Below are 57,671 nucleotides of genomic sequence, written 5' to 3' on the forward strand. Positions count from 1 at the left end.
GCATCGATGACATCGAACTCCCCGGCTTTCATCCTGCGGACGGCATCGCTGAGATCCATGCCATGAATCTCAGCAGTGACTCCCGTGCGCCTTTCCCAGACGCGCCATTGATCGATGATGATGCCCTGGAGCGCGCCTTCGCTGTTCCTGAAGACATAGGGAGGGAAGTTGTCATCCGTCACCACGCTGATGGTGTGCAGAGGCTGCTGCTGCTGGCCGCGAAGGTCCAGGCAGAAGAGCAGGGCGGAGACCAAAACCAGTGTGAAGCGCAGGCGGCCGCAGCACATCCCAACACTCCGCCCACCCATGGTCAAAGATGGAGACAAATCGTTGAGACTGGGAGATGCGGCCCTCATCCTTCAGGCCCGGTTTGAGGTGCTGAAAGCCTGCGCGCGATCATTGGCAAGGTGACGACATTCATTGGATTCACTGGCTTAGGCTGCAAGAGCGAGAGGCTGCGTGGCGAGAACCGTGTTGAGCATGCTGAGCAGGGTTTCGGCGGTATAAGGCTTGGGGATGAAGTGCCTGACGCCGGCGCTTGTGGCCTTGGCCACCATGTCCTTCACGCTCAGGCCGCTGGCGGCAATGATGCGCACATCCGGATTCATCCGCATGAGCACCTGAATGGTGGCCGGGCCGTCCATCACGGGCATCATCATGTCTGTAAGCACCACGGAGATGTTCTCCTTGTGGGCTGCGTACAAGGTCGAGGCCTCGACGCCGTCCGACGCGGGAAGCACGCGGTAGCCAAAGGATTCCAAAGTCTGCCCGGTGATGCGGCGCACGGGGTCTTCGTCATCGATGAGAAGCACAAGCTCGCCATTGCCGCGGGTCATGGCCACAGGAGCAGGAGGAGGAGCGCTGGCGCCGACCTCCGCCTGTGCGGGAAGATACACCTGGAATTTGGAGCCCTTGTCCAGCTCGCTGGAAACACGGATGAAGCCCTGATGGCTCTTGATGATGGCGAGAGCGGAAGAAAGCCCAAGACCGGTGCCTTTGCCAAGCTCCTTGGTGGTGAAGAAGGGCTCGAAGATGCGGTCCACAACCTCCGGCGGCATGCCGGTGCCGGTGTCTTCCAGTTCGATCACGATGTATGAACCCGCTTTGGCGCCGGCGATCATGGCGGCGCATTGAGCATCCAGCACATGATTGCTGGCGCTGAGATTGATGGTGCCGCCGTTGGGCATGGCATCGCGCGCGTTGACGCACAGGTTGAGGAGCATCTGGTGGATCTGCGTGGGATCTCCCTGCACGACCCACAGGTCGGCGGGGATGTCGCTGTTGACGCGGATGTTCTTCACGAAAGTTTCAGCGGCTATTTTTTCAATGCCTTTGAGCAGGTGGCCGGCCTGCACCTCCACGCGCTGGCCTTCGACCCCACGGGAGAAGGAAAGCACCTGGCGCACCATGTCCGCCCCGCGCCGTGCGCTGTTTTCAATGGTGGCGAGCACGCCCATGCGCATTGCATCCTGCTCGTGCAGTTTCAGCAGCTCGATGGACATCATGATGGGAGTCAGCGCATTGTTCAGATCATGGGCGATGCCGCCTGCTAGCGTGCCCAGGCTTTCCATGCGCTGGGCGCGCAGGAGCTGCTCCTCCACTTTCTTGCGCTCGGTGATGTCTGTGTTGATCACCAGAATGCTGCGCGGCCTGCCGTCAGCCTCCAGCAGCAGCGTCCAGCGTCCTTCCACCACCAGCCGGCGGCCGTCATGGCCGATCTGCTGAAGCTCGCCGTCCCATTCCCCGGTTTCGATGACCCTGTTGCATGCCTGCTGGAAGGTATCGGTGCTGCGGTCGCTGAGGTCAGCCATCAGACGTCCGATGGCCTCCGCGGCGGTCCAGCCGTAGAGGCGCTCCGCGCTCTTGTTCCAGTAGGTGATGCGGTGATCGAGTCCGCACACCAGGATGGCATCTCTGGAGAGATCGAGGAGGGAAGCCTTTTCGAAGGTGGCCTGCTGAGAAGCCTCAAGCTCCTGCGTGCGCTGCTTCACGCGCTGCTCCAGCTCCTGCATGTGCAATTTGGACTCCAGAAGCAGGCGCGATTTTTCGGTCAGAGAAATGGCCAGCTGCAACACCTCGATGATGTCGAAGGGCTTCTTCAAAATGAGCATGCGGTCACGCGGCTGGATCTGCTCCTGCACATCACTCCAGCAGCAGTCGGCATAGGCGGTGCAGATGACGATCTGCATGTCCGGACAGACCTGCCAGATCTGACGCGTGGTCTCGATGCCGTCCCAGCCGGGAGGCATGCGTACATCGACGAAGGCCATGGCGTAGGGCCGGCCCTCGGCCATGGCGCGCTGGACCATGTGCAGTCCCTCCTCCCCCTGGGAGGCGGTGTCGATGGTGAAGGTCTGGGCCTGCTTGGTGGTGCCGAAGAGGGCCGCTTCGGCCGCGTCGAAATCGTCATCCGCGGCATCGGCGGGGGCCAGGATTTTGCGAAAGTCCTCGTGGATCGACCGGTTGTCATCGATGACAAGGATGCGCCGGTTGGTGGTTGTCGTTGGAGTTGTCATGGTTGGATCAGATTTCGAGTGGCAGCGTCAGGGTGAAGGTGGCGCCGCGGTCTTTTCCCGCGCTGTAGGCGGTCAATGTTCCGCCCAGCTCCTTCGCGGCCAGGGCGCCGCTGTGCAGGCCGAAGCCGTGCCCCTGCTTTTTGGTGGTGAAGCCGTGGGAGAAAATGCGTGTGAGGTTTTCAGGAGGAATGCCGACGCCGTTGTCCGTCACGGAAATCTCGATCATGCCCTCCTGGTTTTGCACAGCCCGCACCTTCAGCAGGCGGTCGCCCTCGCAGCGGTCCAGGGCGTGCTTGCCATTGCTGAGCAGGTTTACCAGGATCTGCATGACCTTGTGGCGGTCCGTTTTCAGCTGCGGCACGGGAGAGATGTCGCGCGCAACATTGACTTCGTGACGGCTGAAGCTGGCGGCGTTGATGCGGATGCTGTCGTCGATCAGATCCTCGACGGAGAGGTTTTCGACAACGCCTGTGCCGCGGGCGTAGCTCTGCTGCATGGCCACGATCTCCTTGATGTGGTCGATGTTCTTCTGCAGCATGGCCATCTCCTGCAGGATGGCCTGCTGAGGCTCCACTAGACGCACCGCCAGCTTCTGCAGGAAGTCCGGCAGCGCCTTGCCACGCGGGTCTGTGGTGAGAAACGCAGGGAGGTCCGCCGAGTTCTGCTGCAGGAGGTCCGCCACCTTTTTGAGGCTGTCGATTTTGAATTCGCGGACCTTGGTGGCGGCGAGTTCGGCGGAAACGCCGACGCTGTTGAGCACATTGCCAACGTTGTGCAGCACGCTGGTGGCCACCTCCGCCATGCCGGCCAGGCGCGAAGTTTCGAGCAGCTCAGCCTGAGTCTTGTTAAGCTCCGCGGTGCGTTCCACCACCTGGCGCTCGATCTCGACATTGCTGCCTTCGAGGGTGGCCCGGCGCAGGGCTATCTCCTGCATTTCCTGAAGCATGCGGCGAACGGCGACCATGAGGATGGCGTCTTCGAAAAGAACCCAGCCTGCATGCTCCACCCAGCGCCAGGGACTGGCGGTGAGCACGCCAAACACCGACTGAGGCCAGAAGAGTCCGCGCATGAGATGGTCCGCTGCGACCACCGCGGTGGCCGTGACGAGCACGCGCCAGTCGCGATAGAAGGCAATGAAGGCCAGCGAGCCGAAGACGTGGAAGTGAGTCTCGATGCGTCCTCCGGTGAGGTGGATCAGCAATGCGGAAGTCAGCATCTGAGCCGCGGCGATGACGTGGCGGGTCACGACGAGTCCCGGAAACTTCCACGCCATCCACACGGGAAAGCCGGTGATCAGGCCGCCGAGCAGGAGGGAGGCCCAGACGTGCATGTTCACCTGGCTGGAGGCTCCGATCCAGGTCTGAGGAGAAATCCACAGGGCAGCCGCCACACCGGCCAGCCACTGGACAATCATGAGCCGGGCAAACAGCTGGTCCGTATGCCGGTGAAGCTCATTCTCCGCCGCGCGGAAGAGCACAGATGCGCGCTGCTGCAGTGTGGTATCAGCGTCCACCTGCGGCGATGGTTCTGCCATGGCGCGGGTTTGCTGGCGTGACTTGCTGGATGAGGCACGCAGCAGCGTGGATTCTGGTGGCAGTGTATTGGCGGCTAGAGCTGACATGCGGTGCATTTCTCCGTGGTGGGTTTCCATCCAAGCGCACAGCCGAAGACCGGGGTGCCAAGTGAATGTGTGGTTGTCTGGTTCAACAAACTTTCGATGGCATCGCGCCCGGGATTGTCTCCGGCATGGCCGCGGGCAAGGGTGATCCCGCCCTGAAACATGAGGCCGCCACCTGCCGTGTAGAGCAGCGTCTGCCCGGAGGTGATGGCTTGAAATCGACGAGCCTCCTGTCCTTCGTAGTCAATGCCGACTTTCACTCCCGGGATGGCTGCCGCCGCATGCCAGAGATCGGTTTTGACCCAATCCTCGGACACGCCCTCAGGCTGAATGAAAAGCACCTGGGCGCTGAGCTTTCCCTGACAATGAGCGATGATTTGCTCGAGTTCGCCGATGCTGGCACGGGAGCACGGACAGCGAGGATGAAGGAACATCACGAGCTGAGTCCGTGTGGAGTCACGCGGCACCAGGCTGGCTGCCGGCCACTGGACGGGTGCCTCACCCACCGGGCCGGCGGTCTGTGCGTACTGTGCCATGAGCAGGCTGCCAGTGAGCACTACCACGAGCCAGACTCCGGCGATCGCCGTGGTGAACTTCGACGCTGAAGAAACGTAACAGTCGCCCCCTAGTGGCGCATCAGGCGTTGGGGTCGAGTGAGTTGGGTTGGGTGTGACAAATTCGAACACCCATAAATATAAGTATCAGCCATAATTTTACCCAACTAAGCCATGCCTTATTTCACACGCCCGAACCGTTTAGACCTCGAGATTTTCTATCTCGAAGTTTCTAGAGACCGCTGTCCAGAGGCAGGTCCTGGGAATCGGGATTGCTCTGTGGCATGGGTGCGCGCAGGGCTCGGTCGCCATTGAAGCTCTCGCTGTGGGCGTGTTTATAACCGGCCGGATCGATCGTCCGCCAGAGACGATCCCGTTTTTCACTGGAGCAAGCAGCCAGGAGGAGCAAAGCCAGCAGGCCAGACAGGGCAGGCAGAAGGCGCGAAGTGCGCGAGGGAAACCGGAAGATCTTCACAGGAGGACAGGGGTAAATTATTTCTGACCGTAATAGGCGCCCGGCCCGTGCTTGCGCAAATGGTGCTTTTCCAAGATATGGCTGGGGATGGAGCTTATGGCCGGATTGAGCGTGGCGGAGCCCAGGGCCATGTGAGCGCACATTTCGAGTGCGATGCTGTTGTTCAGCGAGTCCATGGCGTTCTTGCCAAAGGTGAAGGGCGCATGGTGGAGCTGGAGCACGGCGGGCATTTCGAGCGGACTCAGCTTCAGCTCGCGCAGCCGCTCCACGATGGCGACGCCAGTGAAATGTTCGTAATCCTGCGCCACCTCCTCAGGAGTGAGAGCACGCACGACAGGAACGGTGCCATGAAAATGGTCCGCATGGGTGGTGCCGTAGCAGGGGATCTCACGACCTGCCTGGGAAAACATGGTGGCATGCAGGCTGTGGGTGTGGGTGATGCCGCCGATCTCGGGAAACTCACGGTAGAGCACCAGGTGTGTCTTCGTGTCCGACGAAGGGCGCAAAGTTCCCTCCACGACCCTGCCCTCGAGGTCGAGCACGACAATATCCGCAGGTTTGAGAGCCAGATAGTCCACGCCGCTGGGCTTGATGGCCCACAGGCCGGAGGCGCGGTCGATGCCGCTGACGTTTCCCCAGGTCAGGCGTACGAGGCCGCTGGGTTCCAGGGCGCGGTTGGCAGCACAAACTTGTTCGCGGAGGTCTTGAAGGGTCATCAGGCGCATGAAAGCCCAAACGTCTTACAATTCCAGCAACATAAACCGGCCCGCCGGGCGTTAATACATTGATCCTTGAAGGTTGACGTGGAGAATGCCCCCGTTGACCTGTACGCTTACCCACAATGCCAGCCTCTGCCGCTCCCCCATCCGTTCCTGATCAGGAAGCCATCCTCAAAGCCTCCTCCTGGGTGGCTCCTCTTCGAACCGAGATCGCCCGTGTGCTGGTGGGCCAGACAGCACTGGTGGACCGGCTGCTGGTGGCGCTGCTGACAAACGGCCACGTGCTGCTGGAAGGGGTGCCGGGGATCGCCAAAACGCTGGCGGTACGCACGCTCTCGGGCACTCTGAAGGCCAAGTTTCAGCGCATCCAGTTCACGCCCGACCTGCTGCCTGCGGATGTCATCGGCACCATGGTGTATCATCCGAAAGACGGAACTTTCACGCCACGCCTCGGCCCGATTTTTGCCAATCTGGTACTGGCGGACGAAATCAACCGTGCTCCGGCCAAAGTGCAAAGCGCACTGCTGGAGGCCATGCAGGAGCGGCAGGTGACCATCGGTGAAAACACCCACAAGCTGCCCGATCCATTCATGGTGCTGGCCACGCAAAACCCGATCGACCAGGAGGGCACCTACACGCTGCCGGAAGCGCAGCTGGACCGCTTTCTGCTCAAGGTGCGCGTGACCTACCCGACGCCCGTCGAAGAGCGCATGGTGCTGGATGCCATGGCCACCTCCGCCCCGAAGCTGGAAGTGAGCCAGGTCACCGACACCGCCGCCATCAGTGCGAGCCGCGCGGTGGTGAACGACCTGTTCATGGATGAAAAGATCCGCGACTACATCGTCGCGCTGATCCATTCCACGCGTCATCCGGAGGTGCTGGCACCGCATTTGAAGCTGCTCATCCGCTGCGGGGCCTCTCCGCGTGGCACCATCAATCTGGCGCTGGCCGCCAAGGCGCTGGCCTTCCTCCACGGCCGCAACTACGTCATCCCGCAGGACATCAAGGACCTGGCCCCCGACATTCTGCGCCACCGCATTCTGCTTTCGTATGAAGCCGAGGCGGAAGGGGTGTCCACGGACGATGTTGTCAAGACGCTGCTGGACAAGCTGCCCGTGCCTTAACACCGCCCAAATCGTGAACGGGGAAACTGAGCAGAACGACAACGACGCCAGGCTCACGCGCATCTTGAAGCGCGTGAGGCGGATCGAGCTGCTCACGCGTGGCATGGTGAAGGAGGTGCTGGGCGGCCAGTACCACTCCCGCTTCAAAGGCCAGGGCATTGAGTTTGATGACTTCCGTGAATACCAGCCCGGAGATGACGTGCGCTTCATCGACTGGAACGTGACCGCGCGAATGAACGACCCGTTTGTGCGGAAGTATGTGGAGGAGCGCGAGCTGACCGTCATGCTCTGCGTGGATGTCAGCAGTTCCGGAGACTACGGCAGCCAGGAAGACTCCAAGCGCGAACGTGCGGCGGAAATTGCGGCGGTGTTTGCCTTCAGCGCGGTGCAGAACCAGGACAAGGTGGGGCTGACGCTGTTCTCCGACGGAGTCGAACATTACCTGCCGGCACGCAAAGGAGCGCCGCATGCGCTGCGGATACTGCGGGACATCCTGAACAACCAGCCCAAAAGGCAGGGCACGGACATCAAGCCCGCGCTGGATCTGGCGCTCGAACGCATCGCGCATCGAGCGCTGGTGATTGTGGTGTCAGACTTCATCACGCCAGACCATGCCTGGGAAAAAAGCCTGCGCGCCGTGGCCGCCAAGCATGACGTGGTGGCGGCGCAGATTCTGGACCCCCGCGAACTCACGCTGCCGAATGCAGGGAGAGTCTGCCTGGAAGACCCCGAAACCGGGGAGCAGATTCTCGTCAACACCTCCCACCCTGCGGTGCGCGACCTGTATGAGCAGCGTGTGACGGAGCGCCAGGATGCACTCGTGCACCTGCTGCGGCGCTGCGGTGTGGAGCGGATCACCATCCGCACGGATGAGGACTATGTGCCAGCCTTGAAAGCTTACTTTCGCTCACGCCGGAGGAGGAAACGGGGATGAGCAGCGGCATTTTTACAATTCACTCCATGCTGGCGCAGTTTCCGGGCGTGCCGCCGCTGCCGCACCCTGAACTGCCACCGCCAGACACGGTGGATCTGCCGCCGGCCTGGTGGATTTTCTGGGCCGTCATCCTGGTGGTGCTGCTGCTGATCGTGCTGATCGTCTGGCTGCTGCTGCGTCCTAAACAGCCGCCGCCTCTGCCACAGCGGCAGCCGTGGACCTCGGCTTTCCGGTCGCTGAATGACCTGCGCACGCGCATCCAGTCCATCCCACCGCAGGAGATGAGCCACCGCATCTCGAACATCCTGCGGCGCTACCTGCAGGAGCGTTACGCCGTGCCGGCGCCGGCCCGCACGACGCGTGAAATTTTCGACGTCCACACAGAACGGAGACCCGGAGCCCCCATCCCCCGCGCGCAGGGATTGTGGCTGGAGCGGTTCGAACCTGTGGCACACCTGTGCGACGACATTTCCTTCATGCCCGCCCCGCGCACCATTGAGGAATCGACCATGCTCATCGACCAGGCGCTTGCGCGCATGCAGGAGGAAAAGGTATGACCATCCCGGGCATCCCTGCTTTTCAGATCCTGCATCCGCTGTGGCTGGCGCTGCTGCCCCTGCTGCCCCTGCTGGCGATGCTGCGCGGAGCACGGGGCAAACGTGCGTCCATCAAATTTCCCACCACCTCTCTGCTGCGCGATCTGGGCAGACCGGTGCGCAAGGGGCTCGGCGGCTTCGTCTTTGGGCTGGTGCTGACCTCCATGGTCTTCGGCATCGCTGCCCTGTCGCGACCGCAAAAGGTGCTGTCCTACGACGAGGAGAAGGCGGAGGGCATCGCCATCATGCTGACGGTGGATGTCTCTCTGTCCATGCTCATTGAGGACTTCTACATTGGCGGGCATCCGGTGAACCGGCTCACCGCCGCCAAGCGAGTGATGGCAGATTTCATCAAAGGCCGGCGCAGTGACAAGATCGGCATCGTGGCGTTTGCCGGCGAGACCTACCTGCCCTGCCCGCTCACGCTGGACCGTGACTGGCTGATCAACAATCTGGACCGCGTGCAGACCCAGCGTGTGGGAGACGGCACGGCCATCGGCTCCGGAATCGCCTCCGCGGCCAACCGCATGAGGCGTGAAAAATCCCCGAGCAAAGTCATCGTGCTGCTGACGGATGGCGCGAACAACTCCGGACGCCTGAGCCCGCAGGATGCGGCGAAGCTGGCCGCCACCCTGGGAATCAAAATATACACGATCGCGATCGGCACACCGGGCATCCACAGCATACCGGACCCGAAGCGGGGCACGTTCACCCCCCTGGGGCAGCAGCTGTTTGATGAAGGCACGCTCAAAGAAGTGGCCGCGATCGGCAGCGGTCAGTTTTACATGGCGCAGAATCTCAACTCCCTGAGCGACGTTTTTGAGACGATCAACAAGCTCGAAAAGGCCAAGATCGAGCACCACAAGATCATCGAAACCGAAGAGCTTTTCCCATGGCCGCTGAGCGTGGCCGCCATCGCGCTGTTCCTGGCCCTGCTGCTTTCCCTGACCGTTTTGCATTCAGCCCCTGAACCGGTCGCCACCTAGCTGACATGAGCTTTGCCCATCCCCACCTGCTCTGGTTTTTGCTGATCATTCCCGCCCTGCTGGGAATGAAGCTGCTGGTGGATGCGCACGGCACGAAGGCCGAGCGCCTTTTCACTGCGGCGCGTCTGCGGCCTGCGCTGGTGCTGGGACGCTCTCTGTGGCGCTCATGGCTGGCCTACGCCCTCTACACCCTGGCGATGGCATGCATCATCGTGGCGGTGGCGCAACCGCGGTGGGGCGACGAAAAGCTCGAAATTCCCGACAAGGGCCGCAATGTCTTCATCGCCATCGACACCTCGCGTTCCATGCTGGCACGAGATGTTCATCCGGACCGCCTGACCCGTGCCCGGCTGGCTGCGCACGACCTCGTCATGGAACTGAGCGGTGAGCGCATCGGACTGCTGGCCTTTGCAGGCCGCGCCTACCTCCAGGCGCCGCTCACGACCGACCATGACGCCATCATTGAGTCGCTGCTGTCGTTTGACCACACGATCATCGAGTGGGGAGGCAGCAATCTCCCCGATCTGCTGGAAGTGACGCTCCGTGCAATCAAGAGCCTGCCGAAGAGCAATTACGCCCTGGTCATATTCAGTGATGGCGGGGATGCGGACGCGAATCTAGTGCCCTACATCAAACGGCTCTCAGAAGCAGGGATTATCGTCGTCACCGTAGGGGTCGGTACGGAGAAGGGCTCACTCATTCCCAATCCCGAAGTGCAGGGAGACTACATCCGGGACCAGGCAGGCAACGTGGTGCAGACAAAACTTGAAACCGGGGTGCTGCAGCAGCTGGCAGCGGCCACCAACGGGCGGTTTCTCAGACTGGACACCCAGCCGCTGGACCGGCAGGCACTCCTGCCAGTGCTGGACCGCCTGTCCGAGCAGCAGGCCGCCAACCGGCAAACTTCGAAGCCGATTGAGCGCTTTGCCTGGCCCCTGAGTCTGGGTATACTGCTGCTTATGTTTGCCTGGATCATCAGCGCCCTGCCCCGCCCCGCCGCACGCCCTGTCGTGCTGGCGCTGGCTGTCGTCACTTTTCTGCCGGCACCCGAAGCACAGGCGGCTGACGCCGGGAGTCTGCTTTCCGCCATTTTCTCTCCGAGCGGGCCCACGCCGGAAGATGCGCGGCAGGCGCTCGAAAACCGTGATTACAGACAGGCGCGTGACCTTTACGCGAAGCTTCTGGAGGAATACACCAATGCACGGATCACCCCAGAGTCCCGGATGAGCTCCGGAAACGCACTGAGCCGGGCCTTTGGCATGGTGAAGGGCATCAACCGTTCCTCGGACGAGAATCAGAAACTGAAGGACGAGCTGACCTACGGCCTTGCCACGGCTGAGCATGACCTGACGAACTACGACTCCTCCGTGAGGTATTTCAGCGAGGTCCTGCATTCACAAAACAAATCGATGCAAGCACGTGCGCATCAGGGCATCGGTCATACGCTTTATGACCAGGGCGCGCTGGGTCTGCAAAAGCAGCCGAAGATCACACGCCAGCGCTGGGTCGATGCGCTGCACCATCTGGACGCGGCGCTGGAACTCGACCCCGACAACAAGGAGCTGAAAGAAAACCGTGATCACGTGGCAAAAATGCTCGCTCAACTGAATCAGGCGATCAAAGAGATGGAGCAGAAGCAGGGTCAAAAGGGCCAGAAGGGGGACAAGGGTCAGAAAGGTCAGAAGGGCGAACAGGGTGAAGACCAGTCCGGCGGAGAAGGAGAAGAGGGAGAGTCTGGCAAAGATGGCAATGACACCGACGGCAACGGCGAAACCCAAAAACAAAAGGAAGTCAAAGGCGAGAAGAAAGAGGCGGACGACGGCATCGGCGGCAAGGACGCCAAAGAACTGCCTGAAGGCCGCCTTCAGGCCGCGGGAGAAAAGCCTGGCGAAGAGGACGGCCAGAAGCCCGGCGGCGCAGGTGGCGAGGAAAAGAAGCAGTCTCCCCAGGAAAAACAAGGCGACGAACGCAATCCGCGCACGGGATACACCCGCGGAGAGGCGGAGGGCATCATCCGCCAGTACATGGACGAGATCACCGCTCCGTTGACGAACCGTTACCACACCCCTCCAGTTAACAAGAAAGACTGGTGAGCCGCCGGCTGACGCAACGACCAATCCCGAATGACGAATGCAACTCCAGCCCGAATGACACAAAGCCTCCCCTCCCCCTCAGTCCATGCACGGACCGCAGGTTTTGCCGGCCATGTGTGGCGTTCGCATTCCGGCTTCCTGCAGGCGCTCCTGCTGCTGGCAATGATGATCGGCAGCGCCTCGGCAGCCACCGTGCGCGCCTACATGCAGCCGGAAAGCGTTCACTTGGGAGAGCCTGCAAAATACGTCATCACGATACAGAATGGCACGCTTCAGAGCGTGCCTCAGCTTCGTCTTCCGGTGCAGATCCGACTGAACTCCCAGCTTCAGATCCTCCGCAATGCCGATGGCAATCGAATAGGCATCCAGCTCTCGTGGGATGTCTTGGGCACGGAGCCCGGTGAGTTTGTCATCCCGCCCCAGGAAATTCTCGTCAACGGCGAAGTCGTCAAAACTAATGAGGTGCGCCTGGTGGTGAGCGAGGCGCGCGCTGCCAATGCCGCTGCGGATGATGCGAACACCCCGCTGCTTCAGATCGAGGTTGGCAAGACAGAAGTTTATCAAGGAGAGGTGGTTCCCATCAGCGCCAGTCTTTTTGTGCCACGCAGCACGGTGGTGCTGCGCCGGGTGGGGCTGATCGATGTGAACAAAAGCGACTTTGCCATTCCACGCTTTCCCCAGCAGGCTGAAACATCTGACACCCTCATCAATGGCATCGCCTACTCCATCATCACCTACCGCAGCACGCTTTCCGCGCTGCATGCGGGAGACCTGAAAGTTGGCCCTGCCACGAGTGAGCTGGTGTTTGATGTGATCAACACGCAAAGACAAGGGCAGAGGCAGGTGCCGCCCGGCATGCCGCTGCCCTTTGGCATGTTCATGGGCGAGGCGGAAACCCGCAAGCAGGTCGTCAAGAGCCAGGAGGTGAAGATGAAAGTTCTCCCCCTGCCAACCGAAGGCAAACCCGACACCTTCAGCGGCGCCGTCGGGGACTTCAGCATCAACGCGACCGCCACTCCGAACGAGCTCAAAGTCGGTGATCCGCTGGCGGTGGACATCATCATCGACGGCACGGGCAATTTCGAAGCGCTCAATCCCCCCAGCCTTGTCCCGCCGGATGGCTGGAAGGCCTATCCGCCGCGACGATACAATGCGGATGGGATGATGGATCCAAACGCGCCTCCCGCCTCCCAGCGCCGGATCGGATATGCAATGATTTTTGTTCCCGAAAAAGTGCATGCCCAGCTCCCGCCTTTCGAGCTGAGCTTTTTCAGCCCGACTCAGAAGAAATATGTCTCTGCGCGCACGTCTCCCATCGCCCTGCGCATCACACCCGGGGCCGTGGCGGCCACGGTGGCAGGCGTGGAAGGAGGCAGCGGCGGCACAGAAGCCCCGAAGCCTCCGCCCGTGTTTCAACCCAAGCCCCAGATCAGCGACATCCTCATGAATTTGCCGTCCAAGGCGCGGTGGCTCGACACCACCGTTGCCAGTGCACCGCTGACCAGCAGCTCACGCTTCTGGGCCATTCAGTCGATCCCGGCGGCACTGGTGATTCTGGCGTCACTTTTCACCTGGCTCAAACGGCGGCGCAGCGAGTCCACCCAGGGACTGCGGGGTGAGCTGCAGCATCTTTGGCGTGGCCTGGAGGAAAGCTCGCTCACTGATCGCGATTTCCTGCAGCGCGCAGCCCACTTCATCCACCGCAGCCAGCCGGGAGAAGTCAAAGATGAGGAGCTGCGCAAGATCATCAGCCGGTATGAGACGCAGAGTTTTAAGGCGACTCCCGGAGAGGCGCAGGGGCTTGGCTCCGCAGAGCGCAGCCGCATCCTCTCCACCCTGGCGCCCCTGCTCAAACGCACGGTCATGTTCACCGTGGCGTTTGCCATGCTCTCGCTGGGCGCCAGCGCAGCCGAAACCACCCCTGACGAAGGCTACCAGAAGGCACGCGAAGCCCTGGAAAAAGGCAAGTACACCGATGCGCAGTATCTCGGCGAACTGCTCACCAAACGGCAGCCGCCGGCTCTGAGCTCCGCTGTTTTCACCCTCATTGGCAACGCCCGCTACCGGCAGGATGATCTGGGCCGTGCCGCCCTGTGGTATCAGCGCGCGCAGCTTCTGGACCCGTTGAATCCAGAGGTGCGCCAGAACCTCCGCCACATCGATGACAAGCTGCGCTTTTTCCGCTACGGGGAAAGTTCGCCGCTGGCTGAGGTCAGCCTGCTGCTGAATAAAAACACCTGGATCATCGCGGCCTCTGCGGGCGTGTGGATCATCTTGCTGGCCCTGGCGCGCTATATCCTGCGAGGCCCCCGCCGAAAAGCCAGCCTCGCCTCCGTGCTGATCTTCAGCCTTTTAGGCCTGTTTGTGTTTGTGCCTTCAGCCACCTTCGCCGCCATCCGGCCGGCGCCGGCAAACCGGGTGAAGGATGTGATGGTCGTCACCGGGCGTGACGTCCGCGCATACACCGCCGCGACGGTCACTTCCGGCGATGTCATCGCCCTTCCGCCGGGCAGCCAGGTGCGCATGCTCGAGAAGCGAGGCGCCTGGAGCTACGTTGAAATCCCCCGCAGCGAGGAAAACCTGCGTGGGTGGATCGAATCTGCCACCTACACGCCGCTCTGGCCCTGGGACGTCAATCTGCTGCCGTAAGGTTGCTTAGACCACCTCTCAAAACCTTGTCACATTGCCCGATGGCGGTGCGGCCCCCTTGGCCTCGATAATCGCTCGCCTGTTATTATCTCAGACAGCAGACGACGAGCGCAGCGTGCCACTGGGGCTGCTGCGCTCGCCGGTCAAAATGCCCCTCTATTCGAAGGTTTGACTGGAACTCACGGACGACCGCCGGTGCTGGGGCCGCCGCCGGCGCCCGGACGGTTGCCGGCCTCACGGTCGAGGACGAGCAGACTGGCGGTGTCATTGCCCGCAAGCTTCAGGCGGTCGAGCATGTCACGGACGGTTTTCTCTTCCTCCATCTGCTCGTTGAGGAACCAGAGCAGCAGGTTCTTTGAAGCATGGTCTTTGACCTGCTCGGCCACTTCATACAGGTCATTGATCTGCTGGGTGACCTTTTCCTCCTGCTTCAGGCTGTATTCAAAAGCGTCGACCACGGAATCGTAGTCCATCTTCGGCTGGGCGATCGGCTGCAGTTCCACCTTTGCATCGCGGTCCACCAGGTACTGGTAGAACTTCAGCGCGTGCGTGGTTTCCTCGCTGCTCTGGGCAAACATCCACTTCGCAAAGCCTGTGTAAGGCGTGCGTTCAAACCAGCCCGCCATTGCGAGGTAAACATAGCTGGAGGACATTTCATTGTTGATCTGCTCATTAAGCAGCTGCGTAAGTTTGGGGTTGAGAGTCATGGTGTGTGGCTGGGTTGGAGTTTCTGCAGAGATTGAATCAGCAAGGGGAGCGCAGCGCAAGAGCATGCAGATGATTTTTTACGTGAATAATCTGAGGCATCCACTCAATAGGCTGAGCACGGATGTATTGCTTTCATTTGAGCCAGTACACGCCACGATGAGACACCTCCAGCGATGCCTTCCGACACCGCAATGACTTCACCTCAACATCATCCGCAGGTCGTGCGGCGGAATTTCATCTGCCACTGCCTGGAGGGAGGATTGTACATGGGCGGCGTGGCTTTCCTTCAGCCGGAAACAGTCATGCCGAAGATGGTGGAGCAGCTCGGCGGGCGCTCGTTGATCATCGGCATCATGCCGGCGATCCTGCCTGCGGCCTTTGCCACGGCGGGGCTTTTTGTATCGCCCCTGGTGGAGCGCCTGACGAAGTTCAAACCATGGGTGATGGGCTTCGGCATCCTGCAACGGCTGCCGTACCTCATCACCGGTCTGCTGCTATGGTTCTGGCAGGATGCCGGGCCCTGGCTTCTGCCCCTGGTGGTGCTGACTCCGGTGGTCTCCGGCCTGATCGGTGGCGTGGGTGTAGTGGCATGGATGGAGATGGTCACGCGCATGGTGCCGGAGCGGGTGCGTGCCGCTGGCTGGGCCGTGCGCTACATCACCCAGGCATGCATCGGCATGGTGGCGGGTGCGGTGATCCTGCAGGTGCTCACCCATCTGCCGGGACAACGGGGATACGCCGTGCTGCACCTCATCACCTTCGGCTTTTTGCTGCTCTCCTGGCTTTCCCAGAGTTTCATGCGCGAGCTGCCCGCCGCACATCACTACCATCCTCATTCTGGCAGCTACTGGAGCTACCTATGCAGCCTCCCTGGCCTGCTGTGCAAACAGCCGCTGCTGCTCAGGCTCATCGCCGCGCGTTTCACCGGCACGGGGTATCTCATGGTGGTCTCCTTCCTGACTTTGCATTCGCTGCACAGCCTGGGCAGACCGGAGGCGGATGTCGGGCATTTTGTCTCCTTCCAATACATTGGCACCATTCTGGGCAGCATGCTCGCAGCCTGGATGGGCTATCATCAGGGCGGCAGGATGCTGCTGATCCTGTCACGACTCGTTTGTGTGGTCCTATGCCTTTGGGCCAGCCTGACCCATTCCTTTAGCGGCTTCACGACCGCTTTCTTTGTGCTTGGTTTCGGCCTCTATCTCGACCGGGTGGGAGATCTGACACTCGCCGCCGAACTGTGCCCGTTGGAACGCCGATCCACGCTGCTGGCCATCCTTGGCTTTTGCAATGTGGGGTCGCTGCTGCTTGCCACAAGCCTGGGTGGCAAGATCTACTCCCTCACGGGTTCGTTTTACCCCGTGGCCTGCCTCGCGGCAGTCATGTCGGTGCTTTCCATCTGGATCCTGCGCGGCATTCCGGAGCCGCGCGTTAAGAGAGCCTAGACTACTCAGAGCACTCGATCAGGGCGCGCATGGAAACCTGGCCCTGGGGGCTGGTTTCCATGGGATCCGGGCCAAACTCCTCGATCTGCTGCTGGCGCAGCTCGGCGAGTTCCTTGTGCACAGTCGCCACGATCACGCGCCCGCAGTCATTCACCTCATTGGCCATGCGTTTGCCGATCTCATAAGAATAGCCAAAAATGGCATTGAGCATCCGGATCACGTACTCAAAGGAATGCAGCTGGTCATCCAGCAGAATGACATGCCAGGGAGGCTCCAGTGCGGGCGGTGCCGTATGCGGCTGCACGCGAGGCCGCTGCGGGACCACGCGCGGCTGCCGCGGAGCCACGGGGGAGGTGGCGCAGCGAATTTCAGCAGGGGGGATCATTCCAGCCAGTATGCCTCAGAACCCCCGTTTCTCAAGCACTGCGTCTGCCACGCGCCCACCCCTGCGATTTAATGCGCGGATTTTGCGCTCATGGTGGCACAGGCTTGCCCCGGGAGCTGAAGACATGGCAGACTTCCCGAAATGAATCCTTCCATCTGCCGCACTCTGAGCACGATCTGTTTCCAGGCGGGAATACTCTCCGTCATCCTTTCCATCTGGAGCTGGTGGTTCTTCAATGGCGACACACCTGAAGAAGCGGCGCATGCCGAGCGCCTGGGCATTTTCATCGGGCTTTGGGCCCCCACACTGCTCATTCTCTCCAACCGCTTTGACCGCTATGCCGACAAGGCCAAGGAACTGCCAGGGCTGCACAGCGATGTGAGCAGGGAAGAAGCCTGAGGCGGATCACATCGGCTCGCGGCCGGTGCTTTCCACAAACTGCTGGCGCAGGCCTTTATAAGCCTGCTGCCATTCGTCCACCACCCGCTGCAGCTCCATCACCTGCTTTTCCAGCATGGCGATGCGGGACTGCTGCATCACGTCTCCCACGACGGCCTTGTCGTCCGGGCGTCCGGTGCCGATGAAAGTGGTGGCCGCACTGCGCACATGGTGCGGGCTGGCCTGGAACCAGGACAGATCCACAAGCCGCGCCTCGGTGTTGTCCAGACAGTTGATGATCGTCACCGATTCATCGATTTCGCCGGTGGCCAGGAATTCCTGGATGGTCGCCACATTCGTGGGGCCGTAGAGGTAGTTGTCCGGCATCTGCACCAGGAAATCCATCTGCAGTTCCGCGATCATCGGCGCGCGCTGCCAGCTCATGCGGTTGTCGCTGGAAATCTTGTCGAGCGGAGAAACCTTGGCATCGGCCGCCCAGCCTCGAAGGGTTTCGAGATCTTTGGCCTCATATACTTCCTTGTCCGAGGCTTTGAGCAGATACCAGGTGTGCATGGAAAAGAGATAACCAAATTCCCTGCCCTGCGCCAAGCTGAAAGTTCGAATGAAATAAACTCAGGGGCAAATTGACGCCTCCGTTTCGCAAGGCAACCTCCGCAGCCTTCGTATCAACGCGCCTCCTATGACCCGACTGCTTTCCGCCCTATTTCTCGCCGTGGCCTCCGCCGGAGCCGCCGAGCCCGCCGTCTTCTCCATCAAAACGATGACGGCGCAGATGAAATATGACACCGCTGAACTGGTGGTGCAGCCAGGCCAGGCGGTGAAGATCACCTTTGAAAACGGAGACGACCTGCCCCACAACCTCGTTTTCTGCCAGCCGGGCACGGACACCGCCGCCATGGCGCTGAAGCAGATGGAAAAGCCTGAGGAGGCGCTCAAACGGAACTGGCTGCCCGACGACAAGCGCATCTGGGCCCACTCCAAGATGCTGAACCCCCATGAAAAGGAGACGCTCAGCTTCTCCGCCCCGGAAAAGCCCGGCAGCTACCCCTATGTTTGCACCTTCCCCGGCCACGCACTCACCATGCGAGGCACGTTGAAGGTGGCCGCGATGGCAGACATCCTGCATGACCTCAAGTTTGCCCTCTATCTTGGGGACTGGAAAAATCTCCCGGATTTCTCCAAGCTGACACCGCACCGCGAGGGCAAGATCGAGGACAACCTGCTGCAGGTGAAGCTGGACGACTACAAAAACGAATTTGGCGTCGTTTTTACCGGCAAGCTCATCGCGCCGAAGAAAGGCTCGTATCGTTTTTATCTCTCCAGCGACGACGGCTCTCGCCTGCTGATCGACGGCAAGGAAATCATCCTCTATGACGGCATCCATCCTTCGGGAGACATCAAGGAGCAGGGAACCACGCTCGAAAAGGGCGAGCACGAGTTCCGCCTGGAATACTTCCAGGGCGGCGGTCAGATCGAACTCTACGCGGCATGGAAAGGCTCTGATACGCAGATCACGCCGCTGTCCAAATGGCTGCACCCGAAATGGCAGGGCGGCACGAAAAAGCAGAAGGAGTTCGATCCCATCCCGCTCGCGGTCACGAACGAAGCTGTGATCTACCGCAATTTCATCCAGGGGGCGGGGAATCGCGGCATCGGCGTCGGCTACCCTGGCGGAGTCAACATCGCCTGGAGCGCGGAAAGCATGAACCTCGCACTGATCTGGCGCGGAGCCTTCATGGATGCCGCCCGGCACTGGAACTCCCGCGGTGGCGGCCATGAAAAGCCGCTGGGCTACGATGTGCTGCAGCCCACCGGAGAAGCCACGCCCGCCTTCTTCATCACGGACAAGCCGGAAGCCGAATGGCCGAAGTGGGACAAGACCACACGCTTTGACGGCTTCCACTGGCAGGGTTATTCGCTGGACGCCAAGCGCAGCCCCACTTTCCGCTACACCTGGCAGGGAGCGGAGATCGAGGAATCTTTCGCGGTCGAAGGGGACGGGAACAAGCCTGATGGCAAGGCGAAGCTGATCCGCACCATCAAAGTCTCCGGCAAACTGCCCGCCAACGCCTGGTACCGCATCGGCAGCGGTACTTTTGAAAACAAGGATGGCGCGTTTCTTAGCAAAGCATCCATCCCCTTCCGCATCGCTGCGGCGGGCGCTCAGCTCGCAGGCCAGAATCTCGTGATCCCCGCCAAAGAAGGCACCATGACAGTGACCTACCAGTGGGCCCAGTAATTATTTCCCCGTCACGCACAGCCATGAAACGCCTTCTCATTCTTTCTCTCCTCTGCACCCCGCTGTTCGCCGCCGATCCTGTCGAGGCTGATTATTACAAGATCACCACCTTTGCCACGCCCAAGGAAACGGCGCTGGAGGTAGGTTCGATCGACCTGATGCCGGATGGCAAGCTCGCGCTCGGCACACGCCGCGGCGAGATCTGGATCGTCAGCGGTGCCGGCAGCAATGACGCCTCAAACGTCAGCTACAAGCTCTTTGCCTCCGGGCTGCATGAGGTGCTCGGCATCGCCTACAATCCGAAGGACAAAAATCTCTACGCCACCACGCGCTATGAGATCACCCGGCTCAAGGACACCGACAACGACGGTCGGGCGGACGTGTTTGAAAACGTGAACGACAGCTGGGGAGTCTCCGGTGACTACCACGAGTACGCCATCGGCAGCCGCTTTGACAAGGCAGGAGATCTGTGGGTGACGCTCTGCCTGACTGGCTCCTTCAGCAGCGCGGTGCCATTCCGCGGCTGGGCGCTGCGCATCAAGCCGGATGGAACCATGGTTCCGACCTGCTCCGGCATCCGCAGCCCCGGGGGCATCGGATTTGATGCGGATGGCGAAGCCTACTACTGCGACAACCAGGGTCCATGGCATGGCTCCTGCACCCTGCAGCATCTGGTGCCCGGCACCTTCCAAGGACATCCCGGTGGAAACATCTGGTACGATCTGGCGCCAAACATGGGGCCGCGCCCGATCGATCCCCTGCCCGAGGCATTCCAGGGCGACAGAGGCCGCAAAGAAAAGCGAGACGGAGGAGACCCGGACCGCATGGTCACGGAGCGTGAGCGTATCAAGCAGCTTGTCCCCCCCGCCGTTTATCTCGTGCACGGGAAGATCGGCAACTCCGCCAGCGCCATCATCTGCGATCTCAGCGCCGGCAAGTTTGGCCCCTTCAGCAAGCAGCTTTTTGTGGCGGACCAGAGCCATAGCAATCTGAGCCGCGTCTATCTCGAAACGGTGAACGGCATCAAGCAGGGTGTGGTGATCCCCTTCCGCAGCGGCTTTGCCAGCGGCATCATCGGCGGGCGCATGGATGAGGAAGGCCGCGTCTTCGTCGGCGGCAGTGACCGTGGCTGGGGCGCTCGCGGCGGGAAGCCCTTCTGCTTTGAGAAATGCGAATGGACCGGCAGGACACCTTTCGAAGTGCATGAGATGCATGCGAAGCCGGACGGCTTTGAGCTTACCTTCACGCAGCCGGTCGATCCCGCCAGCGCCGGCGATGTGAAGAGCTACAGCATGCGCGAATTCACCTATGCGTACCGCGAGCAGTACGGTGGCGAGGAGGTTTCTGAGATCCTGCCCAAAATCACCGCCGCCAGCGTGTCCGCGGACGGCAAATCCGTGCGCCTCACGATCTCTCCGCTGACCAAGGGGCACATCCATGAGCTGCATCTCGACGGCGTGCTGAACAGTGAAAAAACTCCGCTGCTGCACAAGGTGGGCTACTACACGCTGAATGAGATTCCGGCGAAGTAGCCGCACCAGGCGGGTCGCGTGAATGCTTGACCGCACCTGACGGTCGCGGTCTAGTGCCTGCGCATGCACATTGAATTGAACGATTTGTCGAAGCGGTTTGGAAGCACGACCGCACTCGACCATGTGAATCTCAATGTGCCGCCGAGTTCGATCATCGCGGTGCTCGGAGAAAATGGCGCGGGCAAGTCCACGCTGCTGTCGCTGCTGGCCGGTGTTCTGTCGCCGGATGACGGTCTGATCCGCTTCGACGGGCAGTCCTTCAGCCGGGAGAAACTGGAGCTGCGCAAACGGCTGCTCTACACACCGGATGTGCCGCTGATGTTCATGGACCGCAGCATCGCTTCAAACATCGCCACCTTTGCCGCATTGTATGGCACAAAGGTTGAGAACCACGAAGTGGAGCTGACGCAGCTGCTGGAGGAGACCGGCATCGCCGCGCTGCTGAACCGCAGCGCTGGCTCTTTGTCACGCGGCCAGCTTTGGAAGGCATTCATGGCCTGTGCCGCCACGGTGGAGCCGGAGCTCTGGCTGGTGGACGAACCCTTCGCCTCAGGCATGGATGTGATCGGCATGGGAGTGTTCCGCCGTCTGGCCCGCAAGCTGGCAGACGCAGGCAGCACCCTCTTTTACACCACGCAGATGGTCGATCTGGCCGCAGGATTTTCAGATCACGTCTGTGTGCTGCGCCAGGGGAAGATCGTGCTGTGGGAGACGAGCGCCAAAGTGCTGGAAATGATCCGCGCCACACCTGAAGGCCAGGAGAATGTGCTGCGCGGCCTGCGCTGAACATCCGCCATGTTTTTTCACCATCCAGCATCTGAAGCAAGCCTCCGCCGCATGGCCGCAGCAGCACTGCGCGGTGCTGCCATGGAGCCATCCGACTTCCGCCTGTGGCCACACATCAAGGCAGCTTTGAAAGCCATCGTCTGGGAGGCCCTGCTGATTTATGTGATGTGCCTGCTCGGCGGCCTGGAAGTCGTGCAGTTCCGTGTGCCTGCCTGGCGGGACTTCATGCTGGCGGGCGCGGTCATGCTGACCAGCAAGCGCTCGGCCCTGCAGTTTTCCTGGCTGCTGCAGTACCACCCGACCTTGGTCGTGTGCTGGCACCTGCCGGTGGCCGGCCGCGATATCTGCCGTTGGGCGCGCAGAAAACATTTGCTCTCCTCTCTGACTCTTCTGCCACGCATGGCGGCGGCGGCTTGGGTGTGGCTCGGCTTTCCGGCCGTGACGTTGGCGTGGCCGTCGGTACTTTGTGATGGCATGTGTCTCTGGCTGACGATGCTCGCCTGTGTGCAGCTCTATGGCCAGACACAAGGCCTGGGCCGGATGCTGGCAAAGACCTGGAATCTGGCGCTGATCATCTGGGGCTGCATGATGGTGTATGCGTGGTGGTGGGAAAAGAGCCGTTCCCACGGGCAGTCCCTTCCCTCATGGGTCCTCTCATTCTGCGAGCCCCTGTCCTGGGCTTTCCCTCCCCAGTGGGCCATGCATGCCACAGACATGCGCACGGCTTTCATGTTCACACTGGCATGCCTCGCCGCAGGTGGTCTGATCTGGTGGCGTTTTCCTGACGCCACCGCTTTTGCTTATGATCGCCTGGGCGTGGGGGTGGATGCCGAAGCGCTTTCCGATGAATCCGGAGACGAGGAAGCGGCGCATGCAGCCCCGCCGGAGACGGCGGAAGCCGTGCCTGTGGAGCTTCTGAATTCCATCCAGCAAGCCAATGCGAGCGAGGCTTCCAGCCTTTCCCAAGGATGGATCGAAAAGCTCGCGTTCACGCTGATGCAACAGCGGGACCTGGCGGTCGCCCCCATCCTCGTGTGCTTGCATCCGAAATGGTCCCGCAGGTGGTGGAAAGGGCTGCGCGTATGCACGCTGCTGCTGCTGGCTGCGTATGGCATGCTGACCTTCGGCACAAGCCTGGTCAGCGCTGACACCCAGGTTTTCTGGATCGTGCTGGTGCCGGTCGTCGCCGTCGTGGGCTTCACCTTTCCAGCTTCGAACTCGATCCCAAAAGCGACTGCTCCCTGGCCGCTTGCGCAGCATGGCATGCCGTTTTTTGCCGGCCTTCCCATCACGATCGATGAACTGTTACGCATCTCCTACCGTGTCACCGCGGCGCGAATGATTGCTTTTTTTGCGCTCGCGCTGCCGGTCATTGCTGCGCAGTGCATCCTCCTGGGGCACGCTCATTTCATTCCAACTGCGCTGGGAGCGGCGGTGATCCTTGGCGTTTCATGGATGGTGATACGCCCCATGTTCATCTACTACCGCCTGCAGCAGATGTGCCGTCCGGTACGCAGGCATCGTCTGGGGAATGTGTGCAGCCATCTGCTTTATGTGCCGCTATTTTTCGGCGTTCTTTTTTCCGTGGTCGCCAGCGTGGGAAGCTTCCAGACGCATCCTGCCTGGCTGCTCATTTTTCTGCCATTCACCGCCTGCTGCGCACGAGGCATGTTTGCAGTGTTTCACTGGCGCGCGCGCCGCAGCAGAGTGGACTGGGTCATCGACCCCTGAGGAGAGCTGCTACTTGCTCCGTTTTGCCCGCGGCACATCCGACAGTTTTTTCGGCAGTGGAAGTTCCTCAACGATCATCCCTGCGCTTGCCGCCGGCTCCGCGCGCCGCACTTCGATGATCGGAATGCTGCGGGTTTGCAGCGGAAGCTCCGCACGCCGCACCACTTCTCCGGCCAGAGGTTTGGGAGGCAGAACATCCGGAACGACGGCACGGCGTACCTCAACCTGCTCCTCAGCGGCGGCCACGACGACCGGAGCGGTGTAGCTTTTCACCGCAGCCGTGATGACTGCCGCACGCCCTGGGGCGAGTTCCATGGCGGTCTCCACAATTTTGCGCACCTGCGCAGGATCGGCATTCACCGCATCGATGGCTGCCGTGACAATTTCTCCGGCGCAGGCTTCATGAATGACCAGCGCCTCTTCCAGCCGCATCACCATCTTGTCCGGCTCCGCGCGGATCGAGGCAAACAACTCCCCGCAGAGCGCTTCACAGTTGAACGAAGCAGGCTGCGATTTCACAGGCTGAGCCTTCCCGGGCGAAGACGCCAGGAGCAGCAGGCAGCAGAAAGAAAGAAGCGATCGCATCGGAAGAGGGACTTGCAGGAATGACGGATTTAAAGTGGCTTCCTTCAAATCATCTTTTGTGGTTTTTAATCTTTTTCTGAGTCGGGGCTCAGAACGTCCGCCCCAGCACCGCGGTGCGCTCGGACGAACTGCTCCGCAGCCACGCGGTTGAGGGGGGTGTCAGCATATCCCTGGCCAGGATTCACATAGGGGCCAAGCCGCACCTCAAAATGCAGATGTGCCAAATAGGCACCCTCCGCAGTTCCCACCGTGCCAATTACTTCACCTCTCCGAACCTTTTGCCCCGTTTGCACCTGCATGGAGTCCAAATGAGCATACATCGTTTGCACCACGGGGCCGAGTTCATCCCCCTCCAGCAGCCGATGCGCGACGATGATCATCTTACCCCATCCCGGACCTGGATTTCCGGCATAGACCACCCGGCCTGCTCCTGCGGCATAGACCGGATCTCCCAGGTCGGAGTTTCCGCCGCCGATTCCATTCAGGTCATCGCCAAGATGCCGTGAGATGCGAAATGCCCGCGCATTGTAGGTCAGAGCTCCGTGCTCAGAGCCCATGGGCATGTCAAAGCGGGTGGCCAGCGGCAGGGTGGAAAGCTCCGAGGGTGTCAGGCGAATGAAGGCTGGATCCAGTGGCCGCGGCTGCGAGGCTGGGCTGGAGAACCTGCGCCAGAGCACGGACCCGGCCACCCCCGCCAGGACGAGGCTCAAAAGCACAAGCGAGATCCGCATGGTTTTCCGCATGCTTGAGCTTGGGGCCGCTGCCGCAGCGTTGCAAAGAGAAGGTGCCGCCGCTACATAATCCGCATTCCCGTGAACACGCTCTCCCCATCTTCGTTTGGCTCCCCCAAAGTTTCCGTCTTCAGCGGCAAAGCCAGCTACGATGACAACGACGCCCTGCGCCAGCAGATCGAAGCCGCGATCAACGCGCTGGATCTCGCCGCGGACTTCATCACGCCCGGCGACCGTGTGGTCATCAAACCCAACTGGGTCAAAGAGCACAATGCCAGCAAGCCTGAGGACGAAGGCGGCTGGCTCACCATCATCACCCATCCCTCCGTGGTGCGCGAAGTCGCACGCTGGGCCGCGAGAAAGCTCCAGGGCCGCGGTTCCGTGACCCTGTGCGATGCACCGCAGAGCGACTCCTCTTTTGCGACCATCCGGAGATTGCACAAGCTGGACGATCTCGTCACCGGTCTCACGAAGGAGTTTCCGGGCATCGCTTTCCTGCTCTTTGACATGCGCTGTGAGGAGTGGACGATCGATGACGGTGTCACCATCGCCAAACGCGAACTGCCCAGCGATCCCTCCGGCGCGGTGGACATTCATCTGGATGCCGACAGCGAGTTCCTCGGCCACCCCGGACTCGGCAAGTTGTATGGGGCGTCGTTTGATTTTGCGACGACGAACCGCCAGCACACGGACCCGCATCACGAGTACCGCATCTGCCGCACACCGATGAATGCGGATGTGCTCATCAATGTGCCAAAGCTCAAAACGCACAAAAAAGTCGGTCTCACTGTGGCGCTGAAAAATCTGGTGGGCACCACGCCACGCACGAACTGGCTGCCGCGCCACACGGAAGGCACGCCGGCAGAGGGCGGCGATCAATTTGCCGAATCCTCCGCCAAGCGCGCGCTCGAAGGCACGCTCATGCGCAATGCGAAGAAGATCCTCTTTGGCCGCTTCTTCCTTTCCAAGCTGTTCGTGCCGCTCAAGAAGCTGGGCCGCGTCGTGTTTGGCGACACCAAGGAAGTCGTGCGTTCCGGCAACTGGCACGGCAACAACACTGCCTGGCGCATGATCCTGGATCTGCACAAATGCTTCTTCTACTTCGACGGACGCGGAGCGCGACGTGACAAGCCGCTGCGCTACCTCACCATCGTCGATGGCATCATCGGCGGCGATGGCGACGGCCCCATGTCCTGCGATCCCGTGGCCAGCGGCGTGATCATGGCCGGCACGCATCCCGTGGCGGTGGATTGCGTGAGCGCTCAGCTCATGGGATTCAACTGGAAGAAGACCCGCCTGCTCAAAGATTCCTTCGAGCTGAAGCGCCTGCCGATCGTGGGCTTTGCTCCGTCAGAAATAACGGTGGCTTCAAACAAGGCCGAGTGGAACGGCCCGTTTGAGCAGATGAAGGAGTGCTTCGAGTTCCGGTGCCACTTCGGGTGGGCAGGACATTTGGAGAGTGATGAGAGACTGGCGAAGCAGCCGTAGCGCTCCGCAGCCGCACTACTCAAAGTGCATCTTCCCAATATCAGAGCGCCTCTGCAGACCATCGAAAGTGATCTTCTCACTTTCAGCATAGGCCTTCTCCCGCGCCTCCACCCGAGTCGTGCCCTGGGCCACCACGGCGAGCACGCGCCCGCCACTCGTCTCAAACTGCCCGCCGGCATTCTGCTTCGTGCCGCAGTGATACACCCGCGCACCGCTCACGGTTTCCAAACCGGAGATGACGTCTCCGCTGTGCGATGACGCAGGATAACCAGCGCTGGCGCTGATGAGGCAGATGCTCCAGCCCGGCGCAAACTGAATGAGATTGGGCTGCAGATTTCCCTTTGCCGCCTCAAACGCATACGTGGCGAAATCTCCACGCACCATAGGCAGCACGGCCTCGGCTTCAGGATCGCCAAAACGGCAGTTGTATTCGATCACCTGCGGGCCGGTGGGGGTGAGCATAAGGCCAAAATAGAGGAAGCCGCGATACTTCAGGCCGTCCTTCAGAATTCCCTGCACCGTGGGCTGCACGATCTCGCGCTCGATGCGCTGCATGAGCGCAGGCTCCGCGAGCTCCAGCGAGGCCACGGCGCCCATGCCGCCGGTGTTGGGGCCCTGGTCGTTGTCGCGGATGCGCTTGTAGTCACGCGCTGGCATGAGGATTTGATATTTGTCATCGCACACCGAGGCGAAGACGGAGATCTCGGGACCGGTGAGGCACTTCTCCACCAGCAGATCTCCGGCGCCGAAGCAGCGCTTTTCCATCACGTCATCGACGAAGGCCTCCGCCTCGTCCTTCGCGGTGCACACGGCCACACCTTTGCCGGCGGCCAGTCCGTCGAACTTAAGCACGATGGGCATTTCCGTGAGCGCGGCCTTGGCTTCCGCGGCATTGGTGCAGATGGTGAAATCGGCGGTGGGAATGCCGTGGCGTTTCAAAAACTTCTTCGCGAAGGTCTTCGAGGCTTCGAGCTGGGCGATCTCCTTGCGCGGTCCCCAGCAGGGAATGCCCGCCTCGGCGCAGAGATTGGAAAGGCCGCTGTCTTTCACCAGCAGCGCTTCCTCGCCTGCCATGCAGAGATCGATGCCGTTCTGCTTCATCCAGGTGATCAATTCGGGCAATCCGGCCACCTCCACCCGCGTCGCCAGCGTGGCGATGGCATCGCTGCCCGGATACGCGAAGAGTTCATGCTTCTGCGGAGATTCGCTGAGTGCGGTGATGAGCGCGTGTTCACGGCCGCCTTTGCCAGTAACGAGGATTTTCATGGGGTGAGTTCCTTAGCGAGTCGGGAGGACGGTGCAAGCCTGCACGAACGGGCATTCTAAGAACTTGCGGGCTGGGACGTTGCACGCTGCATGAAACACCGCCTTCTGACCATGCTGCTCTGCTGCGCCTGCCTGGGCCGGACAGACACCCAGGCAGCCACCCCGCGTCCGGACCCCGTGCAGGAGGCCGCAACGCGCATCGATGCCGCCTTGATGCGTGACTACGCAAGCTCGCAGCAGCGGCTTTTCCAGCGCAACAATCGTCCCCTCCCGCCACTGCCGCCGCCGGTGGATGACGCCAGCTTTTTGCGACGGGCCTGCATTGATCTTGCTGGAAGGCTGCCGACACCGGAAGAAGTGCGGAGATTTCTTGCCAGTTCACAGCCAGAAAAACGCGCGCGTCTCGCCGATGCTCTGGTAAAGGACACTGGTGCGGCCGAGGCACGCTTTCGCATGCTGGCGGAAGCTTATCGTGTGAAGGATGATGTCGCGGTGATCGCATGGCTGCGGCAGGCGGCCACGGATGACAGGCCCTACGACCAGATCGTGAACTACCTGGTGGGCGAAGGGCACATCAGCCGACGTGATGAGGGAAATCCGCTGCGCACGGGGACCGAGGTGGCCTTCGCGGTGCTGGGAGCGGACCTGCACTGCGCGCTGTGCCATGACCACCCGTACAATTCGCACACGGAGATGGAGGCCTACCAGTTTGCCGCCTGCTTCACCATGAATGATGACTTCAGCCACCTGGATCTGCCCAAGGACTACCTCTACCAGGATGGCAAACCCGCGGAACGCGTGAAGCCTAGGGTGCTGCGCCTGACACGGGAAGTGCCGCCGTACATGAAACGCGGCAAAGATTCGAAGCCTGTGGTGGCTCAATGGATGACGAAGGACAACCCAGAACGTTTTGCCGCCGTGGCGGGCCTGCGTGTCTGGAGCCAGCTCTTTGGCATGCCGAGCCGCTATGTGGACCGCACCATCGGCGGTGTGGACCCCGCGCCATCCTGGCACGAAGTGCATGCCAAGCCCTTCGCGAACGAAGTCAGCAGCAACTGCTTTACCACGCCTAATCGTGATCTCATCACCTGGATTGACCAGGATTTTTTCAAAGACCCTGAGGCGACCGCAGTGAAGGTGCTGGCGGAGGAGTTTCGCCGCTGCGGGCATCGCATCGGCGAGTTTCAGCGCATCCTCGCCCGCACGAATGCCTATCAGCGTTCAGGCATCGATTTGAACCACGCCTGGAGCGGCGGCTATCTCACGCCTGCGCCACAGATCCGGCGCCTGCCTTCGGAAGTCATCTGGGACGTGTTCGCCATTGAGAAGAGCGCCCAGCTTCCTCAGGTGCCGCCATTCGAGCATCCACTGCGCATGCTGGGGCGCGGCACGCGTGAGTGGTCTGACGAAAGCACCACGCCTGTCTCACACGAACTCGTCCGCTTCATGATGAACAGCCCCGAAATGGAAAGCGCGGCAGCCGCGCAGGCAGCGGGCAGCAGCGCTGAAGACCTGTTCGTTTCCATTCTGGGCAGGTATCCCGATGGCATTGAAAAAGCCATCGCCATTCAGCATCAAAACGAAGCGCCGCAGACAGCAGCCCGGGACATCGCGTGGGCGCTGCTGAACACGCGTGAGTTCATGTTCCGGCCGTGAGATCTCAGAGGTAGCATTTGCAGTCTGACCTTGAAGGCTGTTAAGACTGGGCCAAGCCAATCATCAGCCATGCCATCCACGAGGACCAAAGACAGCAAGAAAAACGCGGCAGCTCCCAAGTTCAAACAGCCGCCTGTGCTGTTTGACCAGACGCAGACGATGATCAAAAAAATCCAGGAGCGTCTGGGTGGCAAGCTGCTGACCTACTGGAACAATCCGCGCGGCTCGGTGTGCCACAGCGACGTCACGGCGCTGTTCAAGCTGCTCGAGCACATCGGCACGCAGGAGAAGCTTTACATTTTCATCAAATCGGACGGCGGCAACGGGCGCGCGGCGCTGCGCATGGTGAACCTCATCCGCCGCTACTGCAAAAACCTCGTCGCGCTGGTGCCGCTGGAGTGCGCCTCCGCCGCCACCATGATCGCACTGGGAGCCGAAGACATTCAGATGGGCTCCATCGCCTATCTCACCGCCGTGGACACCTCGCTCACGCATGACCTCTCCCCCATCGACCGTGACAACGACCGCGTGAGCGTGAGTCTTGATGAAGTGAAGCGCATCATCAATCTGTGGCGGAAGAACGAAAGCGCCACGCGCGACATGAATCCCTACCACGCCCTGTTTCAATACATTCATCCACTGGTGATCGGCGCGGTGGATCGCGCGGATTCCCTTTCCCTGATGCTCTGCGAGGAAATCCTCTCCCACCACATCCAGGATCAGACGAAGCGCAATGAGATCGCCGTCACGCTGAACTCCAAATACCCCTCCCACGCCTATCCGATCCTGATCGATGAAGCGCGGAAGATCGGCCTCAATGCGCTGCCGATGGATCCTGACGTGGCCTCCATGCTGCTGGACCTGAACCACATTTACAGCGAGATGGGCCAGAAGGCGACGACTGACATCAGCGACACCGAATCTCACAGCAACGAGATCATCAACATCCTCGAACGCGAGGGCTGCCAGATCTACTTCCAGCAGGACAAAGACTGGTTCTACCGCACCGAGGAGCGCCGCTGGATCGTGCTGAATGACGCCAGCGGCTGGCACCAGGCCATCCGCCGCAAAGGCAAGGTGGTGCAGGAAAAGCTGTATCTGTAAGCCGGCGGACCGCGCCTAGTCGCGTGATCCCGGCGTGATCTTCATCTCCACTTCTTTGCCTTCGCGCTGCACGCTGATGGTGGTCTCCTTGCCGATCTTCAGATCTCCCATGACGTAGGTGTAGTCGTAGATGTTCGTGATCTCCTTGCCGCCGAGCTTAACGATGATGTCTCCGGCTTTCACGCCTGCCTTTGCAGCAGGCCCCACGGGGGAGACGCCGCTGAGTTTCACGCCTTTGGTGTCTCCCTGCGAGTAGTCTGGGATGGTGCCCAGATAGGCGCGCAGTCCGGTGCGCACGCCTTGATTCTTCGGCGCCTCCATGGCAATGTAGTCGGGCGCGGGATCCGTGGTGGCGATGCCGCGCGCGATGAGGCCCATGAGCTTGGCGATCTTCGCCGCGTGCTCGTAGTCGATCTTGTCCGCCGTGTCGCCGGGCATGTGGTAGTCTTCGTGGGAGCCGGTGAAGGCGTTCAGCGTGGGAATGCCTTTCAGATAAAACGCCGTGCTGTCCGTGGGCAGGTGCGCATCGTTCTGCGTGGTGATGGGAAGGCCGATGGGCGCATTGCGCTTCTCAATTTCCTTCGCCCACAGCGAGCTGCTGCCCAGCCCCTGCAGCACGAGGGATTTCTGGAAGCGGCCGATCATGTCCATGTTCAGGCAGGCGGCGAACATGCCGGTGAGCTTGGCATTGGGATCTCCCTTGATCATCTTTGCATAGACCTCGACGAAATGATTGCTGCCCAGCAGGCCGAGCTCTTCGCCGCTCCAGGCGGCAAAGATGATGTCGCGCTTCAGCGCGAGCCTGCCCTGCTTTTTCTGATCGGCCAGCCATTGGGCGATTTCCATCACGGCGGAGGTGCCGGAGGCGTTGTCATCGGCGCCATGGTGGATCTTGTTCACTTCATCTCCCTTGGCGCGGGAACTGGAGCCGCCGCTGCTGCCGAGGTGATCGACATGCGCGCTGACGATGAGAGGCGCGACGTGGGGATCCGGCTTGTCGCCGTAAGGCAGCACGCCGAGGACATTGCGGCCTTTTTTCTTCTCCTGCTGGATGACGATGTGGGCGGTGAGCGTGAGCCCCTTGCAGTCGATGCCGCCCATGAGATCGCCGTTGTCCAGCTTGTCCTGCAGCTCCTTGAGTTTCTTGCCAGCACTGGCGAGCAGTGTCTCGCCGACTGCGTCCGTGATGCTGATGGCGGCGATGCCGCTGGTGGCGAGCGAGGCATCAAACGTCAGAGGCGAAAGCTGCTGCACCACTTTGGAATTGGGGCCGCTGACCACGATCAAACCGCGCGCGCCTTTCTGGCGTGCGGTGAGCGCCTTGTAGCGCAGGCTCGCGTAACGGCTGAGCTCGTTGCGCCGGTCCTGGGAGATGCCTTCGGGCAGGTAGCGGAAGACGAGCACCCATTTGTCCTTCACGTCCAGATGCGCATAGCTGCTGTAGGTCTCGATTTTCTTGCCGTCATTCCCGGTGGCCTCGTCCGGTGTCTCGATGCCGTAACCGGCGAAGACGATGCCGGCGGCTTTCACTTCGCCGTTTTGGGAGAAGGATAGAGGCTTCCAGTCCTGGTCAACGGTCAGGGATTTGTCTCCCAGCGTGAGGGTGTTTCCCTGTCCCAAAGCGACACCAGCGGTGAAGTCAAAGTTGTCGAAATAGGTGTAGTCGTCGCCCATGGGAGCGAGGCCGAGTTTTTGGAAAACATCGGCCACATACTGGGTGGCGAGTTTTTCCCCTTCGGTGCCGGTGAGGCGGCCGCCGAGGGCATCGCTGGCGAGGTAGGTCACCTGCTGCTTCATGTCCTCGGGGCGGATCTCGGCAGCTGTGGCGGAGAAATCAGGTTCGGGAGCTTTGGCAACAACCGCCTGTGGATCGGTTTTGAGGCCGAGTGCAGTCAGGGCGTGGTCATGGTCCCAGTCCCCGATGTAAATCTGCGAAGCGCCCCCTGCCCCGCGGCCGCTGGTCCAGGAAAGCTTTTTGCCATCCGGTGCGAAGACGGGCAGACCATCGAAGCCGTCCGTGGTGGTCACGCGCACGGGGTCGTGTTTGCCGGCGGCATCGACGATGTAGAGTTCGAAATTCGCGAAGCCATTGAGGTTGGTGGTGAAGATCAGATACTCGCCGCTCGGATGGAAATACGGCGCCCAGCTCATCGCACCCAGCTTGGTGATGGGTTTCTGGTCGCTGCCGTCGGCGTTCATGGTCCACACCTCGGCGACATCGCCCTTCGGCGTGAAGCGGCGCCAGCAGATGCGTTTGCCATCGGCGCTGAAGAAGGGGCCGCCGTCATAGCCGGGGGCTTCGGTGAGGCGCTTCACGTTGGAGCCATCGGCATCGGCGGTGTAGATCTCCATGAAGTACTGCTTGTCGATCTTGAGACGCTCCTCGTCCTCCTTGCTCAGCTTGGTTTCATAGGCCTGGCGGTTGCTGGCAAAGACGATCTTCTTGCCATCCGGCGAGTAGTCGCCCTCGGCATCGTAGCCGCGGGTGTGCGTGAGGTTTTTGAGGGACTTGTCCACCAGCGAGTACTCCCAGATGTCGTAGTGCTCATCGTAGTCCCACGAATAGCGGCGCACCTTGGCGTTCTTGCGCTCCTCGTACTCGGCAGCCTGCAGTTTCTTCGATTCAGGATCGGTATGGGTGGAGGCAAACATCACTCGCTTGCCATCAGGATGAATCCACGCGCAGGTGGTCTTGCCCATGCCGGGAGAAATGCGCTCCTGATCCCCAGTTTCGAGGTCCATCAGGTAGATCTGGTAAAACGGGTTCCCCTCCTCGCGCTCGGACTGGAAGATCATCTTCCGGCCATCGGCGGAGAAATATCCCTCTCCGGAGCGCTTGCCCTCAAACGTTAGCTGGCGGGGATTCGTGATGAAATCCGCCTCGGTCTGGGCAAAGACGGCGGTGGAGAGAAAGAGAAAGGCGAGCAGGCGCATGGTTTGGTGAAAGAACATACGTCTGCCGGGAATCTTTGCAGAAACTTTGCGCATGCATCCGGCTTAAAGCCGCGTTTGATCGGGCCCGACCATTTTCCGACCATGCGCCTCCTCCCCCTGCTCGCTTTTTTCCCCCTGCTGGCCTTCGCCGCCGATACGGTGTCCTTGTTTGATGGCAAGACTCTGAACGGCTGGGACGGCGAAACAACGAAGGTCTGGCGCGTGCAGGACGGCGTGATCGTGGGCGGCTCGCTGGAAGGCAATCCGCAGAATGAATTTCTCACCGCCAAGAAGGTATATCGAAATTTCATTCTGCGCCTGGAATACAAGCTGGAGGGCACGGAGGGTTTTGTGAACGGCGGCGTGCAGTTCCGCAGCGTGCGCATTCCACAGCCACCGAATGAGATGAGCGGCTTTCAGGCGGACATCGGCGCGGGTTATTCGGGTTGCCTCTACGATGAATCGCGTCGCAAGAAGATGCTGATGCAGCCGGCGAAAGAGCTGATCGAAAAAGCGGAGAAGCCCGGCGAATGGAACAGCTATGAAATCCGCGCCGAGGAGCAGCGCATTCAGCTTTTCGTCAACAAGGTGCGCACGGTGGACTACACCGAGCGCGAGCCGGGCATCGACCTGAAGGGACTCATCGCCCTGCAGATCCACGGCAAGTGCAAGGCGCAGATTTCCTTCCGCAACATCACCATCGAGGCCCTGCCGGATGCCATCGTGCCTGAGGAGAAGGATGTACTGAACCGCTTCGGCAATCCAGGCGCGGCCGTGGTCAAACGCGAGCCGTTCAAGGACGGCAAATTCGTGCTGGAGCAGGACGAGGTGATCGTCCTGGCAGGTCAGGAGAATCTGGTGCGCGATCAGAAGGTCGGCGAACTCGAAGCCGTGCTCGGCACCGCCTTTGCCGCGAAGCAGCCGCGGTTTCGCTCGATGGCCTGGGAAGGCGACACCGTGTATGAGCAGTGGCGCGATCTGAATTTCGGCGACTGGAAGGCGCAGCTCGATGCAGCGGGCGCAGGCATCGTCATCATGCAGTTTGGCCAGGTGGAATCGTTTGATGGCGTGAAGCGTCTGGCGGAGTTCAAGTCGGCCTACCACCGCCTGATCGATCAGTTTTCAGCGCAGACACCGCGTCTGGTACTGCTATCGCCAATGCCTTTTGAGCAGGCCATGGCGTCGCACGCGCCGGAGCTGCGCCTGCGGAATACGGATGTGAAAGCCTACGCGGAAGCCGTGCGCGAGATCGCGAAGCAGCGCGGTGCGATTTTTGTCGATCTCTTCACGCCGCTGTCAAAGCGGGGCGTCAATCAGCCACGCCTCACGGACAACGGCCTGCACCTGAATGCGGAAGGCCTGAGTGTGGTGGCGCACGAAATCGCGCAGCAGCTTGGTGCTTCTTCGAGCGAGGCGGATGACCTCGGCCCGGTAAAGGCGGCGATCGTGGAAAAGAACCGCCTGTGGTTCGACTGCTGGCGTCCTGCCAACTGGTCCTTTGTGTACGGCGACCGCGTGACGCAGATGTTTGGCAAGCCCTCCGTGGATGCGCCTTCGCTGCGCGAGAGCTTTGAAGCGCGCAAGCCGCTCGTCGCCAAACTGGACGCCCGCATTCATGCGCTGGCCAAGGGTGAAAAAGTGGCCGAGGAGCCAAAGACGGAGTCTCGCGCGGTCACGGAGACCGTGCTCACCCCTGAGCAGCAGATGGCGGCCTTCACAGTCGCGGAAGGTTATGAAATGAATCTCTTCGCCTCCGAAGCAGAAGGCGTGGCCAAGCCCACGCAGTTCGCCTGGGACGAGCGCGGCCGCCTGTATGTCGCCTGCTCGCCCACCTACCCGCAGACGATGCCCGGCATCAAGCCCTCCGACTTCATCCTCGTGCTCGAAGACACGGATGGCGATGGCAAGGCGGACAAGTCCACCCGCTTTGCCGAAGGCCTCACCATGGTGCAGGGCGTGGAGCCGGGCGCAGGCGGTGTGTATGTCTGCGACTTCGACCAGATCTCCCACCTCAAAGACACCGACGGCGACGGCAAGGCCGATGAAAAGACCGTGCTGTTCTCCGGCTTCGGCATCGGCGACACACATCAGCTCGCGAACTCCATCTGCCACGGCCCCGATGGCGCGCTGTGGTTCACGCAGGGGCTGCATGCCTTCTCACGCGTGGAAACGGCCTGGGGTCTGGCCCGGCTGGAAAAAGCGGGCGTGTGGAAGCTGAACCCGCGCACGCAAAAGATGGAAGGCTACTTCAATGGCGGCAAGGCCGGCCACAACTGCTGGGGCGTGGCGTTTGATGATTACAACCAGGTCTTCCACAAGAGCGGCGACCGCCCTGTGGGCTACTACAGCGTGCCCGGACTCGTGGCTTTGGCAGATCCGGATGAATACCATCCCACCGGCGCTTTGTTTGACACAAATCCCAAGACCAACAGCCTGGAGTTCATCGGCACCAAGGCGCTGCCGGACGACATTCAGGGCTGCGCATTGATCGGCGGTTATTTCGGCAGCGTGGTCGAACTGCATCGCCTCTCGGACGAGGGCTCCGGCTTTAAGTCCACGCAACTGCCCAAGCTGGTGAAATCCACCGACACCTCGTTTCGTCCGGTGGATGTGAGCATCGGCCCCGACGGTGCGATGTATCTGTGCGACTGGTTCAATCCCGTGATCGGCCACTACCAGGCCAGCTATGCGGACCCGCGCCGCGACCGCAGCCATGGCCGCATCTGGCGCATCACCGCCAAAGGCCGTGCCCCGGTGAAGCAGCCAAAGCTGGCGGAGATGAAGCCCGCGGAACTGCTCGATCAGCTGAAGTCTCCTGAGCGCTGGACGCGCTACCAGGCCAAGCGCCTGCTGTTTGATGCACCGGCGGAGGAAGTCCTGAAAGCAGCGAATGCCTTCATCGCCAAGAATGAGGACGAACATCTGCTCATGGAAGTCTGCGGCGTGTACGAGTCCCACGAAACGCCAAACACAGATCTGGTGAAGCGTCTGCTCAAGGCCAAAGATGCCCGTGTGCGTGCTTATGGCGCCAGAGCTGCGACCTCACTCGATCTTCTCACACAAGCCGTGCATGATGAAAACCCACGCGTACGCCTGGAGGCCGTCGTCGCCTGCGCACACGTGTCCAAGTCCGAAGCCGTGGCAGTGGCCGTCCAGGTGCTTGACCATCCCACAGACCGCTTCATTGACTACGCGCTCAAGCAGGTCGTCAAGAGCCTGAAACCCCATTACGTTCCGGTGCTGTCAACGCTGACCTTTGGCGGCAACGCCAAACAGGCCGAGTATGTGAAGAAGATCGCCAGCGCTGCCGCAGTGGTCGATCACCCCGGAAAGCTGGTCTATGACGCGCTCTGCCTGAACTGCCACCAGCCCGAGGGCAAGGGCCTGCCGGGCATTTATCCCTCCATCGCTGCAAGCGACTGGTCCGCAGGCGATCCTGTGCGCCTGATCAAGATGCTGACCCACGGCCTCACCGGCCCGATCCGCGTGAATGGCGTCGAATTCAAACAACTCGCCCCCCTGCCCATGCCCCCCATGGGCCTGAACGACCAGCAAGTGGCCGATGTGCTCAGCTACCTGCGTTCCAATTTCAACAACAAGGCGCCCGCGGTCACTCCAGACAAGGTGAAAGCCGTGCGTGCCGCCACCGCGGACCGCACAGCACTCTGGACGGCGGAGGAACTCGCAAAATAGGGCGGCAGAAAAGGATCACAGCTAGCATTGAACTTGCTGCGATTTAGGGCATCGAATGAGCGTGCCTTCTGAAAGCCCAAAACAGACCCGCCGCTGGTGGAGATGGATCAAACGACTGCTGCTTGCCGGACTGGTGCTGCTGGTGCTGGCGGTCGTCTTTCATGAACCGTTGCTGCGCTGGGCGCTCAGCTATGGTGGATATAAAGGGGCCGAAATGGCGGGCATCAAGCTCCAGTGGAAGGTGGACGGCTCCGTGCTTCATGATCTAAAGCTCAGCCACATCGCCGCCAGTGGTTCGCTGGTGGAGCATGCGGAGATCGGCAAAGTCGAGGTACATTACAATGCCTGGTCGTTCCTCCGTACGAGGAACCCCGACATCGTGGACAGCGTAGTCGTGAAGGACGCCGATGTGGCGCTGGATCTTCGCAAGCTCTCGAAGGATGAAAAAGTCGAGGTGAAGGTCAAGAAGCCGCCCTCCGGCAAGCCCCCGCCCCTCGTCTGGCCTAAGACCATCGACATCGAAAACATCAATGCCGACGTGGTGCTGGCAGACGGCCGCAGGATCACCGTGCGCGGTCTGACCCTTCGCATAGGCGAGGGCATGCCGGGAATTTTTGAGCTCGCCGAGTTCAAGATGGAACCTGGAGACATGCGTCTCGCGAATGTGAAAGCCCAGGTGCAATGGGGAGATCGCACGCTCACCATCGCAGGCCTTGACCTTCCCTATGGTGCAAACCTCAAATCACTCGCTGTCGATTTGAGTGGATGGGACCACGATGCCGCCAGTGTGAAACTCGAGGCCGGCATGGGCAAAGCCGCCGTGCTTGTTGAAGCTCTGGCGCAGGGCCTGTTTGGCGGCAGCCTGCAGACCAAGGCAGACGTCCATGTGCATGATCTGGCCTCCAGTGAACTGCAGGCCTTGCACCTTCCCGAGGGCATTGCATTCGGGCCGGCAAGCCTGGATCTGCATGCGGAGGGCGATCCTCTGAAACCGATGACGCTGGCGGCGGCGGGAAAGATCAGCATTCCAGATTTGCGCGCGGCGGGTACGCTTCTGGACTCCATCACCACCACCCTCGAAGTCAAAGATGGCGTGGCCAAAGTGCAAGAGCTCAAAGTGCTGCGCGGTGTGAATGAAGTCGTGGCGCAGGTGGAGTCAAAGCTGGCGGCAGATGTGATGAAGTCCCCCTGGACCGCGAATGTGAAAGCCAGGATCGCTGACGTGACGCAAATGCTGGCAAGCCCCCCGCCAGCGCGCGGCGTGGTGGAGCTGACGGCCGATGCCTCGGGCATCGGACCCACACCAGAAAAGGCCACAGCACAGGTAAATGGCACCGACCTCGGCTTTCAAGCCTACAAGCTGCCGAAGCTCGGCCTGCTGCTCAGCCTTGAGGGCAAGGAGGCAAAAGTCAGCCTGCCTGCGCTGATGCTCGGCACTGGAAACCGCGTGGACGTCAATGCATCCATGACTCTGGACGATGCGATGCCGGTGAATGCCCAGTGGCAGATTCAGATCGATGATCCGATGACTTTGCTGCAGACGGTGGGACTGCCGCCACAGGAGAAACCCCTGTCCGCAAAGGTCGCCACTTCTGGCAAGGCCGCCTTCAAAGTGAAGGATGTGATGAATGTCGCCGCCGATGTCAATCTAAGCGTCAAGGACGGCCGCTATGGAGATGCCCCGCTGCCTGAAGTGGAAATGAAGGTGAATGTGGCGAATGGCGCCGCCACCCTGCAGCCCTGCCGAATCGTCGTGGATGCGCAGAATCACATTGAACTCACCGGCACGGCAAAACTCCAGGCACCTTGGGGCTTTGATCTCAAGGGAGACGTCGCCATGCCAGTTCTCGCAAGTTTGAATCCGCTGCTGGCTGCATTTAAAGCGCCTGCAATTGAGTCAGGCGGCCTTGCAGTGAAGATGAACGTCAGCGGCGATGCCAGCCCGTGGCGCGGTGAGGGACGGGTCGAAATGCAGCTGGCCAGGGCAAAGATGGCCGGAATGCCAGAAGCAGCAGATGTGGACTTGAAGACCACCTTTTCCGGCACCACGGCGCAGATCGAAACCATGCAGGCCGTGCTTGGCCCGTGGAAATTGCTCACGAAAGGCGCCGTGACGCCTCAAAATGCACGGATGACCGAGCTGAGCTTCTGGCAAAAGGACCGCAAGCTGATGAGCGGACATGCCTACGCGCCGTTTGACGTGCTGCAGACCGGAGTGCGCGATGGCGCGCCGGTGGATGTGGCGCTCAATGCTCATGAACTGCCCGTTCATGAAATCGCGGCGGCAGCCGGAATCAAGAGCGTGCCGCCTGCGCTTCTCAGCGTGGACGTGAAGATCGGCGGACGGCTGGAAAGCACGGACGCCTCCATCCGGGTGGGGGTGAAAGAGTTGAATGCACCCGGCCTGCCGAAGTCCTTCCAACCGGCCACTGTCGATCTGCTGACCACACTGAAGTCAAATCGTCTGGTGGTCGATGCCAAAGTGGTCCAGGCTCCCTTGCAGCCTCTGACCTTGAAGGCCGACATACCAGTGGAACTCGTGTCTCTGACAAAAAACCCATCCACCGCGATGGACCTGCCGCTAAAAGCCACACTCGACCTGCCGGAGACCGATCTGAGTTTTGCTCGCGAGTTTGCCCCGGAGCTGGTGCGGGCATCGCCGGCGAAAATGAAGCTCCATGTGAATGTGGGCGGCACCGTGAAGGCACCGTTGATCGATTCGGCGATCAACCTCAATGCGCCGGAGATCGATTTTATCAGCGCGGACATGCCCAGCGTGCGCAACTTGCAGGTTTTGATCCACTCGCACGACCGCAAAGTCACGGTGGAGGACATCTCCGTGACTCTCGCCGGCGGACATGTCCAGCTGGCAGGTGCGCTGGATGCCACCAACCTTCAGGACCCGCGCTTTGACTTCAAGGCAGACGCGCGTGAGGCGCTGATCATGCGAAACCCCACCTCAACAGTCCGCGCCAACGCGGACATCACCTGCGCGGGCACGCTGAAGGCGGCACGCGTGAGCGGAAATGTGGAGATCGTCCGCGGCCGTATCTTTCAGGAGGTCGATCTCCTGCCGAAGGTCACGGGCATGATCCATCAGGGCGAAAAACTGCCTCCACCTCCGCCCTCCACTTCCAAGACCGAACAAAAGCTGGTGCTGCCGCCCCTGCTGAAGGACTGGACATTTGATGTTAAGGTGCGCACGCATGATCCGGTGGTGATCGCGGGCAATCTCATGAACGGCGCCATCTCCGCCGATGTGGCGCTGGGCGGCACAGGCGCGGCGCCAAAGCTCACCGGGGCCGCAAACGTGGACCGCATGGTGCTGCGGCTGCCCTTCAGTCTGCTCAAGATCACCAAAGGGGTGGTGATGATGAACCCGGACAATCCTTTCACTCCAAAGCTGGACGTGCGTGGAGAATCAAACGTGGGCAGCACGGACATCACGCTTTATGTTTATGGAGACACCTCCAATCCCAAAACCCGGTTCACCAGCACGCCGCCGCTCTCAGAGGCGGACATCGTCACCCTTCTCGGTACCGGCATGACGCTGGGTGGTGACAATGCGCAGATGGCCAGCGAGGCCATGACACGCGCGGCTTTCTTGGTGGTCGCCGAGACTTACCGGAAGATCTTCCACAAGAAGAAGACGGTGAGCGCGGATCCTCCCAAGCTGCACACCACTTTCAATCCCTCCGGCGCGGATCGTGCCAATGACAGCGTCCAGGCCATGTATGAGATCACTCCGAAAATCAGGTTCACCGGCCGCTTCACGCAGTCCGGGCGCATGAAGGCCCTGCTGGGCTATGTGCTGAAGTTTGGCAAGGCGGCCCGGGCCATGGACGACGACCCTCAATGAACCCACGCAGCGCCAGTATGAACTTCAGCGTCCATCTGCGATGGTTTTGCCTCGTTGCAGCAATGCTTTTCTGCATGGCGGGCGGCAGCGCCCTGGGGTTCGAGGTGAGCTTTGGCCAGACCAAGGTGGAGGTGGAAGGCGTGGACCCTGCGCAGTGGGACGATCTGCGCAGCATGCTGATGGATCAGCTCACGCTCAATGGCAGCGGCCCTCCCGGCGAGCCGCTGGCGGATGACCTGGCGTTTTTTGTGCGCCAGTACTACATCCGTGAAGGCTGGCCCGACGCGGAGGCATTTTGGAAAATGCAGAAGGGCTCGATCCTCCTGACGGTGAAGCCTGGCAAAGCCGTGCACGTGGGCACCGTGACGATCAAGGGCGACCTGCCGCTGCCTGCAGTGGAACTGAAGAAGTACTTCATGAAGCCCACCCTTGAGCGCGAGGATGTGGACAAGAAAGATCCGCAGTGGGTGGAGGCGGACATGCAGCAGGGCGCCGGCATGGTGCAGCGCCGCCTGCGCGCCGAAGGCTACCTGAATTCAGAGGCGAAGCTGCTGCCAGCGCCCTTGACGGAAAAGAGCACGCGGCAGGATGTCACTCTCGAAGTCATAGCCGGGCCGAAGTTCATCTTTGGCCAGGCCTGGATTACCGGCTCCCCCCCCGAACTCGAAAAGCGGATGCAGACAGAGATGACGGAGGCACGCGGAACTCCCTTCAATGAAGCGCGCGTGCAGCAGATCCAGAAGCAGCTGACTTCCATCTGTTCAGACCATGGCTGGATCAATGCTGCCACGACGGCGGATTACACCCTGGGAAAAACGGGTGGCACGGTGGATGTCGTGTTTCGCGTGGTGCCGGGCGAGCGGGTGCGCATCACCCGCATCACTCCTCATGAGGGCTTCAGCCACGGCGCGCAGCGGGTGCTCCTGGCCAAGTTCAAGCCTCTGACCGGCCAGATTTACGAAGCGGAGGAAGCGGACTTCCTCTTCAAGCGAGCCTTGGACACCGGCATGTTTTCCCTCCTGGACACCAAAGTCCTGCCTGACGGTGGCAGCATGGCCGCGGGAAATCTGCGCATCACCGGAGAAGAAACCAAGCCCGTGACCCTCGGCTTCGAGCCGGGCTTTGACACCTTCCTCGGGCCGCAGGCAGGCGTGACCTACAAGAACACGAACTGGCGTGACACAGGAAATACGCTGGCGGCTGAACTCAGCTACAGCATGGCAGGTCCGGTGGGCTTTGTGAGCCTGACCAATCCCGCCATTTTCAACACCCAGTTTTCAGCGGCGACCCGCTTCGCACTGGAGCAGTTCAACCGCTTTGAATACGACCGGCTCGGCACCGCTCTGAGCCTGGATCTGGCGCGGCGTGTCAGCCCGGCGCTGAGCTATTCATTCTTCGTCAGCGCCACCGCAAACACGGTCAGCTCCAAGGTCCTGACGCTGCCACAGACCGGACCGACGAACTACTCCCTGATGAATCTCGGCGCCAATGTGATGTTTGACCGTCGGGACAGTCCCCTGCTGCCGCGGAAAGGCTGGTATGTGTCCGCTCGCGTCGAAAGCTCCACCGACACCCTGGGGTCGGGAGTCAGCTTCGTGCGCTCGGACTTGCAGGGTGCATGGTACATTCCCATCACCAAAAAGTTCCGCTTTGCCACGGGTGCGCAGCTGGCCACCATTCAGGGGGCCACGGCTGACAAGATCCCCATCGACAGCCGTGTGTTCAATGGCGGCCCGTTCAGCGTGCGCTCCTTTGGCATGCGCAAGCTCGGCCCCGTGACGCCGGGGGGCACGCCGCTGGGCGGCACCTCCTCGCTGTTTGCCAGCGCCGAGTTTTCCTATGAGGTGATGCCCAACCTGGAGTTCGCCGTTTTCGGAGACATCGGCAGCCTCGGCCAGGGGAGCAATTCTTCGCCGCTCTCCTACTCCTCCGACTTCCGCGAGGCCATCGGCGCCGGGCTTCGCTACAAGCTGCCCTTCGGCCCCATCCGTGTTGATTACGGGCACAATCCCAACCGCCGCATCGGCGAGCAAAGCGGCTTCCTGCATGTGACGGTGGGATTTGCGTTCTAGACTAAACTTTTTTGCTGAACCCGCCCACCACCGTGTGGTAGCTGCCCCAGAGCACCAGCACTCCGCCGAGCGCCTGCGCGACACTGAACGGCTCTGCAAACAGCGCGATGCTGGAAAGCGAAATGACCAGCGGCACCGTCATCTGGAAGGCTCCTCCCGCCGCCACGGAAAGAAAGCGGAAGCCCTCGGTCATCGCCAGCTGGCCCACACTCGCGCACAAGGCGGCCGCCGTGAGAAGCGTCACATCCATCAGGTTCAAAGTGGTGAATCCGCCCGCCGCCAGCGGCAGTGAAAGCAGCAGCGCGTAAATGCACTGCGAGGAAAAAATCGTGGCGCTCGTCTCCGTGCGCGTGAGCTGCCGGATCACCACCACCACCGCCGCGGCCATCACCGCCCCGATCAGCGCGATCATCTCATGATGCCCGAACTGCGCCATCGTCCCCGGTGCCAGTCCGGTCAGCAGGCTCAGCCCGGTCAGCGCCAGGAGGATGCCCGCCAGCTTCACCAGCCCCAGCCGCTCATGCAAAACGAACGCCGCCATGATCGCGGCAAAAATCGCCCACGTGTTGCCGATCAGCGTGGCCTTGCCCGCCCCCAGCGGCCCGATGGTCGTGTAATACGCCGCCGTCCCCAGCGCCCCCAGCACACCGCGGGAGGCCAGCAGCCAGCTTTGAAATGAGCGGCGCAGCCTGAGCGTCCCCGCGGGAGCAAACAAAACAATCGTCAGGAGAAGTCCCACTGCAGCGCGGAAGGTCAGCGACATCCAGGGATCAATGTTCCGGTGGGAGGCCAGGTCCTTTAGCAGCAGGGCGTTGCCAGAAAAACACGTGAGGGACAGCAGCATCGCCCTCGCGCCGCGCCGGGGATCAAGCAGGAGTTGGGTGGTATCAGGGGTGCTCATGGAGGTGCCGGTCTGAGGGCTACCTTCTGGCATCATGTCTGATTGTTTCGTCTTGTGATGATGATCGCTTCTGGAGCAGGTTCCTCAAACCGTGGTGTTAGGCATGCCTAAGGGCGCGTACCGTTTTTACAACGGCACGAATCGCAATTCGGCTGGCAGGTTTGAGGTTCATCAGACGCAGGCAGAGTGGCCCCGATTGCAGGATGTGCAATCACCATTTCAAACCGCCGCCCGCCCGGTCACTTGTCCGCCACCACCGGATTGAGCGGCGTGTAGTGCTCCATGTAGCCGATCATCATCTCGTCAAAGGTCTGCTGCCCCCAGCGCACCGTTTTGGTGGCGTCGGGGTTGGCGGGATTGCCGGTGCTGTTGTCATACACCGCGGTGATCTTGACGGTGCTGCCACGCGGCAGGAAGTGCGGCATGGCGTAGTCGTAGCGGAGCTGCCAGTTGAAGTCGTATTTGGGAATGTCCAGCAGCGTCTCCGTCTTGCCATCCGGCAGGGTGACTTCAAATTTGAAGGCCTTGCCCCGCACGTGCATGTGAGCCATCCACGCCATCACGTTGACGTCCGTGGGCAGTTTGCGTGACGCAGTCTCCACATGATTGGCTTCTCCCGGTGGAATGCTGATGCGGGCATTGGGCAGCGCGGTGGTGTGAATGACGTACTTCGGCGGTTCTTTGGAAAACAGCAGCCCCAGACGCATCGTGTCCTCCACGGCCTTGCCGTTGGGCGTGTAATGGATCTGGAAGTTGACTGTCGCTCCGGCAGGAAGTTTTCGCGCAAAACCCTCGGGATAGACTTGATGGGTGTTGCCCGGCACATAGGCGGCCCAGTAACCCTGCGATCCTTCATCGCCGCCACCCCTCACTCGGCTGCCTTTTTCATGCACGCTGACGATGACGTGATGCACCACCTCGCGGGCACTCGGCAGAACTTCATACCCGCGTACCCAGCGGTCCTCGGGGAAGTCCGTCGGCACCGTGACATTCTGGTAGGGCATCGTGCCCTCCGCCTTGACTGAAACCGACCTCGTTCCCGCAATGATTGCATCCGGCTTGCCGATGTTCCACTCGCTTGGGAAAACCCGCGGCTTGGGCGCATCCGCCACATCGCCCTTGGCACGGTCCGAACCCAGCCAGGCCAGCAGATCGGATCGATCACGCTCAGAGAGGGAACGATCGTTGGCCCAGGGAGAATGCGCTTTCCCCTCCAGCGGTGCCGCAAACCACGGCGGCATGGCTCCACGCTCCACCTGCTTGCGCACCATGCCGGCGTGCTCGAGCACACTTTCATAGGAATCGAGTGCGAAAGGTCCCACGCCTCCCTTGTGGTGGCACTCCACGCAATTGGCCTGCATGATGCGCGCAATGTCGCGGTGATAGGTCACGGGCGTGGTGGCAACGGCCTTGGGCGCCGTCAAATCCAGCGCGCAGCCCGGCGCACTGGTTGCCACTAGCTCGGCCGGCTCTCCCTGCAGCATCGCAGCCACGGCGTCGCGCAGGTAATGATGCTGCGCCGCGTTCTTCGCGTAGCCGAGGCCGTACTGATCATTCAGCGCTCCGCGATAGACCAGGGTGCGTGCCGCATCGAGCAGGAAGACCTCGGTGGTGGTGGTCGCAGCCAGTTGTTGTGCCAGATTGCCCTCCGCATCAATGGCCACTGGAGAAACCAGTTTGTGGTCGGTGATGAATTGGGTGATCTCTTCGGTCTTCTGCCCTGGAGGGGCATTGACCAGCAGCATCCCCACGCCCTGAGCCTTCAAGTCCTTCTCCAGTCTGGCAATTTCAGGCGCAAGCTTGCCGCTGATCGGACAACTCGCGCTGAACAGCGCGATCACGAGGCCGTTTTTGCCCGCTGCACTGGTCAGTTTGATTTCCGCACCCTTCAAATCTTTCAGAGTGGCATTCTCCACCATGCGGCCCACCCCATGCTCGCCGCCCTTCAGCACCTGCGGCGCTTCTTTGAAGGTGGGGTCTTCGGAGGCGGGCTTGATCGGGCTCGCCGCGGCTGTACTGCTGCTTTCCCCGCCGCGTTTGCGCAGGGTGGCGATCACTTTCTCAGCCTCGTCGAGAGTCACGCTGCCATCTTTGTTCGTGTCCAGTCCGTTGAACCATCTCTGATTGGGCATTTCATCAGCGGTCAGCTTGCCATCGCTGTTCTTGTCCATGCGTTTGAACAGGACACCCGTGGGCTCATCTCCAATTTCGGCGGACGGACCTCCCGCGAGTTTGCGCATCTTCTGCACCGCTTCGAGCGCCTCGCCGCGCGTCAGCTTGCCATCCTTGTTCAGGTCCAACCGCGGCAGGTAGCTCGCGCCGTTCATCTCGTCTCCGCTGATGATGCCGTCGCTGTTCTTGTCGAACGCCTTGTATTTTTCGTCGAATTCAGCGAGCTGCGCCTGCGCGCGCAGAACGGCGACGGAGCCGGCCAGTGCCGCGGTGCCGAGGAGAATGGTGAGGACTTTTTTCATTGGAAAGTGCATGGGAACACGCTGTGTGACCTGAAGTTTCCTGCCGTATGACAGGATCATCCAGCAAAATCGCGGTTGTACGATTGACGCCCCCACCCCGCTCCGTTTGAATCCGCCCGATGAACAACCGCATTCTCTCCCTACTCTCCGTCTTGGCCCTCGCCGGCACCGCTGCCGCCGAAGTCGCCTATGAATTTGTCCCGAACTTCATCACCCCCCCTGCCGGCAAGGAAACCATCGGCGACGGCCACGGCGAGATCGCGGTGGACTCCTCCGGCAATATCTACGTCAGCGTGCAGGACAAAGACCCCGCGCTGGGCGGCCTGCAAGTTTACGGCAAGGACGGCAAGTTCATCAAAACCCTGCCCCTCCCCTCTTCCCTGCACGGCTTTGTGATCCGCAAGCTGGGCGATGGCGAGCACATCTACGCCGCCGTCCTGGGCGAGGCCCGCGTCATCAAATGCAAGCTCGACGGCACCGTCGTCATGGAGATCCCCACCAGCGCCTTCCCGGCCGAGCAGCGCGATTTCGTCACCGTCAGCAAGAGCGACCCCGCCGACCCGAAAAAGAAGACCAACCTCGGCTCTGGTGTGAAGATCGCTGATTCCAAGACCGAGATCACCCTCAAGCAGGCCGACGGCACCGAGAAGAAAATCCCGAAGGAAAAAGGCGTGGGCGCCGCCGGCGGCCTCAAGCTGACGAACTGCGATGTGGCTCCCAACGGCGACATCTATGTCGTCGATGGCTACGGCCGCAGCTTCATCTTCGTCTTCAGCGCCGATGGCAAATTCAAGAGCGTCTTCGGCGGTCCTGACAAACCCCTCGCCCTGGCCAATGCCCACAAGATCTTCATCGACACCCGCTTTGAACCCGCACGAGTGATGATCTGCGACCGCGGCCACAAGCGCATGCTCCACACCGACCTCGCCGGCAATTTCATCGGCGAGATCGCCACTGAAATGCGCAACCCCAGCTCCGCCAGCTTCCATGGCGATCTGATGTGCGTGGCCGAGATCGCCGGCAACGTCAGCGTCTGGGACAAGACCAACAAGCGCGTCGCCGATCTCGGCACCAGCCCCGCGATGACCAACACCCCCGGCATCCCTCCCCAGGACTGGAAGCAGGGCGTCGTGACCAGCCCGCACGGCATCACCTTTGACAACGACGGCAACATCCTTGAGACCGAGTGGAACAAGTGGGGCCGCGTGCTGAAGTGGAACGTGAAGAAGTAATGATGCGCCTCGCGCGATCCATCATCCTCATTCTCGCCGCAGGGGGAGCCGTTCTGGCCCCCCTGTGTGCTTTTGCGCACGGCACTGAGTTTCTCAGCGCCAAGCTCACCCTCCTGCCGGATGCCGAAGTGCTCCTGGAAGTCACCGCTGACTACGGCGCCAATCCCATGATCGTGGATGAGTCCGCCGCGCTTGAGGCACTGGCAGACCCCGTGCGCCTTCGCCAGCGCGATTCTCTCACACCCTTGAATTCCCTGGGAACGGCGAAGATTTCCCAGCACCAGAACTGGGCCGCCTACGCCCCCGCCTCCTACCTCCCCTCGGATATTGAGGGCGGAGACCATTCCCTGATCACCTCCGCCTGGCGCTGGCGGAGTTCAGAGCCCGAGATCGTCTTTGAAATGCCAAAGGGCAAACTCCACGACGTGCTTCTCTGGACCCAGGATGCCACGCACCCCGAGGCCCCGCCCAGATGGATGCTCCTCCTGGCGGGAGACCGCTCCCGCCCCATTCCCATCCAGCTCACGCCGTGGTGGCGCAGCTGGATGGCGGCCGCAGGAGCAGGCGGCTTCATCTTGATTGGAGCTTACTTCGTCTCGCGAAACTTCACATTGCGCCAGCGCACGCTGTAAGGGCCGGTGCCGGCCTTGATGCCGTGCACTTGGAAGCCGATGTAGCCTTCCGGGTCATTCGGCTGCGTGAAATCAGCCGTCGGCACACCGTTGATAAAGCTCTGGTAGTGATCTCCCTTCACCACGATGCGGTAGTGGTTCCACTCGCCCTTTTTAAAGGCCGCTTTGGCAGCGTCCGTACGAACGGCATCGGTATTCGTCAAAATACTCCACCAAGTGCCGCGACGTGCCTCGTCGTAAAAATTGCCCGCCGAGCCGTCGATCGCGATCTCGCATTGCGGTCCATACAAGCGTCCCGCTGGCAGCTTGCCCTTGGCCCCCTCCGGCACCGGATCTCCTTCTTTGGCGATGTGGCTCCTCACCTGCACGCCCGAATTGAGCGCATCATCCACATTCACCTCAAACTCCAGTTCGAAGTCCTTGAACGGACCGATGGCCAGGAAAGTGTTCGGGCTGCCCTCGGTCGTCGTGCCGGTAAGCACTCCGTTTTCCACTTTATAAGTGGCTTTGCCGCTGATGATCTGCCCGCCCTGCAGCGTGCCGTCCGCAAACCAGTTTTGCCACCCCTCATCTCCTTTCGTTTGAGCATTAAGGTTCAGCAGAGCAGCCCCCACAAGGGCGGTGGACAGGGAAATGGAGAGTAATTTCTTCATAAGTTGGGCGGTTTTGAACGCCGCTGATCGCCTCTTTCCATCTCAAACCACCAGTTACTTAACAAACCTTAAATAAAACTGGGGTTTTAATAGGGTTTTAACCCCAAATAAATCGAAGCCAACCTTGACCATCGGGTCAGGTTGGAATTAAAATGGGGTTATTACCCGGTTATTATTGGATGGCCCGCCCCTCAAACACCTTCGACTCATTGTCACTGACGATCGCGATTACCCCGCAGATCAAGCAGTACCTCGAAGACATGACCTTGAAGGGCACGTTTGGCAGCAGCCCCGCCGAGGCGGCGAGGATGCTTCTGAGCAATGGGATTGATGCCATGTTGAACTCGGGGGCTTTGGACAGACGCAAATGGACTCTCAAGAACGGCGAACTCGTTCTTCTGACGCCGGATCAACCTTCCCTCTCATCATGACACTGCAACACGATCTTCAGGCTGATTCCTCCGTCTTCTCCGCCCTCGTGGAGGTCGAAATGACCGACTCCGACCGCAGCAAGAAAGGCAACTGGAAATCCGAAACACGCCTCTCCATGCTTTCGCATGAGCTTACCCGCTACATGCCCGAGCTCGCCGCCATGCTTGCCGAAGGCGGCAAGCGCAAGCTGATGGCTGCCGCATAATTTTTTGGCGTAACTTGGGTAGGTAAGAAGTCCAATGAATCTACGTCATCAGACGTTGATCATTCCGAATCCTGCCCACCCATGAACCGCCCGCTTCTTTCCTCCCTCCTTCTGCTCGCCACCCTCCCCCTTCACGCCCGCGAATGGACATCCTCTGACGGGAGAAAAATTCAGGGCGACTATGTCTCCGCCACCGCCGCGGATGTAACGGTGAAAATAGGCGGACGAGACACTCGCATTCCGCTCTCCAGGCTCTCAGCGGCCGATCAGTCCTGGGTAAAGGAGCAGGCCGGCAAGCCCGCGGCTGCAGGTAAACCCATCGAAGGTCCATTCGCCCCGCTGATCACTGGCGACTGGGCTTTGTCCAAATTCAAAGACCTGCCCTTCGCGCTCTACGGTGCCAAGGAACTCGACGCCTCCAAGAAGTACCCACTCGTCCTCGTCCTCCACGGCAAAAGCCCCAACGACGAAAATGGCAAGCAGGTCGGCGGCTGGACCAAAAGCTTCACCACCGAGGCCCACTACGCCAAAAATCCCTGCATCGTCGTAGCACCGCTGTGCTACCAGCCCTTCGGCATCACCGGCTCAGGCTGGAGCGACAAACCGGGGACGGAAGCAGTGGCCATGGTCAAAGAACTGATGAAGTCCCTGCCCATCGACAAAGACCGAGTCTATTGCGTCGGCTATTCCATGGGCGGCTTTGGCACCTGCCACCTCATCAATGCCGAGCCACGCCTCTTCGCCGCCGGCGTCGCCGTGGCGGGCTGCACCGGCCCTGAAACAGCGGACACATTCAAAAAGGTGCCGCTCTGGCTCTTCCACGCTGCGGATGATGCCAATGTGAAAGTCGAATACTCCCGAGCACTCGCCGAAGCCCTCAAACGCGACAAAGAATGCAAATACACCGAATACCCCACCGGCGGCCACGGCATCGTCGGCAAGGTGTTTGAAGAAGAGGAGATGCACACCTGGCTTTTTGCCAAAGGAACTACGGCCAGGAAGTAATCACATCTTCTCCTTCATCAGCCCCCACGGCCCCAGCCGCTCGGCGGCTTTCTTGCGCAGCATCGCCTGCTTTTCCGCAGGCAGATGTTGGCACAGCCGGTCCAGCGAGCTCTCCACATTGGCACCGGCCTTCTGCCACATTTCCTGCCGCAGTGTTTTAAACTCCGCCGCCGTTTGCTGCAGTTCCGCATGCACGGCGCTGCGCTCGCTTTCAGTGAGATTCAGCTCCGCCACCATCAGAGATTCGATCTTGCTTACCACCCGGTCCATCGGCGCATGATCTTCATTGGGATGCGCGATGGCATGCTGCGCAATGCGGCGCACGACCAGCAGTCCGCCTCCGATGCCGCAGCCAGCGCCAAGGGCGAAGACCAGCAGCAGAAGAAGAACGGCTTTCCAGCGCGATGAAGTGGGAGATGTAGTGCTCATAGGTGTCAGATGTCAGCGAGTACCGGCCCCTGGATCTGCCAGATCCAGCTCAGTTCATTCATGGCCTCAAAACTTTCGCGGCAGGCCAGCACGGCCATCAAACCGAGCACCGCAAAGCCGGTCCGCAGCCAGCCGGAGCGGCACAGGCTCAGTACATCATCCAGCAACGACGCCGCTTGCGGTTGCCTCTCTGGCAACCTGATCTCCGCGCGGATCGCCGCACGCATGTCGAGTTCCGGCGCTGCGGCAGTGCGTGCTTCACGCGCGAGCTGCTCCCAGGATTTGGATTTAGATGAGGGTGTATCCATGACGTGTGAGAATGGTTTTAAGTCGCTGCCGTGCGCGGAAGGCTTTCACCTTCGCTTTCACTTTGCTCCAGCCGAAATGCGCGGAGATTTCATCCAGCGCCATCTGCTCCAGATGCAGCAGCGTCAGCAGCGCTCGGTCATCCGGCGGCAGGTGGGAAAGGATAAACTGCGCCCCGGCCAGTGAGTCTTCCGCAGTGGCGCTTTCCTCGCTGGCAATGTGATCCAGCGGATGCGACTCCTCCGTCGGCTGAACCAGCCGCGAAAAGGGAGTGCGCTGGTGCCTGCGGCAGAACTCCAGACCGATGTTCGCCGCGATGCGCTTCAGCCAGTGCAGAAACGGCCTGTCCGGCCGCCACTGCGGCAGCGCGCGCCACGCACGCACAAACGTCTCCTGCACCATGTCCTCCAAATCGGCGCGGTTGGTGGCAAAGCGATGCAGCATGGCGCTCATGGTGTTCTGATGGCGGGTGATGATTTGATCAAAGGCATCCAGGTCACCCGCCTGCGCCGCCCGCACCAGGACGAGGTCATCGTCCACAGCGGTTTCAGTTTGGGCGGCGGCGGTCACAGCAGATGATGCAGATAGTTCCAAAACAGCGAATGGCAACGAGGCGAAAAACGCCTCGTTGCCGTGGGATCAGTCACAATCAGCGCACCGCGGAGGCGAGAGCGCCGTCCACCAGCCCCTCGATCTCGCCACGAGCCTCCTCCATCCGCTTCTGCTGCTCCGGCGTCAGCAGCGGCCGAACCTCCTTCGCAATGCGGGCCATCAGCAGTGCGCGATCACGCGCCGCATCGCCGATCTTGTCCGCAGCCGCCTGGGTGCTGCCATTTTCCTTCACCGCCTTTTCCATCGCATGGCGGGCCTCACGCCCTTGCTTGATCTGCGTTTGAATCTCCTCGCGATGCTCCGCCAGGATCTTGCTCAGCGCTGCCTTCTGCTCATCGCTCAGCGGGGTCTGCTTGCGGAAGTTCAAAAGGTGCCGCGCCGCCGTGCGCACCATTTCGCGGATGGAGGAGCGGGTTTGTTCGGGGATGATCCCCTCCCCGATGTCAAAGCTGCGGCCAAACGCCATCGCAGGCACCGCCGTGGCCAGGCCGAAGACGGCCAGGAAAGTCAAAGTGAGTGTTTTCATGATGCGTCAGGAAGCAAAAAGTTATTTGTTCCTCGTGGTCGTGGTGGTTTCGCTCTTCGTCTGGCCGTTCGGGCCGGTCCCGCTGCGGGTGGCGGTGCGCGTGCCGTCGGCATGCGTCACGCTGCCGTTGGTCGTCGCCGTCTTGCCATTCGGGCCGGTGACGGTCCCGCTGGAGGCGCGGCCGTTGGCGGTGCGGTTCACCTGCTGGCTGTCAGTCACCGTTCGGCCCTTGGCCCCCGTGGTGGTGGCGGTGCGGCTGGCCCCGCTGCCACGCGTGGCGTTGCCGGAGATCACCCGCGAGCCTGTGCCGCGCTTGCCGGTAAAGGAGGAGCTGCGGCCAAAGTCGCGCGCCTGCACGCTGCCGAGGCTGAGACCGAGAGTGAGAAGAATGAGGATGCTTTTCATGATGTGTTTTAGGTTTGAATCAGTCGCGGCGTTATCGCCGCACACCGGACCGAATGCCGTCCACTCCGGGGCGGTTACACAAAAAAACCGCATGCGGTTTTTGCCCTCGGAGGTTGACTCCCCGCCCCCTTTGCATGACCTGAAAAGATGCAGCTCATCTCCGGAACCGCCGTCGCCGAAAAAGTACTAGAAGAATGCCGTCGCGAAATCGCCGCCCTCGCTGCGCTGGGCCGCAAGCCCGGCCTCGCCGTCGTCCTCGTGGGCGATGATCCCGCCTCCCGCGCCTACGTTCGCTCCAAGGATAAAAAGTGCCGCGATCTCGGCCTGCACTCCGTGAAGCTTGAACTGCCCGCCACCACCACGCAGGAGGAGCTTCTCGCCCATGTGCATGCTTTGAACAACGACCCCGCCATCCACGGCATCCTCGTGCAAAGCCCGCCGCCCAAGCACATCGATGAAGCCGCCATCGTGCGTGCCATCGATCCCGCCAAGGACGTGGACGGCTTCCATCCCGTGAACGTCGCCAAGCTCGCGCTGGAAGATCCCACCGGCTTTGTCCCCTGCACGCCTCTCGGCTGCCAGCGCCTGCTCATCGACGCCGGCATCGAAACCAGCGGCGCACATGCCGTCGTCGTGGGCCGCAGCATGATCGTCGGCAAGCCCATGGCCCTGCTCCTCATGGCCAAGGGCAAAGGCGGAGACGCCACCGTCACCGTCACCCACTCCCGCACCAAGGATCTCGCCGCCATCACCCGCACCGCGGACATCATCATCGCCGCCATCGGCCGCCCGCATTTCATCAAGGCGGAGCATGTCAAGGAAGGTGCTGTCGTCATCGACGTCGGCATCAATCGCGTGGACGACCCCTCCAGCGAAAAAGGCTACAAGCTCGTCGGCGACGTCGCCTTTGATGAAGTCGCGCCAAAATGCCGTGCCATCACCCCAGTGCCCGGCGGCGTCGGCCCCATGACCATCGCCATGCTGATGGCCAATACCATCAAGGCCTGCAAGCAGGCCTGATCGCGGCGGATTCGTGAGAATTTGATTCTCAAGCCATGGCACCCATGCCATGCTCTCTCACCATGCGTATCCGACCACTCCTTTTCCCCCTGCTGGCCCTCGCGCTGCCAATTCATTTGGCCGCCGAAGATCAAAAACCCGTCAAACCGGAAGCCCCGCCTGCGGAGAAAAAGGAAGAGGGCAAAAAGGAGGAAAAGAAAGACGAGAAAAAGCCCGATGGCGACAAGCCCGTTGTCACATCTGGCAAGGTGACCATCGGCGGAAAAGAAATCTCATACGAGGCCAAGGCCGGCACCCTGCCCATTTTGAAACCGGACGGCAAACCTTCGGCGCAGGTCTTCTACACCGCCTACACGATGAAGGATGTGAAGGACGTGACCACGCGCCCCGTCACTTTCTGCTTCAATGGCGGCCCCGGCAGCAGCTCCGTCTGGCTGCACCTCGGTGCCTTCGGCCCCAAGCGGGTCGATCTGCCAGCCGATGGCCTCACGCCTCCCAGACCCCCGGGCGGTCTGGTCAACAATGACTTCTCTCTGCTCGATGTGACGGACCTCGTCTTCATCGATCCCGTCAGCACCGGCTTCAGCCGTGCGGAAGATCCCAAGACCGTCAGTGAATTCCTCGGCGTTCACGAAGACATCCAGTGCGTAGGCGAGTTCATGCGCCTCTGGGTCACCCGCGAGCAGCGCTGGCGCTCGCCCAAATTCATCGCCGGAGAGAGCTACGGAGGCATCCGTGGCGGCGGCCTCGCACAGCATCTTCAGGAGCGCCACCGCATGTACCTCAATGGCATCATCATCGTGTCCGGTTTGCTGGATTATGCCACGCTGATCCCCGGCCCGCTCAATGAGACTCCCTTCCTGGTGGGCCTCCCTGCCATGACCGCCACGGCTCACTACCACAAAAAGCTGGCTCCCGACCTGCAGGCAGACTTCAAAAAGGCCGTGGCAGAGGCCCGCACCTTTGCTTTCGGCGAATACGCCAGCGCCCTGCTCAAAGGCAGCGATCTGACCAAGGCCGAGCGCGATGCCGTGATCAAGAAACTGGCTCGTCTGACCAGCCTTGAGCCGACCTTGATCGACCAGCATGAGCTGCGCATCGACAGCGGCCTGTTCCGCGAAATGCTGCTGCGCAAAGAGAAGCTCGTGCTCGGCGCGTACGATGCCCGTGTCACCGGCAGTGACGGCGACGAATCGCAGAATCACCCGCAGATCGAGCCCTTCATGCGCGTGGTCGGCAGCATCGCTGCAGCCTCCATGAACGCCTACCTCCGCGAAGAGCTGCACTATGAAAAAGACCTTCCCTATGAAGTACTGGCCCCGCTGCCAGGCTGGAATCACGGCAAGGGCAACAGCTACACCAGCGTCAGCGGCCAGCTCGCCAGCGCCATCACCCAAAATCCCCACCTTCGTGTTCTGGCATTGGTCGGCTGGCGGGATCTGGTCACCCCCCCGGACAACATGCTCCTCAGCGTCCGCCAGATGCAGCTGCCGGAGCAGCTTCGCGGAAACATCGAGTTCGCCGAATACGAGTCCGGCCACATGATGTACACCAACCGTCCGGACATGGATAAAATGCACACGGACATCTCCGCATTCATCGCCAAGGCCCTGAAGTAATCCTGAGCTATGAAAATCATGCTCCTCCTGAGTCTGGCGGTCTCCGCGGCACTTGCTGCGGACAAACCCAATGTGGTGCTCTTGTACGCGGACGACCTCGGCTACGGGGATGTGTCCTGCTATGGTTCCAGGACCATCGCCACCCCCCGCATCGACAAACTGGCCGCCGGAGGACTGCGTTTTACGGACGGCCACTGCGCCGCTGCGACCTGCACGCCCTCCCGGTTTGCGATGCTGACTGGCGAGTACGCCTTCCGGCAGAAGGGCACCGGCATCCTGCCTGGCGATGCCAAAATGATCATCCCCCCTGGCCGGGCGACTCTGGCCTCGGTGTTTAAAGGCGCGGGGTATCAGACCGCCGTGGTGGGAAAATGGCACCTCGGACTCGGCGATGGGGAGCTGGACTGGAACAAGGAGATCAAACCGGGTCCCACCGAGATCGGCTTCGACCACTGCTTCATCATGGCCGCCACCGGCGACCGCGTGCCCTGCGTCTACGTACAGGATCACCGCATCGTGGGGCTGGACCCCGCTGACCCCATTCAGGTCAGCTACAAGCAGCCTTTCCCCGGTGAGCCCACCGGCAAGGCCAATCCTGAACTGCTCCGCATGCACCCCAGCCACGGTCATGACATGGCTCTGCTCAATGGCATCAGCCGCATCGGCTACATGAAAGGCGGAAAGGCCGCCGTTTGGAAGGATGAAGACATGGCGGACACCTTCACCGCTCAGGCCGTCAAATTCATCGAGGCCAGCAAAGGCGGCCCCTTCTTCCTCTACTTCGCCGCGCACGATCCCCACGTGCCGCGCGTGCCGCACCCCCGTTTTGTGGGAAAAAGCGGCATGGGTCCCCGTGGGGACGCCATTTTGCAGTTCGACGACTGCGTGGGCACCATCCTCGCGGCGCTCGATCGCATGGGTCTCGCTGAGAACACCCTCGTCCTCCTCAGCAGCGACAACGGCCCCGTGGTCGATGACGGTTATAAAGACGAGGCAGTCGAAAAACTCGGTGCCCACAAGCCCGCCGGCCCCCTGCGTGGTGGCAAGTACAGCGCCTTTGAGGGCGGAACTCGCGTGCCGTTTATCCTGCGCTGGCCCGCCAAGGTAAAGCCGGGCGTGAGTGCCGCTCTGGTCTGCCAGGTCGATTTTCCGGCCAGTTTTGCCGCACTGACCGGCCAGAACTCCCCGGCAAGCGCCCTCGACAGCCAGAATGTCCTCCCCGCCCTGCTGGGTGAAGACCAGGTCGGCCGGAGCGAACTGCTGGAACAGGGCGGACCAGTCGCCCTCCGGCAGGGATCCTGGAAATTCATTCCCGCCACCGCAGGGGTCGCCCGATCCAAAAACACCAACAGCGAGACAGGAAATGCCCCCGGCCCCCAGCTTTATGACCTTTCCAAGGACCTCGGCGAGAGTCAAAACCTGGCCAAAAGCGAGCCGTCTCAGGCCCAAAAGATGGCCTCTGCGCTGGAAAAAGCCCGTTCGGTCCCGGCAAAATAGGGCATTTACCGCCTCTGCTCTTGCCGAAATCGCAAAAAAACAGCAATTTACTCTAATTGAGGGTCCGTCTGGCGCGTTTGTCCGCTGGAAGTATTTCCCCTTTTATTCCACACCACCATGAAACAAACCACGAAACTGCTCAGCAGCCTGCTTGTTTCCGCTCTCGTTGCATCCTCCGCCATGGCGGAAGTTCGCACTTGGACGGACACATCCGGCCGCCAAGTCACCGCCTCATTCATCGGACTCGATGGTGAGAACATCATCCTGCAAACCGCAGACGGCGCCACTCACAAGTTCCCGCTGACCAAGCTGTCGGCAGAGGACCAGGCAGTGGCCAAAAGCAGCAAGCCTTCCGATCAGCCTGTGATGCTCGCCAATGCAACGGTGGCCCAGGCCTCCGCTGCCATCGACAGGCTCGTGGCCAACGGCCTCGTTCGTGCCAATCCTGAGCGTGCCAAAGGCGGCAAGAAGCCCATCACCGGCTTCAACCCCATGGCCAACGACGAGCAGTTCGTGCGTCGTGTTTATCTCGACATCGTGGGCCGCATTCCCAACCACGACGAAACCACCCGTTTCGTTGCGGACACCAATCCCAACAAGCGCGCCAAGCTGATCGACATGCTGCTCGACAGCCCCGGCTACAACAGCAACACCTTCAACTACTTCGCTGAAATGCTGCGCGTGAAGGATCGCCTGGAGCAGGACAACCTGCGCGGCGTTCCCTACATCAACTGGATGCAGCACTCCATCGAGAAGAACGCCACCTGGGACAAGATGGTGTTTGAAATGCTCACCGCCAAGGGCAAGATGTGGCAGGACGGCGCCGCTGGCTACCTCCTCCGCGAT

47 protein-coding genes (2 of these 47 cut by a window edge) are annotated in these 57,671 nt (G+C 61.0%); 27 read left to right on the forward strand and 20 right to left on the reverse strand.

Annotation, left to right across the window (positions count from 1 at the left end):
- The 5 genes from ACILSR_RS19115 to araD form a co-directional block, all read right to left on the reverse strand.
- Window positions 1–326 carry the 5' portion of a PAS domain S-box protein gene (locus ACILSR_RS19115; protein WP_395751400.1) on the reverse strand. It extends 2,869 nt beyond the left edge of the window, so 326 of the gene's 3,195 nt are visible here — the first part of the coding sequence; it begins with the start codon at window positions 324–326; its stop codon lies off the left edge, out of view.
- A gap of 108 nt (window positions 327–434) precedes the next feature.
- Window positions 435–2,516 carry a response regulator gene (locus tag ACILSR_RS19120; RefSeq protein ID WP_395751401.1) on the reverse strand — a complete coding sequence of 694 codons (2,082 nt, stop codon included), beginning with the start codon at window positions 2,514–2,516 and terminating at the stop codon, window positions 435–437.
- A 7-nt stretch (window positions 2,517–2,523) separates the two neighbouring features.
- A complete protein-coding gene (locus ACILSR_RS19125; RefSeq protein ID WP_395751402.1) occupies window positions 2,524–4,137 on the reverse strand; it encodes a sensor histidine kinase in 1,614 nt (537 codons plus the stop codon).
- Window positions 4,125–4,697, reverse strand: coding sequence for a hypothetical protein (locus tag ACILSR_RS19130; RefSeq protein ID WP_395751403.1), 573 nt, complete (start codon window positions 4,695–4,697; stop codon window positions 4,125–4,127). Before ACILSR_RS19130 ends, ACILSR_RS19125 begins: the two co-directional genes overlap by 13 nt.
- A 483-nt stretch (window positions 4,698–5,180) precedes the next feature.
- The gene (gene araD, locus ACILSR_RS19135) at window positions 5,181–5,879 is read right to left on the reverse strand and encodes an L-ribulose-5-phosphate 4-epimerase AraD (RefSeq protein ID WP_395751545.1); all 699 of its coding nucleotides are present in this window, start codon (window positions 5,877–5,879) and stop codon (window positions 5,181–5,183) included.
- Window positions 5,880–6,004: 125 nt separating this feature from the next.
- Here araD and ACILSR_RS19140 point away from each other — a divergent pair, with 125 nt between their 5' ends.
- The 6 genes from ACILSR_RS19140 to ACILSR_RS19165 are packed head-to-tail and all read left to right on the forward strand — an operon-like array spanning window position 6,005 to window position 14,264.
- Window positions 6,005–7,006, forward strand: a complete 1,002-nt coding sequence (locus tag ACILSR_RS19140) for an AAA family ATPase (protein WP_395751404.1) — start codon at window positions 6,005–6,007, stop codon at window positions 7,004–7,006.
- A gap of 13 nt (window positions 7,007–7,019) precedes the next feature.
- On the forward strand, window positions 7,020–7,940 hold the full coding sequence (locus tag ACILSR_RS19145; protein WP_395751405.1) for a DUF58 domain-containing protein: 921 nt from the start codon (window positions 7,020–7,022) through the stop codon (window positions 7,938–7,940).
- Window positions 7,941–7,966: 26 nt separating this feature from the next.
- The gene (locus tag ACILSR_RS19150; protein ID WP_395751406.1) at window positions 7,967–8,497 is read left to right on the forward strand and encodes a DUF4381 family protein; all 531 of its coding nucleotides are present in this window, start codon (window positions 7,967–7,969) and stop codon (window positions 8,495–8,497) included.
- Window positions 8,494–9,522, forward strand: coding sequence for a VWA domain-containing protein (locus ACILSR_RS19155; RefSeq protein WP_395751407.1), 1,029 nt, complete (start codon window positions 8,494–8,496; stop codon window positions 9,520–9,522). Before ACILSR_RS19150 ends, ACILSR_RS19155 begins: the two co-directional genes overlap by 4 nt.
- Window positions 9,523–9,527: 5 nt before the next feature.
- The gene (locus tag ACILSR_RS19160; RefSeq protein ID WP_395751408.1) at window positions 9,528–11,615 is read left to right on the forward strand and encodes a VWA domain-containing protein; all 2,088 of its coding nucleotides are present in this window, start codon (window positions 9,528–9,530) and stop codon (window positions 11,613–11,615) included.
- 54 nt (window positions 11,616–11,669) lie between these two features.
- On the forward strand, window positions 11,670–14,264 hold the full coding sequence (locus ACILSR_RS19165; protein ID WP_395751409.1) for a BatD family protein: 2,595 nt from the start codon (window positions 11,670–11,672) through the stop codon (window positions 14,262–14,264).
- 179 nt (window positions 14,265–14,443) lie between these two features.
- On the opposite strand, the gene ACILSR_RS19170 is transcribed toward ACILSR_RS19165, so the two are convergent.
- The gene (locus ACILSR_RS19170) at window positions 14,444–14,971 is read right to left on the reverse strand and encodes a ferritin (protein ID WP_395751410.1); all 528 of its coding nucleotides are present in this window, start codon (window positions 14,969–14,971) and stop codon (window positions 14,444–14,446) included.
- Between the two features lie 192 nt (window positions 14,972–15,163).
- Between ACILSR_RS19170 and ACILSR_RS19175 the strand changes: the two genes are divergently transcribed.
- Window positions 15,164–16,417 (forward strand): MFS transporter, encoded by a 1,254-nt coding sequence (locus ACILSR_RS19175; RefSeq protein WP_395751411.1) that lies wholly within the window; start codon window positions 15,164–15,166, stop codon window positions 16,415–16,417.
- A 1-nt stretch (window position 16,418) separates the two neighbouring features.
- On the opposite strand, the gene ACILSR_RS19180 is transcribed toward ACILSR_RS19175, so the two are convergent.
- Window positions 16,419–16,802, reverse strand: a complete 384-nt coding sequence (locus ACILSR_RS19180) for an ATP-dependent Clp protease adaptor ClpS (protein ID WP_395751412.1) — start codon at window positions 16,800–16,802, stop codon at window positions 16,419–16,421.
- 141 nt (window positions 16,803–16,943) lie between these two features.
- On the opposite strand from ACILSR_RS19180, the gene ACILSR_RS19185 reads away from it, so the two are divergent.
- A complete protein-coding gene (locus ACILSR_RS19185) occupies window positions 16,944–17,201 on the forward strand; it encodes a hypothetical protein (RefSeq protein WP_395751413.1) in 258 nt (85 codons plus the stop codon).
- A 6-nt stretch (window positions 17,202–17,207) separates the two neighbouring features.
- On the opposite strand, the gene ACILSR_RS19190 is transcribed toward ACILSR_RS19185, so the two are convergent.
- Window positions 17,208–17,753 carry a hypothetical protein gene (locus tag ACILSR_RS19190; protein WP_395751414.1) on the reverse strand — a complete coding sequence of 182 codons (546 nt, stop codon included), beginning with the start codon at window positions 17,751–17,753 and terminating at the stop codon, window positions 17,208–17,210.
- Window positions 17,754–17,880: 127 nt separating this feature from the next.
- Between ACILSR_RS19190 and ACILSR_RS19195 the strand changes: the two genes are divergently transcribed.
- The 4 genes from ACILSR_RS19195 to ACILSR_RS19210 all read left to right on the forward strand — a co-directional run bounded on the left by ACILSR_RS19195 (window position 17,881) and on the right by ACILSR_RS19210 (window position 23,489).
- Window positions 17,881–19,440 (forward strand): PA14 domain-containing protein, encoded by a 1,560-nt coding sequence (locus tag ACILSR_RS19195; RefSeq protein WP_395751415.1) that lies wholly within the window; start codon window positions 17,881–17,883, stop codon window positions 19,438–19,440.
- 23 nt (window positions 19,441–19,463) lie between these two features.
- A complete protein-coding gene (locus ACILSR_RS19200; protein ID WP_395751416.1) occupies window positions 19,464–20,972 on the forward strand; it encodes a hypothetical protein in 1,509 nt (502 codons plus the stop codon).
- Between the two features lie 63 nt (window positions 20,973–21,035).
- On the forward strand, window positions 21,036–21,758 hold the full coding sequence (locus ACILSR_RS19205; RefSeq protein ID WP_395751417.1) for an ABC transporter ATP-binding protein: 723 nt from the start codon (window positions 21,036–21,038) through the stop codon (window positions 21,756–21,758).
- 51 nt (window positions 21,759–21,809) lie between these two features.
- The gene (locus tag ACILSR_RS19210; protein ID WP_395751418.1) at window positions 21,810–23,489 is read left to right on the forward strand and encodes a hypothetical protein; all 1,680 of its coding nucleotides are present in this window, start codon (window positions 21,810–21,812) and stop codon (window positions 23,487–23,489) included.
- Between the two features lie 9 nt (window positions 23,490–23,498).
- Here the strand turns inward: ACILSR_RS19210 and ACILSR_RS19215 are convergent, their stop codons facing one another.
- The gene (locus tag ACILSR_RS19215) at window positions 23,499–24,008 is read right to left on the reverse strand and encodes a hypothetical protein (RefSeq protein ID WP_395751419.1); all 510 of its coding nucleotides are present in this window, start codon (window positions 24,006–24,008) and stop codon (window positions 23,499–23,501) included.
- Between the two features lie 131 nt (window positions 24,009–24,139).
- Window positions 24,140–24,805: a M23 family metallopeptidase gene (locus ACILSR_RS19220; RefSeq protein WP_395751420.1), complete on the reverse strand. Its 666-nt coding sequence runs from the start codon at window positions 24,803–24,805 to the stop codon at window positions 24,140–24,142.
- Window positions 24,806–24,886: 81 nt separating this feature from the next.
- On the opposite strand from ACILSR_RS19220, the gene ACILSR_RS19225 reads away from it, so the two are divergent.
- Entirely contained in the window at window positions 24,887–26,293 is a 1,407-nt protein-coding gene (locus tag ACILSR_RS19225; protein WP_395751421.1) for a DUF362 domain-containing protein, read from the forward strand.
- A 15-nt stretch (window positions 26,294–26,308) separates the two neighbouring features.
- Here ACILSR_RS19225 and purD read toward each other — a convergent pair whose 3' ends face one another.
- Window positions 26,309–27,559 (reverse strand): phosphoribosylamine--glycine ligase, encoded by a 1,251-nt coding sequence (gene purD, locus ACILSR_RS19230; RefSeq protein ID WP_395751422.1) that lies wholly within the window; start codon window positions 27,557–27,559, stop codon window positions 26,309–26,311.
- A gap of 90 nt (window positions 27,560–27,649) precedes the next feature.
- Between purD and ACILSR_RS19235 the strand changes: the two genes are divergently transcribed.
- Together ACILSR_RS19235 and ACILSR_RS19240 are read left to right on the forward strand one after the other, a co-directional pair.
- On the forward strand, window positions 27,650–29,215 hold the full coding sequence (locus ACILSR_RS19235) for a DUF1549 domain-containing protein (RefSeq protein WP_395751423.1): 1,566 nt from the start codon (window positions 27,650–27,652) through the stop codon (window positions 29,213–29,215).
- A 69-nt stretch (window positions 29,216–29,284) separates the two neighbouring features.
- Complete coding sequence (locus ACILSR_RS19240; RefSeq protein ID WP_395751424.1) at window positions 29,285–30,319, forward strand: hypothetical protein; 1,035 nt, start codon at window positions 29,285–29,287, stop codon at window positions 30,317–30,319.
- A gap of 15 nt (window positions 30,320–30,334) precedes the next feature.
- On the opposite strand, the gene ACILSR_RS19245 is transcribed toward ACILSR_RS19240, so the two are convergent.
- Complete coding sequence (locus ACILSR_RS19245; RefSeq protein WP_395751425.1) at window positions 30,335–33,253, reverse strand: M28 family peptidase; 2,919 nt, start codon at window positions 33,251–33,253, stop codon at window positions 30,335–30,337.
- A 102-nt stretch (window positions 33,254–33,355) separates the two neighbouring features.
- Here ACILSR_RS19245 and ACILSR_RS19250 point away from each other — a divergent pair, with 102 nt between their 5' ends.
- The 3 genes from ACILSR_RS19250 (at window position 33,356) to ACILSR_RS19260 (ending at window position 42,877) form a co-directional block, all read left to right on the forward strand.
- On the forward strand, window positions 33,356–36,946 hold the full coding sequence (locus ACILSR_RS19250; protein ID WP_395751426.1) for a PVC-type heme-binding CxxCH protein: 3,591 nt from the start codon (window positions 33,356–33,358) through the stop codon (window positions 36,944–36,946).
- 61 nt (window positions 36,947–37,007) lie between these two features.
- A complete protein-coding gene (locus tag ACILSR_RS19255; protein ID WP_395751427.1) occupies window positions 37,008–40,805 on the forward strand; it encodes a translocation/assembly module TamB domain-containing protein in 3,798 nt (1,265 codons plus the stop codon).
- 17 nt (window positions 40,806–40,822) lie between these two features.
- Window positions 40,823–42,877, forward strand: a complete 2,055-nt coding sequence (locus ACILSR_RS19260; RefSeq protein WP_395751428.1) for an outer membrane protein assembly factor — start codon at window positions 40,823–40,825, stop codon at window positions 42,875–42,877.
- Window position 42,878: 1 nt separating this feature from the next.
- Here the strand turns inward: ACILSR_RS19260 and ACILSR_RS19265 are convergent, their stop codons facing one another.
- Window positions 42,879–43,778, reverse strand: a complete 900-nt coding sequence (locus ACILSR_RS19265) for a DMT family transporter (protein ID WP_395751429.1) — start codon at window positions 43,776–43,778, stop codon at window positions 42,879–42,881.
- Window positions 43,779–44,017: 239 nt separating this feature from the next.
- Window positions 44,018–46,252 carry a redoxin domain-containing protein gene (locus ACILSR_RS19270; protein WP_395751430.1) on the reverse strand — a complete coding sequence of 745 codons (2,235 nt, stop codon included), beginning with the start codon at window positions 46,250–46,252 and terminating at the stop codon, window positions 44,018–44,020.
- Window positions 46,253–46,371: 119 nt separating this feature from the next.
- On the opposite strand from ACILSR_RS19270, the gene ACILSR_RS19275 reads away from it, so the two are divergent.
- Both ACILSR_RS19275 and ACILSR_RS19280 read left to right on the forward strand, forming a co-directional pair.
- Window positions 46,372–47,484: a hypothetical protein gene (locus ACILSR_RS19275; RefSeq protein WP_395751431.1), complete on the forward strand. Its 1,113-nt coding sequence runs from the start codon at window positions 46,372–46,374 to the stop codon at window positions 47,482–47,484.
- A complete protein-coding gene (locus ACILSR_RS19280) occupies window positions 47,484–48,116 on the forward strand; it encodes a hypothetical protein (RefSeq protein WP_395751432.1) in 633 nt (210 codons plus the stop codon). The genes ACILSR_RS19275 and ACILSR_RS19280 overlap by 1 nt, the downstream gene beginning before the upstream one ends.
- On the opposite strand, the gene ACILSR_RS19285 is transcribed toward ACILSR_RS19280, so the two are convergent.
- Entirely contained in the window at window positions 48,071–48,769 is a 699-nt protein-coding gene (locus tag ACILSR_RS19285) for a DUF1080 domain-containing protein (protein ID WP_395751433.1), read from the reverse strand. The genes ACILSR_RS19280 and ACILSR_RS19285 overlap by 46 nt on opposite strands.
- Window positions 48,770–48,948: 179 nt before the next feature.
- Here ACILSR_RS19285 and ACILSR_RS19290 point away from each other — a divergent pair, with 179 nt between their 5' ends.
- From ACILSR_RS19290 to ACILSR_RS19300, 3 genes are all read left to right on the forward strand, one after another.
- On the forward strand, window positions 48,949–49,200 hold the full coding sequence (locus ACILSR_RS19290) for a hypothetical protein (protein ID WP_395735356.1): 252 nt from the start codon (window positions 48,949–48,951) through the stop codon (window positions 49,198–49,200).
- Window positions 49,197–49,406 carry a hypothetical protein gene (locus ACILSR_RS19295; RefSeq protein ID WP_395751434.1) on the forward strand — a complete coding sequence of 70 codons (210 nt, stop codon included), beginning with the start codon at window positions 49,197–49,199 and terminating at the stop codon, window positions 49,404–49,406. The genes ACILSR_RS19290 and ACILSR_RS19295 overlap by 4 nt, the downstream gene beginning before the upstream one ends.
- 81 nt (window positions 49,407–49,487) lie before the next feature.
- Window positions 49,488–50,411, forward strand: coding sequence for a prolyl oligopeptidase family serine peptidase (locus ACILSR_RS19300; protein WP_395751435.1), 924 nt, complete (start codon window positions 49,488–49,490; stop codon window positions 50,409–50,411).
- On the opposite strand, the gene ACILSR_RS19305 is transcribed toward ACILSR_RS19300, so the two are convergent.
- From ACILSR_RS19305 to ACILSR_RS19325, 5 genes are all read right to left on the reverse strand, one after another.
- A complete protein-coding gene (locus ACILSR_RS19305) occupies window positions 50,412–50,840 on the reverse strand; it encodes a hypothetical protein (protein ID WP_395751436.1) in 429 nt (142 codons plus the stop codon).
- A 5-nt stretch (window positions 50,841–50,845) separates the two neighbouring features.
- Window positions 50,846–51,148, reverse strand: coding sequence for a hypothetical protein (locus ACILSR_RS19310; RefSeq protein ID WP_395751437.1), 303 nt, complete (start codon window positions 51,146–51,148; stop codon window positions 50,846–50,848).
- A complete protein-coding gene (locus ACILSR_RS19315; protein WP_395751438.1) occupies window positions 51,129–51,716 on the reverse strand; it encodes an RNA polymerase sigma factor in 588 nt (195 codons plus the stop codon). The genes ACILSR_RS19310 and ACILSR_RS19315 overlap by 20 nt, the downstream gene beginning before the upstream one ends.
- Window positions 51,717–51,795: 79 nt before the next feature.
- Window positions 51,796–52,284 carry a Spy/CpxP family protein refolding chaperone gene (locus tag ACILSR_RS19320; RefSeq protein ID WP_395751439.1) on the reverse strand — a complete coding sequence of 163 codons (489 nt, stop codon included), beginning with the start codon at window positions 52,282–52,284 and terminating at the stop codon, window positions 51,796–51,798.
- Between the two features lie 21 nt (window positions 52,285–52,305).
- Window positions 52,306–52,689 (reverse strand): hypothetical protein, encoded by a 384-nt coding sequence (locus ACILSR_RS19325; protein ID WP_395751440.1) that lies wholly within the window; start codon window positions 52,687–52,689, stop codon window positions 52,306–52,308.
- Between the two features lie 147 nt (window positions 52,690–52,836).
- Between ACILSR_RS19325 and folD the strand changes: the two genes are divergently transcribed.
- The 4 genes from folD to ACILSR_RS19345 form a co-directional block, all read left to right on the forward strand.
- Complete coding sequence (gene folD, locus ACILSR_RS19330; protein WP_395751441.1) at window positions 52,837–53,709, forward strand: bifunctional methylenetetrahydrofolate dehydrogenase/methenyltetrahydrofolate cyclohydrolase FolD; 873 nt, start codon at window positions 52,837–52,839, stop codon at window positions 53,707–53,709.
- Between the two features lie 62 nt (window positions 53,710–53,771).
- Entirely contained in the window at window positions 53,772–55,328 is a 1,557-nt protein-coding gene (locus tag ACILSR_RS19335; RefSeq protein ID WP_395751442.1) for a S10 family peptidase, read from the forward strand.
- Window positions 55,329–55,337: 9 nt separating this feature from the next.
- Complete coding sequence (locus ACILSR_RS19340) at window positions 55,338–56,825, forward strand: arylsulfatase (RefSeq protein WP_395751443.1); 1,488 nt, start codon at window positions 55,338–55,340, stop codon at window positions 56,823–56,825.
- 117 nt (window positions 56,826–56,942) lie between these two features.
- Window positions 56,943–57,671 carry the 5' end (the start) of a DUF1549 domain-containing protein gene (locus ACILSR_RS19345; protein WP_395751444.1) on the forward strand. 1,479 nt of this gene lie beyond the right edge of the window, so the window shows 729 of its 2,208 coding nt (coding positions 1–729); its start codon is at window positions 56,943–56,945; its stop codon lies off the right edge, out of view.

This window comes from Prosthecobacter sp., from assembly GCF_044222565.1.
GTDB lineage: Bacteria > Verrucomicrobiota > Verrucomicrobiia > Verrucomicrobiales > Verrucomicrobiaceae > Prosthecobacter.

Bases quoted from the DNA above. Each gene is read 5' to 3' on its own strand.
- ACILSR_RS19120 (WP_395751401.1), bottom strand. From the start codon at position 2,516: ATGACAACTCCAACGACAACCACCAACCGGCGCATCCTTGTCATCGAT.
- ACILSR_RS19125 (WP_395751402.1), bottom strand. From the start codon at position 4,137: ATGTCAGCTCTAGCCGCCAATACACTGCCACCAGAATCCACGCTGCTG.
- araD (WP_395751545.1), bottom strand. From the start codon at position 5,879: ATGACCCTTCAAGACCTCCGCGAACAAGTTTGTGCTGCCAACCGCGCC.
- ACILSR_RS19140 (WP_395751404.1), top strand. From the start codon at position 6,005: ATGCCAGCCTCTGCCGCTCCCCCATCCGTTCCTGATCAGGAAGCCATC.
- ACILSR_RS19150 (WP_395751406.1), top strand. From the start codon at position 7,967: ATGCTGGCGCAGTTTCCGGGCGTGCCGCCGCTGCCGCACCCTGAACTG.
- ACILSR_RS19155 (WP_395751407.1), top strand. From the start codon at position 8,494: ATGACCATCCCGGGCATCCCTGCTTTTCAGATCCTGCATCCGCTGTGG.
- ACILSR_RS19160 (WP_395751408.1), top strand. From the start codon at position 9,528: ATGAGCTTTGCCCATCCCCACCTGCTCTGGTTTTTGCTGATCATTCCC.
- ACILSR_RS19165 (WP_395751409.1), top strand. From the start codon at position 11,670: ATGACACAAAGCCTCCCCTCCCCCTCAGTCCATGCACGGACCGCAGGT.
- ACILSR_RS19170 (WP_395751410.1), bottom strand. From the start codon at position 14,971: ATGACTCTCAACCCCAAACTTACGCAGCTGCTTAATGAGCAGATCAAC.
- ACILSR_RS19175 (WP_395751411.1), top strand. From the start codon at position 15,164: ATGACTTCACCTCAACATCATCCGCAGGTCGTGCGGCGGAATTTCATC.
- ACILSR_RS19180 (WP_395751412.1), bottom strand. From the start codon at position 16,802: ATGATCCCCCCTGCTGAAATTCGCTGCGCCACCTCCCCCGTGGCTCCG.
- ACILSR_RS19185 (WP_395751413.1), top strand. From the start codon at position 16,944: ATGAATCCTTCCATCTGCCGCACTCTGAGCACGATCTGTTTCCAGGCG.
- ACILSR_RS19190 (WP_395751414.1), bottom strand. From the start codon at position 17,753: ATGCACACCTGGTATCTGCTCAAAGCCTCGGACAAGGAAGTATATGAG.
- ACILSR_RS19195 (WP_395751415.1), top strand. From the start codon at position 17,881: ATGACCCGACTGCTTTCCGCCCTATTTCTCGCCGTGGCCTCCGCCGGA.
- ACILSR_RS19200 (WP_395751416.1), top strand. From the start codon at position 19,464: ATGAAACGCCTTCTCATTCTTTCTCTCCTCTGCACCCCGCTGTTCGCC.
- ACILSR_RS19205 (WP_395751417.1), top strand. From the start codon at position 21,036: ATGCACATTGAATTGAACGATTTGTCGAAGCGGTTTGGAAGCACGACC.
- ACILSR_RS19210 (WP_395751418.1), top strand. From the start codon at position 21,810: ATGGCCGCAGCAGCACTGCGCGGTGCTGCCATGGAGCCATCCGACTTC.
- ACILSR_RS19220 (WP_395751420.1), bottom strand. From the start codon at position 24,805: ATGCGGATCTCGCTTGTGCTTTTGAGCCTCGTCCTGGCGGGGGTGGCC.
- purD (WP_395751422.1), bottom strand. From the start codon at position 27,559: ATGAAAATCCTCGTTACTGGCAAAGGCGGCCGTGAACACGCGCTCATC.
- ACILSR_RS19235 (WP_395751423.1), top strand. From the start codon at position 27,650: ATGAAACACCGCCTTCTGACCATGCTGCTCTGCTGCGCCTGCCTGGGC.
- ACILSR_RS19240 (WP_395751424.1), top strand. From the start codon at position 29,285: ATGCCATCCACGAGGACCAAAGACAGCAAGAAAAACGCGGCAGCTCCC.
- ACILSR_RS19245 (WP_395751425.1), bottom strand. From the start codon at position 33,253: ATGCGCCTGCTCGCCTTTCTCTTTCTCTCCACCGCCGTCTTTGCCCAG.
- ACILSR_RS19250 (WP_395751426.1), top strand. From the start codon at position 33,356: ATGCGCCTCCTCCCCCTGCTCGCTTTTTTCCCCCTGCTGGCCTTCGCC.
- ACILSR_RS19260 (WP_395751428.1), top strand. From the start codon at position 40,823: ATGAACTTCAGCGTCCATCTGCGATGGTTTTGCCTCGTTGCAGCAATG.
- ACILSR_RS19265 (WP_395751429.1), bottom strand. From the start codon at position 43,778: ATGAGCACCCCTGATACCACCCAACTCCTGCTTGATCCCCGGCGCGGC.
- ACILSR_RS19270 (WP_395751430.1), bottom strand. From the start codon at position 46,252: ATGAAAAAAGTCCTCACCATTCTCCTCGGCACCGCGGCACTGGCCGGC.
- ACILSR_RS19275 (WP_395751431.1), top strand. From the start codon at position 46,372: ATGAACAACCGCATTCTCTCCCTACTCTCCGTCTTGGCCCTCGCCGGC.
- ACILSR_RS19280 (WP_395751432.1), top strand. From the start codon at position 47,484: ATGATGCGCCTCGCGCGATCCATCATCCTCATTCTCGCCGCAGGGGGA.
- ACILSR_RS19285 (WP_395751433.1), bottom strand. From the start codon at position 48,769: ATGAAGAAATTACTCTCCATTTCCCTGTCCACCGCCCTTGTGGGGGCT.
- ACILSR_RS19290 (WP_395735356.1), top strand. From the start codon at position 48,949: ATGGCCCGCCCCTCAAACACCTTCGACTCATTGTCACTGACGATCGCG.
- ACILSR_RS19295 (WP_395751434.1), top strand. From the start codon at position 49,197: ATGACACTGCAACACGATCTTCAGGCTGATTCCTCCGTCTTCTCCGCC.
- ACILSR_RS19300 (WP_395751435.1), top strand. From the start codon at position 49,488: ATGAACCGCCCGCTTCTTTCCTCCCTCCTTCTGCTCGCCACCCTCCCC.
- ACILSR_RS19305 (WP_395751436.1), bottom strand. From the start codon at position 50,840: ATGAGCACTACATCTCCCACTTCATCGCGCTGGAAAGCCGTTCTTCTT.
- ACILSR_RS19310 (WP_395751437.1), bottom strand. From the start codon at position 51,148: ATGGATACACCCTCATCTAAATCCAAATCCTGGGAGCAGCTCGCGCGT.
- ACILSR_RS19320 (WP_395751439.1), bottom strand. From the start codon at position 52,284: ATGAAAACACTCACTTTGACTTTCCTGGCCGTCTTCGGCCTGGCCACG.
- ACILSR_RS19325 (WP_395751440.1), bottom strand. From the start codon at position 52,689: ATGAAAAGCATCCTCATTCTTCTCACTCTCGGTCTCAGCCTCGGCAGC.
- folD (WP_395751441.1), top strand. From the start codon at position 52,837: ATGCAGCTCATCTCCGGAACCGCCGTCGCCGAAAAAGTACTAGAAGAA.
- ACILSR_RS19335 (WP_395751442.1), top strand. From the start codon at position 53,772: ATGCGTATCCGACCACTCCTTTTCCCCCTGCTGGCCCTCGCGCTGCCA.
- ACILSR_RS19340 (WP_395751443.1), top strand. From the start codon at position 55,338: ATGAAAATCATGCTCCTCCTGAGTCTGGCGGTCTCCGCGGCACTTGCT.